The sequence below is a fragment of the Magnetococcales bacterium genome (genome assembly GCA_015228815.1).
GTDB lineage: Bacteria > Pseudomonadota > Magnetococcia > Magnetococcales > UBA8363 > UBA8363.
This window is the reverse complement of sequence record JADGCV010000019.1, coordinates 17,235-74,905: the sequence shown is the minus strand read 5'-3', so window position 1 is coordinate 74,905 and position 57,671 is coordinate 17,235. Positions and strand designations below refer to the sequence as shown.

Genomic DNA, 57,671 nt, shown 5'->3' with positions numbered 1-57,671 from the left:
CCAATTGACGCTGATGATGCCCGAACTGTTGGTTGCCATCATGGCCATGGCGCTCTTGTTGTTGAGTGCATGGACCCACAGGGGGGGAGGGGGGGTGATTCATTGGTTGACCTTGTTGACGGCGCTGGCTGTTTTTCTGGTGTTGCAGGTGGGCCAGGGGAGCGCGACAACGTTCGGCGGTCAGTTCGTGAGCGATGATTTTTCCAGGTCCATGAAGCTATTGATGGGGGCGGGGATGATTCTCCCGATCCTCATGTCGCGCGATTATTTCCGGGGTCATGCGATGGATGGAGGGGAATATCATGTGGTGGCGTTGTTTGCGCTGTTGGGAGGGATGATCATGGTCTCCAGTGGGGGATTTCTCGTCCTCTATCTGGGGTTGGAGTTGATGTCGCTGTCGTTCTACATTCTGGCGGCATGGCGGCGGGACGACACGCGGTCGGGTGAGGCGGGACTGAAGTATTTTGTTCTGGGATCGGTTGCGTCGGGTCTGCTGTTGTATGGCATTTCGATGATCTACGGGGTGACGGGTTCGGTTGGCTTCAGGGAGGTCGGAGCATTTCTGGGATCGCCCGCGGGACATTCGAGTCAGCTTGTCGCTCTGGGTGTGGTGATGGTGTTGGCGGGTCTCGGGTTCAAGGTGGCGGCGGCGCCATTTCACATGTGGGCGCCGGATGTCTATCAGGGAGCGCCGACGCCGGTGACGGCCTTCATGTCGGTCATGCCGAAGGTCGCGGCGATGGCCGTGTTGATACGTATTTTGCTGGACGTGTTCGCCGCTCATTCCTTGCAGTGGATTCCGATCGTTCAATTGTTCGCGGTGGTGTCGATGGCAGTCGGCGCCTTCGCCGGGTTGGTGCAGACGAACATCAAGCGACTGTTGGCCTATTCGTCGATCGGGCATGTAGGGTACATGTTGATCGGAATGGTGGCAGGCAGTCCGGATGGGATTGTGGGGGTTGTGGTTTATCTGACCATCTATCTGGTGATGACCGTGGGAACGTTTGCGGTGATCATCGCCTTCGATCGCCAGGGGTTGGGCGAAGAGATCGGTGATTATCAAGGGTTGGCCCACAAGCAGCCACTGATGGCCTTTGTCCTGGCCATGTTCATGTTTTCGATGGCCGGTATTCCGCCGTTGGCGGGATTCATTGGCAAGTTGAACATTTTCATGGCGGCGGTCAAGGGGGGGATGATCCCCCTGGCGGTGGCGGGTGTCCTGTTTTCCGCGATTGGCGCCTTTTATTATCTCAGGGTGGTCAAGGTGATGTACTTTGATCAGCCCGAGGGGACGTACAAGATTCAGGTATCGGGCGGCGGGTTGCTGGTGGTGACAGTCAGCCTTTTCCTCACTTTTTTGTGGGGTGTGTTGCCGGGTGGACTCTTGGCCTGGGCGGGAGCGGCGGTGTTGCACTGAAAAAGTCGGGGAGCCAGTGCCGCCATTCTTGAATGAGATTTCTTTGGACTTGGAATGGTCATTGCAGGTTATGTATTCTGCAAGGTACCCTGTAGACGGTGCCTGTCTTGTCATCGACCCGTGATTGAACTTGTTTTGAAAATGAGCCGCATGGAATCCTGCGGAATTCCAACGTCACTTTTTTAATTCTACATTGCCGCACCGATAATGGCATAGGTCTGCTCATCTCTCTTTGAAAAATCTGCGTCCATCCGCGAAATCCGCGGATTCACGACATACCCTCCGTATTCCACATACGCTTCATGAACTTTTCTTCTGTGCGATCCGCGGATTTCGCAGATTCGCGCAGATTCAAGACGAAGGATTCTATGCGGTGTCACACAGTTTACAACATGAGCGTGTTTCCCTTGTCACGCAACCAGTCAAGAACTTATTGACGTCGTGGCGCAATTCCAGGATAAGATTAATCAAACTCCTTTCGAACGTGCAGATCGGCTGTGGGTAAAAGACTCCCTTGATCCCGATGTGGAAAAACTGCGTATACTGTGGTGGTTGTGGTTTAAAGAAAGATGACTGGTGAATTGTTCCCGGAATTGTGCGTCCCTTCCCGAAGGGACCATGTTCTTTCAGCGACACGGAGTTGGTGAACCGAGGTGAATCAGCAGCTTGAAATCTCTCCATCCGTCGAAGACATGCTGGTCGATGAGCGGTTGTTTGCCGAAGACCGTTTGCCGGCGGAGGCGGAGTTGTCCTCACTGGCCTGGCGGATACTGATCATCGACGACGAACCCGATGTGCATCAGTTGACGCGCATGGTGTTGCGCGGACTGCGGTTCGATGGTCAGGGAATCGAGGTGTTGAGCGGATTCAATGGCCGGGACGCCCGTGGCATCATGGCGCAAAATCCAGACATTGCCGTGCTGCTGCTGGATGTGGTGATGGAAACCGACCAGGCAGGATTGGAGGTGGTCCGGTACATCCGGGAAGAATTGGGAAATGTGTTCGTTCGGATCATTCTTCGGACCGGTCAGGCAGGCCAGGCGCCGGAACCAGAGGTGATTTCCCAGTATGACATCAATGATTATCGGGAGAAAACGGATCTTACCAGCCAGAAATTGATCACTGCGGTGACCTCGGCGCTTCGGGCGTATCGGGACCTTCGTCTTATCGAAAATCTGGCCCTGAATCTGAAGAAGGAACGGGAAAGTCTGAAACGGGCCCAGGCCATCGCCCACCTGGGCAATTGGGAATGGGAACCGGAACGGGGGGAGGTGACTTTTTCCGATGAAATGTTGTCCATCATGGGGCTGGAGCAGGCGGGAGTTCCCGAGGGACTTGCCGGATTTCTGGATCGAATTCATCGCGACGACCGGGTTCGGGTCGAACAGGGCTTGTCCGGGATGAAGGAGGGGGGGCGTCTGGATCTGGAATGCCGGATCGTGCGTCCCGATGGCGGCATTCGCGTCGTGCATCTGGTCTGCGAGGGGCATCGGCACGAAAAATCCCAGCTGTCCGACCTGTTGTGTACCGTCCATGACATCACGCCGACCCGGGAGGTTGAGGATCGTTTGCGAATTGCCACCTCGGTTTTCGGTGGCGCCCTGGAGGAGGTTCATGAACACATGCGCATCACCACCAAGGTATTGGAAAATGCCATCGAAGGGGTGGTGGTCGCCGATGCCAGGGGGGTCATCCGCAGCGTCAATCCCGCCTTCACCCGCATCACCGGATTCGATCCGTTGGAAGTGATCGGCAATCCCCTGAAAAGCCTTCACCATCTCCAACAGGAGATGGAATTGAATGAACAATTGTGGAAATCGTTGCTGGAGGATGGGGTATGGCGGGGAGAGGTATGGAACCGGAAAAAAAGTGGCGAGGCCTATCCGCAGTGGGAAACGATCATCGTCATCCGGGATCGCAACGGAACCGTGACCAACTTCATTTCCATTTTTCATGACCTGACCGAAATTCGCGCCAGTCAAAAGGAACTTCATTTCAAGACCTATCACGATACCCTGACGGGATTGCCCAATCGTGATCTGTTTGTCGATCGTCTCAATCAGGCGGTGGTCAATGCACAGCGCAACAACGGCAAGGTCCTGGTGATTTTTCTGGGGCTGGACCATTTCAAGAAGATCAATAATTCTTTGGGACATCAGCTGGGCGATCAGTTGTTGAAGGATGTCGCGGCCCGTCTCAGGACCTTCATACGCGAAGGGGATACCCTGAGTCGTCTGGCGGGCGATTCCTTCGGGTTCATCATGCGCGAAATACGCAATACCAAGGACGCTGTATTCGTGGCGCGCAAGATCAGCCTGGCCCTGTCCGAACCGTTCATCATCGAGGAACACAAACTGTTCCTGACCGCCAGCACCGGGATCACCTTGTTCCCGGAAGACGGGGAGGATGGCGCGACCCTGATCAAGAATGCCGACATGGCCCTCAACCGCGCCAAGATCACCGGACGGGATACCTGCACATTCTACAAAGCGACCATGGGCGAACAGGCCAACCGTCGTCTGAGAATGGAAAAAAACATGCGTCTTGGATTGGAACGCGACGAATTTGTCTTGTTCTATCAGCCAAAGGTATCGCTCAAGACCGGGAAGGTGGTCGGGATGGAGGCGTTGGTACGCTGGAATCAGTCCGATGCGGGAATGGTGTCGCCGGGTGAATTCATTCCTGTCGCCGAGGAGACGGGGCTGATTCTCCCGTTGGGGGAATGGATTCTCAGGACTGCCTGCCGGCAGAACAGGCTATGGAAGGATTCCGGTTTCGATCGGTTGCGCATGGCGGTCAACCTGTCGGCGCGGCAGTTTCGGCAGCATGATCTGTTCGATCGGATTCAGGGAATCCTGCGGGAGACCGGCCTGTCACCGGGACTTTTGGAGTTGGAAATTACCGAGAGCATGGTCATGGACAATGTCGAATCGGTGATCACCACCCTGAATCAATTGCGCTCCCTGGGGTTGTTCATCGCGGTGGATGATTTTGGTACGGGTTATTCGTCATTGAGTTATCTGAAAAGATTTCCCATTCATACCCTGAAGATCGATCAATCCTTCGTTCGTGATCTGACCTTCGATTCCGACGATGCCGCGATCATCAATGCCATCATCGCGATGGCCAAGAGTCTGAAGATGAATGTGGTGGCGGAAGGGGTGGAAACGGAAGAACAGTTGAATTTTCTCCGTTCGGAAAATTGTGACGAAATGCAGGGATATTTTTTCAGCAAACCCCTCGCGGCGCATGAATTCACGGAGTTGCTGAAAAGTGGCAAGCGTTTGCGCGACCCGTGGGCGATCGGGCGGATGGAATGAACACAGAATGAATTCAAGGGAAGGGGAACAAGGTGGTTGTGTGGTCGCGTGCCACAATGGTTGCGGTTTCATTCCAAGATCGATGGACTGAAGGGATTTCATGATCGACAATGACCCTTCCTGGATCGCACGGGAAATCCTGGCACAAGGAGGAACGGTCTCGGGCGAGCGGTTCATGGAACTGGCTTTGTACCATCCAGGTCAGGGCTACTATCAAAAAGAACAAATTTCAATCGGTCGGGAAGGAGATTATGTCACGGCGCCAGTCATGACCTCGCTTTTTGGCGAATTGCTGACGCTTCAGTGCATCGAAGTATGGGAACTCATGAAACGACCCGCCCCGTTCGTCCTGATCGAGGCCGGACCTGGAACGGGACATCTGGCAACCGACATCTTGCGCACCAGTCGCAAGTTTCCCGAATTTGCCCAATCCCTCGATTATCGCCTGGTCGAAATCGCAGCGCCATTGAGGAATCTTCAACGGCAAAGACTGGCCGACGCAGGTTTTCAGAACCGATGCTCCTGGTTCGATACCCTTGCCGCGGCGGCTGGGACGGGCATTCAGGGCATCATCCTCGGCAATGAATTTCTCGACGCCCTTCCGGTGTGCTGGGTTGAAATGACACCATCGGGCCTGGTCGAACGGGGCGTCCAAGCGACCGCGGAGGGGATTCTGTCGATTGTTTCCATCCCTCTGGGGCGCGGCATCGAACCCGATCATTTTTCCCGAATCGGACTTGATCTTCCTGTTGGGATGCGTACCGAAGTGGGATATCCGGCGCAGAAATGGATGCGGCAGTCGGGCCGGCTGGTCCTTCGCGGGATGCTGCTGATGATTGATTATGGGTACACCGCCAGGGATTATTATCATTCGGAACGGATGCAGGGAACCCTGGTGGGACACCACCGGCATCACCGGATCGATGACCCACTGAAATTTCCAGGAGAAATGGATCTGACCACCCACGTCGATTTTTCCGCCATGGCCCGTGCCGGAGCGCAGGGCGGATGGGAACCTTGCGGGTTTACCACTCAGGGATGGTTTTTCCTGGGGCTTGGGCTGCTGGAACGGTTGCAGGGCCTCATGAAAAAGGAGGGGATGCGACTGTCCGCCGAAGTTTCCCAAACCGCGATGCGCCTGATTCTGCCCGAGGAGATGGGCGAGCGTTTCAAGGTGTTGGCGATGACGAAAGGGCTGAATCGACTGGAATTGTCTGGCTACCGCTTGAACAATCGATGGGGTGAATTATAATCTGTCCCTGCACAATGATCGTCGCCACTTTTCAACGGTCGATCGGTCGCGTACATTGCTTTCCGGGGCTTGGCCCCTGGACCCGCGACAATTTTTATTGGCAATAACGGACGAGGGTTATCGATTATGCGGTGGATGGATGGCAAGAAAGGATTGATCTTCGGAGTCGCCAACGAACGGAGCCTTGCCTGGGGAATCGCCCGTTCCTGCCACCGTGAAGGGGCGGAGCTGGGATTCACCTACCTTGGCGAGGCACTGCGAAAACGGGTCCTCCCCCTCGCGGCGCAAGTGAATTCCGATTTCGTCATCCAGTGCGATCTGAACAATGACCAGGAGATCGACGGTGTTTTCAGAGCAGTCGCGGAACGCTGGGGAAAACTTGATTTTGTGGTCCATTCGGTCGCCTTCGCCAAGAAAAATGAATTGACCGGAAAATACTACAATACCTCCCGCGACGGCTTCAGAGTGGCCATGGAAACCTCGGTCTACTCCCTGACGGCCTTGTGCCAGAGGGCAGCCCCTTTTCTTCATGACGGCGGCAGCGTCGTCACTCTTTCCTATCTTGGGGCGGAACGGGTCGTCCCGCACTATAACGTCATGGGCGTCGCCAAGGCCGCCCTGGAAGCGAGCGTCCGTTACTTGGCCGTCGATTTTGGTCCACGCGGTATTCGGGTCAACGCCATTTCGGCGGGACCGGCAAAAACCCTTGCCGCCTCCGGAATCGGTGATTTCAAGGAAATCCTCAACTGGAATCGTGACAACGCCCCCATGCGCCGCAACATCACCCAGGAGGAGGTCGGCGATACCGCCATGTTTCTCCTGTCCGGGCTGGCCGGGGGCATCACCGGCGAAGTGCTTCATGTCGATGCCGGCTATCATGTCGTCGGCATGCGCGCCGTGACCGAAGAGGAAGAACAGGCCCTCGGAGCGGCCAATACGGAGTGAAGTTTTGTTTCATGAAATGCCGCCCTGGCTTTTATCGATAAACTACATATTCATAATGTTAAAAATAGGGAGTTTGGTCATGGGTTGGGCGCAAGGGTAAGAGGGGAACACAGGAATGTCGGCCAATGTATTTGGAACATTGTTTCGCCTGATGACCTTTGGCGAGAGCCATGGACCCGAAATTGGGGCGGTGGTCGATGGTTGTCCGGCGGGAATGGCACTCGATGTGGTGGAGATTCAGCATGATCTGGATCGGCGGCGCCCAGGGCAAAGCCGATACACGACGCAACGCAAGGAAGAGGACAAGGTACGGATCGTCTCTGGAGTGTTTGAGGGGAGGACGACAGGGACGCCGATTGGCTTGATGATCGAAAATCAGGATCAGCGATCGCGTGATTATGGGGCGATTCAACATGTGTTCCGTCCGGGACACGCCGATTGGACCTACTGGAAAAAGTATGGATTGCGTGATTATCGCGGCGGCGGGCGGGCCTCGGCGCGGGAAACGGCGATGCGTGTGGCGGGTGGGGCGGTGGCGCGGAAGGTATTGCGTTCGGCGGGGGTTGAGATTCGCGGTTGTCTGATCGGGATGGGACCCGAAAAGATTGATCCGGCGCGGAAAGACTGGTCGGAGGTTGAAAAAAATCCGTTTTTTTCTCCCGATGTCGCGGCGGTGGAACGGTTTGCGGCGTTGCTGGAGCGGTGCCGGAGCGAAGGCGATTCGGTGGGGGCGATGTTGGAGGTCGAGGCCTCCGGAGTCCCCGTGGGCTGGGGCGAACCGGTCTATGGCCGGCTGGATGCCGATCTTGCGGCGGCGCTGATGGGGATCAATGCGGTCAAGGCGGTGGAGATCGGGACTGGCTTCGGGGTGGCGGAAGGGTTTGGTTCGCATCTGGCGGATGAAATGGTTCCCGAACCCGATTCACCCCTGGGTATCCGGTTTTTGAGCAACCATTCCGGGGGAATTCTTGGAGGAATATCAAGTGGAGCACCGATCGTTGTCCGCATCGCCGTAAAACCGACGCCGTCGATTCATTCGCAACTGCGCTCGGTCGATACTTCGGGTCGTGAACAGATGATCCGCACCTTGGGCCGGCACGACCCGTGCGTGGGCATTCGCGCGGTGCCCGTGGCGGAGGCGATGGTGGCCCTTGTTCTGGCGGATCATTATCTTCGGCATCGGGCACGGTGGGAAATGTTCCCGGTCGCGGAATCATGATCATGTGTCCTGGAGAATATTTTTGAAACGTTGTGCCATGTGGCAACGTCTTGTGGAAGCTGTATTATGGGGGCAATCGATAGATATTCCGAATCATTGGCGTTTATTTAAGTGTTCCCTCGTCCAGGGAATGATGAATAATTACTTTGTTCTGAATTAAAATACTTGACAGATTCAAACTGATTGAGCAATGCTGTTTCTACATTGCAAGTTGGCCCGAAAGACGGAAAAGATAATGTCCAGTGAGATGACGCGACAAACAGTCGATATAGTGACGGCCTATTTGAAAAAGAATGAAGTGGCCGCACGGGATGTGCCGGGATTGATTCGCAACGTTTTTGTCATGTTGCAGGATTTGTCGGAGGGGTCGGGAAAAACGACGGGGGTGGAGCGACGCAATCACTTGGATGTCCTGGAGGAGTCGTCCTCCGGAGAAAGGACGGACGTGTGGGAGCCGGCAGTTCCCCTGGAAGAAGCGGTGACCCGGGACGAAGTCGTGTGCCTGATTTGCGGCAAACGTTGCAAGGCGATCAAGGGGCATTTGACCCGGTCACACAAAATCAGGTTGGAAGAGTATCGCAAGGCGTTCAATCTTCCCAAGGATTTTCGCATGGTTGCTCCGTCCTATTCCGAAAGGCGGCGGATATTGGCCATCGAGGCGGGATTGGGAGACAAACTGCATGGAACGATGCCACGGAAGGAAAACGGAAGCGGGGAAGAGACATCGGGAGCAGCGTGACGGAGAAAGGGACGGGTGACCAAACATGTTATGGTTGCATTCCAGCCTCAAGCGGTTTAGCCTTCAGGAAACGTTGCTTTCATTCCTACCACGACAGGGGAGCGCATGTGGAGTTTTTCAATCTGATACCCCTCGGATTCCTGGGGTGGGTTGTTTTTACCGCCTTCAAACGTGGCCATGTCCACGGATACATGGAGAACTATTTCAAGATCAACAAAAGAAAAACGGGACGGAAGTTCCGCAATTTCTTTGGTGTTCCGAACGCCAACCTCTAGCCAACCATCAGGCTGTATCGACAAGGGCGATTGGATGATCCTTCGAACGACGGGGGGAACGGAATGGTTACGGGAAAAAAACGAATCGGGGTCGTTCTGTCAGGTTGCGGCGTTTATGATGGCGCCGAAATCCACGAAGCCACGCTGACCCTTTATTTTCTCGACAAGGCCGGGGTTGAAATCATCGCCATGGCCCCGAACATTCCCCAATTCCACGTCATCGACCATCGGAGCGGAGCGGTTACCGGCGAAACGCGCAACGTTCTCGTCGAATCGGCGCGGATCACCCGCGGCAAGATTCAAGACATCGCCGAGGTCAAGGGACAGGATCTGGATGCCATCATCCTTCCGGGAGGGTTCGGCGCTGCCAAGAACCTGTCCACCGTCGCTTTTGACGGCGCCAATGCCACGGTCAATCCCGAGGTTTCCCGCCTCCTTCATGAAATGGCCCAGGCCAAAAAACCCATCGGCGCCCTGTGCATCGCCCCTGCCCTGCTGTCGAAGGTATTTGCCGGACAGGGGATCACCCTGACCATTGGTGATGACGATGGTGTCGCCGGAGCCATTGAACAAATGGGCAACACCCATCAGAACAGCCATTGCGACGGAATCGTCATCGACGCCGCCAACCGCATCGTCACCACCGCCGCCTACATGTGCGCCTCTTCCATCGGCGAAGCGGGACAGGGAATCGAAAAACTGATCACGCAAATCCTCAAAATGGTCGGACCTTGAAAGCGCGTCTTATCCATGCCGCTTCCGAGGGATCGGCCAATCTTTTCCACGCCACCCGTTTTTTCGCCCCCGATCCGTTTCTTTTCCTTCAGGAGCCGGAGAACGGTCCGACCCATCTGTGTACTTCGGCCCTCGAAGTCGATCGGGCGCGGCGAACGGCCCGTGTCGATCATGTCCATGACTGGGCCGACATTCGTACCCAGGCCAAGGCCATTCTGCCGCAAAGGGTTCTGGATGACATCGACCTGATGGCGTTTTTTCTCAAACAATCGGGCATCCACGAAGCGGAAGTCCCTTCGACCTTCCCTTTTGGTCTCGCCAACGAACTCAAGAAATTGGGAATCGACCTGATCCCCCTTCCCGACCCTTTCTGGCCGCAGCGCGCCATCAAGACCGCGGAAGAGATCGGTCATATCCAGGGCGCCCTGGAAATAACCGCCCGCGGCATGAACGTCGGTATCGACATGATCCGCCGCGCCACCGTCGCCCCCGATGCCTCCCTCCATCTTGAGGGTGCCCCGCTGACCAGCGAGCGGGTCCGTGGTGAAATCAATGCCCACCTTGTACGCGAAGGGGCCATGCCCAACCATACCATCGTCGCCGGTGGTCCTCAGGGGGCCGACCCCCATGAAGAAGGTCATGGTCCCCTTTTCGCACATACCCCCATCATTCTTGACGTGTTCCCCCGGATTGGCGCCACCGGGTTCTGGGGCGACATGACCCGCACTGTCTGCCGTGGTTCCCCTCCGGAACGGGTCCAGCGCGCCTGGGATGCGGTTCTTCAGGGACAGGAGGTGGCGTTTTCCCTGATCCGGGACGGCGTTTCCGGAAAGGCGGTCCACGCCGCGGTCACCCAACACCTCACCGCCGCCGGCTTCCCCACCGGTCCTCTCCCCGATGGACGCCAGGGAGGATTTTTCCACGGCACCGGTCATGGCCTCGGGCTTGAAATCCATGAACCTCCCTCCATCAGTGGCAAGGATCATGTCCTGACCACGGGAAACGTCATCACCGTCGAACCGGGTCTCTACTATCCCGATATGGGCGGAGTCCGAATCGAGGATGTTGTCGTCGTCGAAAAGGAAGGGTGCCGCAATTTGACCACCCAGGCCAAGTTTCTTGTTTTGTAATATAAATAAATAAAACTAATGTTTGTTGTTGTGGATTCTTTAATGTGTCTGGACCGGCACGTCTTTGTTTTGTGGTTTTTTGGTGGGCGATTCAGGGTTTTCCGTCCTCGCGGGGAAAAATCCGGTACAGAGCGAAACGATTGTTTCGTTCCTGGTATTCCACGACCAATTCATGACGGTACCGTTGCAGCAGGCGGGTGCAAAAACCGCTTTGTAACGGGTCATCGACGTTGCACCAGAAATTATAGTGAAAATAGACGTGATTGGCGGCGCGGAGGAATGGCTGGGGGATGGTTCCTTCCGTATCTTCCAGGGCGAGGGAGACCTGGGCTGCGTTTTTTCCCCACAGGTGGAACATGGCGGGATTGTGGGTCAGGACGAGGGCGTCGTCGGGGATTTGCCGGGCCATTTCCCGGGCAAAACGATGATCGGCGCGGGCGGCCCAGGCTTCGCTGGTGACGGCGCGCACCTGGGGCAGAAAGGGGATGAAGGAAAGGATCAGAACAAGGGTGACGAGGGCATATCCCAATCGTGGCGGGTGTCCGAGGCGGCGTGCCAGGGCATGTCCCAACCGTTCGGCGCCGATTCCCGCCAGAAGGGCCAGGGGCAGGTGCGATGGGAGCGAAAAGCGGATGTCCGCCCCGTAATCGTAGCGACCGGCATAGAAAAAAAGAAAAATACCGAAAAAAAGAAAAAACCAGAGCCAAAGCAGCGCCAGCTCGCCCAGGCGCCTTCGGTGGTGCCATCCGGTCATGGCCAGAAGGGTGAACAGCAGGGGAAACTGGCGATTGTCCCAATAATAGGACAGATTGACCTTGAGGTTGTCCATGAAATGATGGAGGGCGAAGGGGGCGGCGTCGCTGCCCCAGGGATTGTTTCGTACCAGCAGGGCATGCATGAAAACCGGCAGTGCCAACAGTGCCACGAGCCACACGAACAGATAAAAACGTGGTTCACGGAACGCCTGGGGCCATTGGCCAAGAAAAATAGCCGCCAACACGATCAGGATCAGGCCGTTTTCCGGACGGATGTTCAGGCAAAAGGAGGTCAGTCCCGCGAGGAGAATGAGGGCGGGCTCGTCTTTGTTCCGGGTGGCGTGCAGTCCGGCAAGGACGACAAGGGCTGCGCTGACGGTGGAAGAGGGTTCGGCGGCGGCGGTGTTGAACCAGTGAAGGTTTTGTGGCGTCAGGGCAGTGATCAGGGCGGCGAAGAGACCGGCCCAGGGATTGCCGAACAGATGGAGGGCGATCAGGAAAACAACGGCCATTGCCACTCCCAACAAGACATTGTTGAGAAAAAAAGTGGCGTTTTCGTTGATTCCCGTCAGTCGAAACACCGTGGCGATCAGAAAGGGGTAACCGTTGGGTTGTTTGTTGTATTCTCCCCGATGGCAATGGAACAGGCCGTATTCGTGGACGCCATCGTTGCACATTTGCGCCCGGTGTTCGAAGGCCATGTTCATGGCGATTCCCTGATAAATATCTTCATCATAGAAAATACGATGGGTCTGGGGGGCGAGTGTCGCCGTCAGGAGGATTCCCCCGGTCAGGAAGACGGTCAGGTGCCAGCGCAATGGTGCCGGGCAGCGCCAACCGGAAGGAAATGCCAAACCATGATGCCTTTGTGTCTGGAACAAAAGGGCGCAGAGGATCAGGACCAGGTGGGCGTGAAGGAGGTCCACGGTATGTTCCTGAAGAAATTCCTGGATGCGGGGGGGGGGCAGTCGTGCCACCGTCAGGTAGGCCATGACCAGGAGAACCAGGCCTGTCAGGATGCCGCCCCAGGTTTGGTAGCGTTTCATGGCGCCATTCGCCTTCGGTCAGGAGGTGGGGAAATCGGAGCGTTGCACAAGAAGGTTCTCCAGTATCAGGGCATCGAGCGGGATGTGGCGCATCAGCGTCAGGGCTTCGCCAGGGGTATGGACCAGGGGTTGGCCATGGAGGTTGAAACTGGTGTTCAACACCACCCCATGTCCGGTTCTTTTGCGGACCTCCCGAAGCAGTTGAAAAAAGAAACCATCCTCGGGCCGCACCATTTGGGGCCGACAGGAACCATCGATGGCGGCGACCTGGGCAAATTTTTTCAGGAAGTGCGGACGAAACCGGTATCCCATGGTCATGAACGGATTGACCACGCCATCGAAATCGGCCAACAGCCGTTGCGCTTCTTCTTCCAGCATCGACGGGCAGAAGGGTTGATACCAGGCGCGTCGTTTGAGGATCAGGTTGAGACGGTCCTTGATGCCATCGTGGTCCGCCGCGGCCAGGATGGAACGGTGTCCCAGGGCGCGCGGTCCGTATTCCATCCGTCCCTGAAACCAGCCGATGATCTTTCCCTGGGCGATCAAGTCTGCCGCCGTCGCTGCCCGGTCGGCAACCGGGGTTCCGGAAACGCCCGCCGTGGCGAGTGCCGTTTGGAGTTCATCCGTGCCGAATTTTCGTCCCAGATCGAGATGTGACAATGGGTGGATCGGGAGGGCGGGGGCCACCTGTCGTTGCACCAGCGCCGCGGCCCCTGCCGCCAGACCGCCATCGCCCATTTGGGGAAAGATGAAACAGGGGTGTCCCAGACGGCGCAACCGTTCGTTGAGACGGATGTTGGAAAACACCCCGCCGGAAAGGGCAAGGTTTTTCTGTCCGGTCGTAGCGATGATCCGGGTGGCCCATTGTTCGGTCGCGATTTCGAGGGTGCGTTGCGCCATGGCGGCGAAACGTTCCCAGGAGGTGGACCACAGAATGGAACGCAGATACTGGATCAACCGTTCGCCATGGAGACGACCGCGGAGGGTCAACCCTTCGACGCGGAACAGGGAGCGCAATGGGTTGTCCGGGTCGGCGATCGGAGGGGCATGATCGCTCAGGGCCATGACTTTGCCTTCGTCCTCCAGTTCGCGCATGTTGAGCAGGTGGGTGACGTGTTCGAAGAACAATCCCAGGGAATCCTGTCCGGCGATCGTGGCCAGGGGATGTAATGTTCCGTTGTCGAGGCGCCAGGCGCTTCCAGAGAGGCCATCGCCCACCCCGTCCAGGGTCAGGACCGTGGCTGCATCCATTCCCGAAAACCAGGCGGCGGTTGCTGCGTGGCAGGGATGGTGCAGGCACAGATGAAGGGGAATGTCGTTGATGCCAACCGTGGCGAGCGATCGTCGCAGCAGGAACAGGTTCAGCCGATCACTTCCTGGAACGCGGGGCCATTGGGTGATGTGGTATTTTATCCGATGGCCGATCCGGTCGAGGCGGGTTGGAAACTGCAAACGGCGGCGGAGCTGGTAATGACGTTCGCGGGTGGCCGGGATGAGGCGGGCCAGGGTTTTGGCGACATCGCAGGTCGCGACTGCGACATGGTCGATTTTTTCGGGAGAAATCGAGGCCAGGGAGAGGCATTCACCGATGGCTCGATGGGGAAAACAGGGTTCCAGTTTGCGGCGGCTCAATCGTTCCTCGTTGACTGCAACGACAAGTTGCCCATCGATCAGGAGTGCCGCTCCCGCGTCGTGTCCATCCCAAAGGCCAAGAATGATCATGGATCTCCGTCATTATGAAAGAAGGGGACTGCCTGGAGGGGCTTCCTTTCAGGTACACAATTCGACGATCAGGGAAAAAAGATAGCGCCACCAGACCCGTGACAGGCGAATGCAGGAACGACCGTGAAGACGGGGATGTTCATGGCTGGGGACCTCGGCGATGCGTCCACCCGCCTTCAAGGTTTTCATGACCATTTCCTGCTCGATGGTCGTCGTGTTTTCCCTGAGATCGAGTACCCGAAGCAGTTCGACGCGAAAGGCGCGAAAGCCGTTCTGACTTTCGCTCAACCGCACCTTGAAACGCCAGTTGATCAGGGCAGTGATCAGGGCGCTGCCGGCCAGGCGGAAAAATTCATCGAAACCGCCATGAAGTTCGCTGGAACCGCCGATGAGGCGGGAGGCCTGAACGTGGTCGGCACGACCTTCGCGGAGGGGCGCGAGCAGGAGCGGAATGTCCTCCACCACATGAGACCCGTCGGCGTCGATGAATACCACCAATGGGGTGTTCAGAAGGCCGATGGCGGCGCGGATGGCCCGCCCCTTGCCGGGTCGCGTCACCTTTTCGACCCGGGCCCCGGCACGCCGGGCCAGTTCTTCCGTGCCATCTTCCGAGGCGGTATCCATGACCAGGACATGGGGGGTCAGGCGCAGACAGCGGGAGACGATGTCGGCGATGGTCGGGGCCTCGTTGCGTGTTGGAATGACGATCGTGAACGGCAAAGGGGCAGAGTCCGCACCGGGAAGATCGCATGGGGGTGTGTTGTTCAAGGGTCGGTGACCGAAGCGGCTGGGGACGATGGGATGGGGTGGCGTGGTCCACCGGCTGCGGGAGATGGTCTTGATCGTGGCGAACGCCAGAATCCGGCGAGAATGGATGGATAGGCCTCGCACGGGGTCCAGCATCCGGGACAGCGCTCGTCGCGTACTTCCTTGCGGACACCACTGGAGGCAGCCAGAATCGGTTCGAGATGAAACCCGTCGCGGCGCAGATTGCCCAGGGGACGGTCCCAGATACTGCACGGATAGACCGTTCCATCGGCGGAGAGGAATAACGATTCCGCCAGCGCCTGGCAGGGGAGGGGGGAACGTCCGGTCGCCAGAAAATGGTTGACCAGGCCCAGATACCGCCGCTCCAGATGCGCAATGGGATCGAAGGAGCCGCCAATTCCCCGGCGAAACAGGTGGACCTGGTCCAGAACCGCCGCCTCATGGCCCTGGAAGGGGGGGGATTCGCCCCGGGTGCGGTAGTAGTGGGACGAGCGGTGGTACAGGTTGAGATGAAAGTGATGCAGGGTGACCTCCGGGAACCGTTGCCGTACCGCAGCGACGGTGGCGGGAAAGTCTCCCAGATTCCAGGGGCTTGCCGTGAAACCGAAAAAAATGCGGAACGAGGCGCTCGTCAGCCCTTTCAGGGCCTGATAGACCTCCATGGCCGCCTGCCAGTTGCCGGCGACGCCGCGGATGCGGTCATGGACTTCGGGCGGTCCATCGAGGCTGATGGTCACGGTGAAAAGGTCGGCGGCCAGGGCGTTTATTTTTGTCACTCCGGAGGCTGTCCGATGGGGATCGACGGCGTTGGTGGGAATGTGCAGGTGAAAACAGCGGCGGCTGTGATGCAATGCGATCCGGGCGATGTCCACGGCATCGTCGCGCAGAAAAAACTCGCCGCCGGTCAGATCGAGCCATTGAAAATGAGGATTGACCGAAAAAAAATGTTCAATCTCCTCCAGGGAGAGTTCATCGACCGCGTCGTGGCGCCAGGTGGCGCAGCTGCGACAACGGCTGTTGCACCGCGCGGTGACGGCGAACGTCAATTTGTACGGGCGAATCGATTCGAAAAGGGCGCTTTTCAAAATTCGTCCGGCCAGAAAAAGGCGGTTGCGCATGACGAGGCGAACCTTCACGGTTCTCTTGGATCCATGAACAATGGACAAACGGAATGGAGCGGCGGAAAAAACCGTTTCCGGAAGAGATTATCCATGTCGTGTCCGACCGTCCAGGGGAATCCGATTTTATGGCGGGGGCGTTTGCGAAACGCTCCCTGCCGCTTCTATCGATCGCCGGATCGACCGGGTCCTTGGTGGCGGGCTGTGCAACCGGTTCAAGGCATTTTTTCGGAGGATTTGTGAATCATCTCCGTGTGTGGTGGCGCGGCTTTTTTGGATCGCGTTTGCGGATCAACATGGTCTCCACCGTGGTGACCAATATCATCAATATCCTTGTGTTGGCCCTCGCCTATCCGGTCTACCTCCACTTTCTTGGCTATGAACTCTATGGCGTCTGGCTTTCCCTGGGGGTGGTGCTGGTCTTTGCCCAATTGGGTGACCTGGGGATTCGTACCGCCATCGTCAAACTGGTGGCCGAAGCCCAGGGGCAGGAGGATATGGCGGCGATGGGGCAATATGTCCTCATGGCGCTGATGCTGTTGACCGTTTCGGGCAGCCTTGTCTTTCTGTCGATCCTTGGGCTGCGAACATCGATCATCCAATGGTTTCGTTTTCCTGGAGAACTGACGGCCATCGCCCAATGGTTGCTGCCCTGGATTGGACTTCTTTCGGTCTATGTGCTGATCGTTCAGGCGCTCAAGGCGGTCGTGGCGGGACTGGGACGGATGGACCTGGCCAACGCCATCGAGACGGGGGGGCGGGTCGTCACCATCGTCCTTTCCATTCTCTTGTTTTTTTTGGGTTGGAAACTTGAAAGTTTGCTGTTGGCCTCATGGTTGTCGCATTGTGGCCAACATCTGGCAGCCATCCTTGTGATCCGTCGCCTTTCCAGCCTGCGCATCCTTCGTCGCGCCAACCTTGACCGGGCCAGGTTTCGCGCCATGATCGACTTCAGCGCCCTGGTCTTTGGCGGCGCCCTGGTTTCCATGCTGTTGGACCCCTTCAATCGGATGATGATCGCACGCTGTGTCGGGGTATCCGCCATTCCGGTCTATGACATCGTCTACCGGGTGGCCAATCAATTGCGGTCCGTGGTCGCCGAGGGGATGCGTCCCTTGTTGCCCGAGTTGAGCCGGATGGCCAACGACGGCGGGCGCCGGGAGCGGATCGGACACGTCCAGCGACGTTTGCAGGGATTGGTTCTGCTGCTGATTCCGTTGTTTCTCGGGTTGTGGTGGTTTTCGGATGCGGGATTTGAATTCTGGTTGCGGCAGGGTTATTCTTCCGAACTTGCCCAGGCGTTCGGCATTCTGCTCCCGGGGATCTGGGCCAATCTGGCCGGCGTCCCCGCCTATTATACACTCATGGCCATGAACCGGGCCGGCCTGTGTTTCATCGCCCACGCCATTCAGGCGCTGGTCAACGCCGCTCTGGTCCTTCTGGCATGGAACGGGTTCGGGATGCTCGATGTATCCATCGTTTGCGCCGCGGTTTCCGTGGGGTATGTTCTGTCCACTCTTTTTCTCCTGAAACATGGCCGGATACCTCCGCATGAGCGCCACCCTGGCATGGTCGCCTGAAAAAGTTGGACGTTCCAGGGCGTTTTGACAAGGATCGATTCGATGACATTCATTTCCGCTTCCGGGAAGGGCGTTCACCGCCACACCTTCGATTCGGGAAACCCCCTGGCGGAACGAAACACCCGCTACGCCGCTTTTCTGACGCTGGCGATGATGGTGCTGGAGATCATTGGCGGCTGGCTCACCAACTCGATGGCATTGCTTGCCGACGGCTGGCACATGAGTTCCCACGCCCTCGCCCTGGGACTTTCGGTCCTGGCCTATCGGGCGGCACGGCGGTTTGCCGAGGATCGCCGGTTCAGTTTCGGCTCGTGGAAGATTGAAATCCTCGGTGCCTATACCAGCGCCATCGCCCTGGCGGGCATCGCCGCCATGATGCTTTATCATTCCCTGGAACGACTCCTGGAACCGGCCCCGATTCATTACGATCAGGCCATGATCCTTGCCTTCGCGGGTTTGTTGGTCAATCTTGCCTGTGCCTGGCTTCTCAAGGACGAGGACCCTTCCGAGAGACAACACGCGCACGTTGCGCACAGCCATCATTCCCTGGACCAATATCGTCAGGTTGCCGATTCGGCAGGGCATCGCCACGCCCACACCCATGCCGGAGAACATCACCATTCGCACGCGCATGATTCTGCAAACGGCCATGCCCACGACCTGAACCAGCATTCCGCCCTCATGCATGTCCTTGCGGACGCGGTGACCTCGGTCCTGGCGCTATTGGCGTTGATGGGGGGAAAAATGTGGGGCGCCAACTGGCTCGATCCGATGATGGGGATTGTCGGTTCGGTGTTGGTGGCGGTGTGGGCGGGACAACTCCTGCGGGCGACGGGGCGGATCCTCCTGGATGCCGAAATGGACCATCCCCTGGTCGAGGACATCGAAAAAACCCTTGCCGGAAGTGGCATCGACCACACCCTGTCCGACCTTCACCTGTGGCGTGTCGGGCGGGAAATGTATGCCTGCATCCTCGTCCTGGAGACCATGGCGCCGATCGAACCCTCGGCAATCCGCGATCTGCTGCGTGATCATCGGCAACTGGTGCATGTCACGGTCGAAATCAATCCGCGGCGCTTGCAGGATTGCCCGGACGATTCTTGTTTTCAAGGGAGGAGCAGCGCTCCCGAAGGTCCCAGGGTAAACATGGGGGCCCAGGTGATTTCCCAGGGGTGGCCGTCGGGGTCGGCGAAATAGGCAGTCCGGCCACCCCATGGGGTGTCGATGGCGGCGTGCAGAAGTGTTCCCCCAAAGGCCAGGACGGTGGCAAGGTTCTGGTCCACATCCTGGCGTTCGGGTACGTTGATCCCCAGGGTGATGCCACCGGCGACGGGAACACATCCGCCCTTGCCTGAATCTTCCAATAGAGATGCCATGGGATAGAGGGCGAGGGCCATGGAGCCGGTCTGGAAAAAACAAACCTGGTCGCAACTGGCCATCGAGGCCCGCCAGCCCAGGCTTTCGTAGAAGGCCCGCGACCGCGACAAATCGTGAACGCCCAGGGTGACAAGAGAAAGACGTTGGTCCATGAATGGTTTCTCCCGAAGAAAGATGGAACGTGTTCCGTGATGGCAGGTCGGGGCTTCGCCCCGGACCCCAACCAGGGGCTTTGCCCCTGGACCCCACCAGGGGGATGATCCCCCTGGACCCGCAATAGTGGCCGTGATTTAGTGTTCATCCTGAAGCGAATGACGCTTCCAGGTCGAATCGGTCTCCCGATCCAGGGCCGCGGCACTCCCCACAACCGCGTAAGAGGCTTCTTCGGGTCTCAGGTAATCCCCGCCGACCCGGCGCAAATCTTCCAGAGTGACGTTCAGGACCGCCGCGCGATACCGGCCCCTGCGCTCGGGGGTGCGACCATGAAGGGTGTCGTGGAAGGCGCGTCGCGCCTCGCCCGCCGGCGATGCGGGACGGTCGATGGCGCCGATGACCCCAAGAATGGCCTCCTCCAAGGCCCGGGGCGGATGCTGGCCCTCGTGGAGCCATTCCAGGGAACGTTGAAAATCGGCGATCGTCTCGGACAGCCGCGGATCGCGGTAGGAATAAAAACGGAAGGAACCGGTGTCGGAATCGTAACCCGCTCCCCCCCCATAGGCGCCGCCACGCTCGCGAATGGCACGGTGCAGGAATCCGTTCTTCAGATATTGGCCAAGCACCGACAGAACCGGGGCATCGGGATGGGAAAATGGGACCGAACGATTGACCCGGGCACAAAAATTGACCGTGGTGACGATTTCCCATCCCTGATGCGTCATCACCCGCACCGGCCTGGGACGCAACGGATCCATTCCGTCGCCAGGCCCCCCATCCGCCCACATCCGTCGCAAGGTGTCCTCCATTCCCGGAAAATCTTCCTGTTCGCCAACCACCAGCAGTTGCCGCGGCCCCTTCAGGAGAATCTCCTGGATCGCCTTGAAACGGCTGCACAATCCATCGAGTTGCACGGGGTCGTCCAGTGATTCGTCCAACTGCTTGAGCCGGCGAATCGCCGACATGCCGCTCCAACGTTCGTGAAGCGTTCCCGTCGGACTGCTTGCGGCGCTGGCGGCGCTCATGGCCAGAACGTGGCCGTTGTCATTGACCCGCATTTCCGCCCCGGCGCGAAACTGGGCGATCAGTTCGCGAATCCGGGTCCGTTCGTCGAACCGGGCCGCAAGCAGGGTGTCGTGAATCAATTCCGCCAGGTGCGCCTGGTTGCGGGTCAATGCCTTGCCATACACCGAGAAGACACAACGAAAATTGCCTGTTTCCAGGACATCGCCACGCACCGAGGTCCGGGCGCCGATGCCGCCGCTGATGGCCGACTGCCACGCCTGGGTTTCCAGATAATCCCTGGCGCCCACTCCGACTTCCGCCAGGCTTGAAGAAAAAAGTGGCAGCAGGTCGAGCAGTTCATCCGTCATCTCCGGGACATCCAGAATGACCTGATGATAGACGAGGCGGTTGGTCGGACGGTCGAAATGGGTCAGGGGCAAGGGAAAACCGGTCCGCGCCGAACCCACCGGAATGGCCGGAGTGGGGGGGATGTCGGCCAGGGTGACCCGCGGCAGCACCTCCGAATCGTCTTCCTGTTCCTGGCGCTTCCGCAGATCCAGGGCAAAACGCTGGAGATGTCGGATTTCCTCTACGGTCATTTTTTCCTTGAGCTGGGCAAGGCGGTCCGCCTCCTTTTGCGCCAGACGGGCGTTCAGGGTGGTGTCGGGCGTCAGGACCACCCGGACCCGGTGGGGATTGTCCAGGATCCATTTCCGCGCCAGGTCCTTGATAAACTCGGGATGGGTGATCTCCTCGCGCAGCCGTTCGAGAATCGGATCCAGCGCCAGCCCCGACACCGGATCCCCGCCATGCAAGGCCGCCGGCAGGGCCGTCAGCATGAGTTTCAAACCATACGGCAAACCATCGCCGCCGATCTCCCGTCGCGACAGCTCCAGTTGATGCAATACCGCCGCGACCCGTTCCTGTTCCACCCCTTCCCGGGCCACCCTTTCGATGACCTCCAGGATTCCCTGTTCGACCGCATCGGCATGTTCCGGTTCCGAGCCCTCCACGCCACAGGCAAAGACCATCTCCCGACCCGAATCGTCCAGTCCGCAGATGGGAGAGGGGGCGGTTCCGAGGTCGGTGGTTTCGAGAAACTTCAAGAGCGGCGATGAACTGTTGTCCAACAATACCCCGTTGAGCAGATGCGTTTTGAGCAACAGTTCCTGATCGACGCTCTCTCCCAACAGCCAGCCGACGACCACATGGGTCCGCTCCGAGGTTTCCTCTTCGCCGTCGAGGGCATAGGTTCCCGTCACCCGCAGAGGTTCGTCGCGGCGCTGTTCGCGCCCGACTCCGAGATCCATCGCCTGACCCGTGAAACGGGACAACACCCGCTCGGCGAACACCTTCTGATGCTCCGCGGCGGGAATGTCGCCAAAGGTCATGAAGATGGCGTTCGATGGATGATAATGCCGGGCATGGAACTTTTTCAGCGCCTCCCAGGTCAGCTCGGGTATGTGTTCCGGATCGCCGCCGCTGTTGAAATGATAGGCGTTCGTCGGAAAGATGTGCCGCGACAGGTGTTCCCACAGGACCCGCTCGGGGGAACTCATCGCCCCCTTCATTTCGTTGAAGACCACCCCCTTGTAGACCAGCCGCGACGCCGGATCTTCCGGGTTTTCCAGTTCGATGCGGCATCCCTCCTGGGCAAAGTCCAGTTCGAGCAACTGTGGAAAAAACGTGGCGTCCAGATAGACATCGAGCAGATTGCCGAAATCCTTGCGCGATTGCGACGCGAACGGATAGGCGGTCCAATCGCTGGCGGTGAAGGCGTTCATGAAGGTCGAAAGCGAGCGTCTGAGCATCATGAAGAATGGATCACGCACCGGATACCGCTGGCTGCCGCACAGCGTGGTGTGTTCGAGGATGTGCGCCACCCCCGTCGAATCGGTGGGAATCGTCAGAAAAGCCACCAGAAAGGCGTTATGCCCATCATCGGTCGCCAGGTGAAGATGTCGGGCGCGGGTCTCCTCGTGGAGATGGGATTCCACGGTGACTTTCAAGGCTTCCACATGTTCCCGATGCAGGAGTTTGAAACCGGCGTTGTTCATGTCGTTCCTTTGGGGCTTCTTGATTGTTGAACCGGTTTGGCGCACCGGTCATTTTCGATGATTGGCGCCGGTCCTGGCACTGCCCGAAAAGGGCGATCGACGTGGGGACCATGCCAGACTGAAAACAATATTGTTTTTATCCAAGCAAAAGATGATCGAATCGCGAAACTCCGTTGAACATTCTCCGAGGGATTCATAGAATCAGAATTCGTTCGGCCATGCAGCATAAAAAATCATGCTGACCTATTGAAGGAACTCTTAAGCCTGGAATGAAGGAACCACGTCACTCCGGGTCATACCCACTCTTTTTTGCAACGCTTTCGGAGGTGAATCATGGTGGATGGGCAAGCCGCGGGCCAAACCATTTTGGTCGTCGGCGGCGGAATCAGTGGTCTCACCACTGCCGTTGAGGCTGCCGAAGTCGGATACAATGTTCTCCTGGTTGAAAAATCTCCCCATTTCGGAGGCCGGGTCGCGCAGCACAATAAATATTTTCCCAAGCTCTGTTCTCCCACCTGCGGCTTGGAGATCAACTACCAGCGCATCAAGAACAATCCGCGCATCCGTCTGATGACGCTCGCGGAAGTGGAAGAGATCACCGGATCGACCGGCGCCTTTACCGCGAGGATCCGGCAACATCCGCGCTTCGTCAACCACAAGTGTACCGCGTGTGGCGAATGCGCCAAGGCCTGCACCACCGAAGTGGACAATCCCTACAACTTCGGCATGAACAAGGTCAAGGCCATCCGCAACGATCATTTCATGGCCTTCCCCAGCCATTTCTACATGGATCCCGATTTTGCCGCCACCGACGAGGCGCGAAAACTGGTCGAGGTCTGTCCCGTTGGCGCCATCGAACCGGGCATGCAGCCGGTGGTCATCGAGGAAAAGGTGGCCAGTGTTGTCTGGACCACGGGCTGGAAACCCTACGATGCGGAAAAAATCCAACCCTACGGCTTTGGCCGTTTCGCCAACGTTACCACCAACATGCGCTTCGAACGGATGGCCGACCGGTTTGGCCCCACCGGAGGCAGGATCATTCGTCCCTCCGACGGCAAGGAGGCGCGGAATGTCGCCTTCATCCAGTGCGCCGGCTCCCGGGACCACAACTATTTGCCTTTCTGTTCGCGGATCTGCTGTCTGGCCTCGATGAAGCAGGCCACCTATGTTCGTGGTCTGTATCCCGATTCGAAGGTGACCATCTTCTATATCGATCTCAGGGCCATGGACCGCTACGAAGCCTTCCAGAAAATGGTGGAGGCCGATTCCCAGGTCCGGTGGATCAAGTCCAAGCCGGCCCGTATCGATGAAGATCCCAAAACCGGCAATCCCGTGGTCGTGGGTGAGAATACCCTTACCGGCGTCCGCTACGAGGAACCGTTCGATCTTGTGGTTTTGGCCACGGGAATGGAACCCAATTCCGCGACCACCTCCAGGGTTCCCCTGAAGGAAGCCCGTTACGACGATTATGGCTTTGTCGTTTCGGGAGGCGGACTTTTTTCCTCGGGTTGCGCCAGTCAACCTTCCGATGTGTCCGGTTCGGTCCAATCGAGCACCGCATCCGCGCTCCGGGCCATTCAAACAGCTGTGCATGCAAAGGGATAAGGGAACGATGGAAAAAAAGATCGGTTGCTATATCTGTACCGGCTGCGGCATCGGGGAGGCCCTGGATGTCAAGGCGCTCGGCAACGTCGCCGCCAAGGAACAGAAAATCCCCGTCGTGAAAAATCATGAATTCCTTTGCGGCAGCGAAGGAATCCAAATGATCCAGAAGGACATGTCGGCGGAAGGGGTCAACGCCCTGATCATCGTCGGCTGTTCCCACCGGGTCAAGACCGAGGAATTCCGTCTGGGGGTTGCCCAGATGGATCGGGTGGACATCCGCGACAAGTGCCTGTGGGTCCTCGATGTCCCCGAAGGAAACGAGACGGCGGAGGAAGACCGTCAGATGATGGCCGAGGACTACGTCCGCTGCGGATGTGTCAAGGTCAAGAAGATGAACCAACCCAATCCTTTCGCGGCGTCGACGCCGTTTTCGAAGGATGTCCTGGTGGTTGGCGGCGGGATTTCGGGGTTGACGGCGGCACTGGAGGTCGCCCGGACCGGTTACAATGCGCTTCTGGTGGAAAAGGAGGAGACCCTGGGCGGCAAGGTTGCCCTGATGCACAAGGTATCTCCTGCCCGCGCCCCCTACAACAAACTTGAGGAAAATCCCCTGCCCAAGCTGTTGGCCGAGGTCAAGGGCAACAAACACATCCGCATCATGAACAACACCGTGGTCCAGAAGACCGTCGGCGCCCCAGGGTTGTTCGATGTCACCCTCAAGAACGGTTCCGCGACCTCGGTGGAACGGGTTGGCGGCATCGTCATCGCCACGGGTTACCGCTCTTACGACCCGGGCAAACTGGACAAGCGCCTGGGATACGGTTCTTCTCCCGATGTCCTGACGAGCATGGAATTCGAGGAGATGGCCAGGTCGGGCAAAATTGTTCGCAAGTCCGATGGCAAACCCGCCAGGCGGGTCGCTTTCGCTCTGTGCGCCGGTCAGCGCGATTCGAGCCATCTGGAATATTGTTCCGGTGCCTGCTGCACCTATTCGCTCAAACAGGCGTTGTATGTCATCGAAAATCATCCCGAGGCTTCCGCCTATCTGATCTACCAGGAAATCAGGACTCCGGGGCAGATGGAGGATTTCTACCGCAAGGTTCAGAACGAGGGGGGGATTTTCATCAAGGGGGACATCGGGCAGGTTTCCCAGGCCCCCTCGGGATTGACCCTGGAGGTGGATGACAAACTGTTGCGCCAGAAGGCCAAAATGGAGGTCGATCTTCTGGTCCTGGCGACCGGGATGGAGACCACCGTCGATACCCAGGATCCCAATTCCGCTTCTCCGGTCGGCAAGCAGGTCGATGATCTTCCGGGATCGGTGCTCAATCTGCAATACCGTCAGGGACCGGGTTTGCCTTCGTTGAAGAACAATTTTCCCGACTCCCATTTCATCTGTTTTCCCTATGAAACCCGGCGCACGGGAATCTACGTTGCCGGCCCGGCCCGGCGTCCGATGGGCATTTCCGCTTCGACGACCGATGCTGCCGGCGCGGCCTTGAAGGCGATCCAGGTGGTGGAATCGGTTGCCCGTGGGGCTGCGGTCCATCCGCGCGCGGGCGATCTTTCCTTCCCTTCGTTCCGGGAAGAGGGGTGTACCCAGTGCAAACGTTGTACCGAGGAATGTCCGTTCGGGGCGATCAACGAGGATGAAAAGGGCAATCCTCTGTTCAATCCAACCCGGTGTCGCCGTTGCGGCACCTGCATGGGGGCCTGTCCGCAGAAGATCATCTCTTTCGCCAACTATTCGGTGGACATGATCGGCTCCATGCTCAAGGAGATGGAAATCCCCGAGGCGGACGATGAAAAACCGCGGATTCTCGTCTTTGCCTGCGAAAACGACGCCATTCCTGCCATCGACATGGTGGGACGCAATCGCACGCCGCTTTCGCCCTACATTCGCATCATCCCTTTGCGCTGCATGGGATCGATGAGTCTGGTGTGGATCGCCGATGCCATGTCCAAGGGGTATGACGGTGTTCTTCTGATGGGATGCCGGCATGGTACCGATTACCAGTGCCACAACGTCCGTGGTTCGGCCCTGGCGGAAATCCGCCTGAGCAAGGTCTCCGAAACTCTGGATCGCCTGCAATTGGAATCGGATCGGGTGAAGATGGTGGAGGTCAACATCATGGACGCCGAGACCCTCCCCAAGGTCATCAATGACTTTGTGGCGGCAATCAGTGAACTGGATCCCAATCCTTACAAGGAATTCTAATCCCGATCAACGGTTGCGCCCCGCTCGATCCTCCGCTTTTTTCGGGTTTTTCGAGCGGTGGCGCGATTCCGACTGGAGAACAATCGATGACATACGACCTGACGTTCGCCAAAGAGGTCTATCAGAATTCGGAAGAGGGGCACTGGATCAAGATGTGCATGCAGTGCGGCGTTTGTGCCGGATCCTGCCCCATGGGCTTTCTTGGGGCCTGGACCTATTCCCCGAGGCAGCTTTTTCAGATGGTCCGCGCCGGAATGCGCGACGAGGTATTGACCAGTTCCGACATGTGGATGTGTACCTCCTGTTACAACTGCATTGTCCGTTGCCCGCGCAATCTTCCCATCACCCATATCGTCCATGGTCTGGCCCGTTATGCTTCGGTTCAGGGCAAGGCCAATCCCAAACAACCGACCCATCAGTTCGCCAAGGACATTTTCTGGGAAAACATCGTCGCTACCGGTCGGGTCGGCGAGGCGGCCCTGACGATGAAACTGTATTTCAAGGATGGCATCGGCGAAGGGATCAAACAGGGATTGGAAATGAAGGATTCGGCGTTGGGCATGTTGAAGGCCAAACGTCTCAAACCCCTCCCTTTCCGTGGAAAAATAAAGGGTTATCCCGGATTCAAAGCCATGTTGAAGAAGGCGTTTGAACTTGAAAATCAGAAGGAGGGCAAGGCATGAAGGAGTATTCGTTCTTTCCAGGTTGCAGTTCGGAACACAACGCCTCCGCGGCCAATCTGGAGACCTCCGTGCAGTCGATGTGCCGGATGCTCGACATCAAGCTCAATGAAATCGATGATTGGAACTGTTGCAGCGCCTCGATCGGTTATGCGGGGGGCGGTGTGATTCCCCGTTTGTCGTTGTCGGCGCGCAATTTTGCCCTTTCCAGGCAGCAGCAGGGGGAGCGCGATCTGGTTGCCACCTGTGCTGCCTGTTGGCTTTCGATGCGCGAGACCAACGAGCGGCTTGATCATGATGACGAGTTGCGGGGAAAGGTCAATCTTGCCCTCAAGGAGGGGGGACTTTCCTATGAGGGGGGGATCAAGACCCGGCACATGGTTGAGGTCCTTATCGAAGACATCGGTTGGGACGCCATGAAGGGCAAGGTGAAAAAGCCGTTGACCGGACTGAAGGTGGCTGGTTATGTCGGCTGTCAGACCAACCGTCCTTTTGGCATTGCCGGGGATTCCTTTGAAAATCCGCAATATCTGGATCGAATGATCGAGCTGACCGGGGCCACGGCCATTCCCTTTGCCAAAAAGGTTGCCTGTTGCGGTGGGGCTTTGATGTTCTCGGAGCAGGAAAAGTCGTGTCAACTGACCAGGGAGATCCTTCAATGTGCGGTGGATGGGGGGGCCGAATGTGTTGTCACCCCGTGTCCTGTCTGCCAATTGAATCTTGAGGTCTATCAAGGCAAGATCAATCAACTCTTCGGGACCCGTTTCAAGATTCCAATCCTGTATTATTCGCAGTTGATGGTGTTGTCCTGGGGGGGGAGTTGGAACGATGCGGGCTTGCATCAACAGGTGGTGCAACCCGATGTCCTCAAACCCTTTGCCTGATTGCGGATGGGTCTGGGAAGGGGCTGGCCCCTTCCCTTGGATGTGCCTGCGGGAAGAAGGCGTCATCAATCCGGGAAAACGGGGAACCCCACCATGTCGCTCATGTTCGATTCGCTGGCCTACGCCAAAAGATTGAAAGCCGCAGGCGTTCCCGAGGCCCAGGCGGAAATACAGGCCGAGACCATCGTCGAATGGATGGAAGACCGGCTGGCTACCAGGCTGGAACTGGAGCAGGTCCATGTGGATTTGAAGCGGGACCTCAAAGAACTGGATACGAAGGCCGAAGTCCGGCTCAAAGAACTGGATACGAAGGCCGAAGTCCGGCTCAAAGAACTGGATACGAAGGCCGAAGTCCGGCTCAAAGAACTGGATACGAAGGTCGAAGTCCGGCTCAAAGAACTGGATGCGAAGGTTGAGGTTCGGCCCACCAGGCTGGAACTGGAGCAGGTCCGGGTGGATTTGAAGCGGGACCTCAAGGAACTGGATACGAAGGCCGAAGTTCGGCTCAAGGAACTGGATACGAAGGTTGAGATTCGGTTCAAGGAAATTGATGTCCGGTTCAAGGAAATTGATGTCCGGTTCAAGGAACTTGATGCCAAGATCGAGTCGGTCCGGTCGGAGTTGAAACGAGATATCAAGGAACTTGATGCCAAGATCGAGTCGGTCCGGTCGGAGTTGAAACGAGATATCAAGGAACTGGAGCAACGCATGGTGATCAAGCTCGGAAGCCTGATGGTCGTGGCTGTCGGGGCCATGGCCGCTCTGGTGAAACTGCTTTGATTTGAACACGGGAATAGAGCAATAAGCGTACCGGATATCCTCTTAATTGAAATCATAATGAGGATCGTTGCCGGTCCCCGTGACTTCGCTGCGCAGCGCCATGCGAACATTGTGAATTCGATTGAGTGAAGCCCGTTCCACCGCCACCCACAAATCATCGATGACAAACTGTTCATTGGCCGCCGGGATGCGCTGCACCGACCGGAGAATCCACTCGTTGATGGAATCGGTGGGTTTGCAGTTGAGATGGATGTCGCCGAAATATTCATGGACGCGGCGCATTGTCACTTTTCCCTCGGCCAACAATTCGCCGTCGGGGGTCGGGTGGAAAAATTCTTTTGGCGTCTCCTTGTCGTCATAGATTTCCCCCACCAACTCTTCCACCAGATCTTCCAGGGTACAAAGCCCGCGCATGTTGCCAAACGGACCGACGACGATGACGGTCCGTTCCTTTTTCTTGCGAATGCTTTCGAACAATTCGTCCACCCTCTGGTTGACCGGGACGAACATGGGGGTATGGGCGATGTCCATCAGGGAGACATCCCAGCGATCGGCATGAATGGCCGAGAGAATGTCGCGCAGATGCACCACCATCGTGATGTCGTTGGTATCGCCGGTGTGCAGGGGGATGCGGCTGTGGCGATGGGAAAGGATTTCACCCAGGGCATTGCGAATGGTGCGGTTGCCATCCATGGTGACCACCTCGGCACGGGGAATCATGACATCGCCGGCCCTGAGGGTATCGAAAGCGAAAATCCGTTTGATCATCTCCCGTTCATCGTGTTCGATCGTCCCCTCGTTGGCCCCGTGGTTGACCATGCTGACCACCTCCGACTCGGTGACCATCGGTTCGGCCTGAAGATTGAAATGGGATTGCAGCCAGGAGGTGAAGTGTTCGAGCAGCCAGATGATGGGACTGACGATCCGCCCGAAAAACAGAATCACGGGGGCGACGGTCAGGGAGATGGACGTGGAATGGTTGACGGCGATCGTTTTTGGCGTGATTTCGCCGAAGATGAGAATCAACAGGGTGAGAAACCCCACGGCCAATCCTGGTCCGAGTGTACCGAAATAATGTGTGGCCAGTACGGTTCCAATGGCGGAGGCGGCAATATTGACCACATTGTTGCCGATCAGAATGATGGCCAGCATGCGGTTGGGATTTTTCTTGAGCAGGTAGAGCGCTTTGGCGCCCCTGCGTTTTTCCCGCAAGAGCGCTTCGACCCGGATTTTCGAAAGGGAGACCAATGCGATTTCGGCACCGGAGAAAAAAGCGGACAGCGACAACAGAACCAGCAATACGACAAGATTGGACACGCGATTGAGCCGATCAGATGAGTTATGAAAGTAAAGATCTATTTTTTGACAAGCCTAGCATGGGTCGATGAAATTGTCAAGATTGGTTGCCGCTGCCGAACACTTGGATACCCAAGGAAAAAATTATTGGAACCTTGGGGCGGCGTGCCGTCATTCCAAAGGAAACACCTTGTGAATGATTTTGCCGAAGGCTTCCGGATCGAGGGGACGGGAAAACAGATAGCCCTGGGCGATGGGACAGCCACGCTGAATCAGGAAGCGGGCCTGGCGGATATTTTCGACCCCTTCGCCAATCACCATTCTTTTCAGGCTGTTGGCCAGGGACATGATGGCCTCGACCAGGACGACGGTTTCGGGATCGGAATGGTCGTCGGCGACGAAGGCGCGATCGATCTTGATGCCGTTGACGGGAAGTCGTTTCAGGACACTCAGTGAGGAGGATCCCGAGCCGAAATCATCGAGCCAGAGATCGACGCCAAGATTGACGAGTCGTTTGAGCATGGCCATGGCCCGGGGTTCATCCTCGGACAGGATGTTTTCGGTGATTTCAAGGACCAGGGCAGTCGGAGGCAGGCCGGTTTCGGCAAGGATTTCCGGAATTTTATCGTCGGTGGACAGCTCACGGCACCGGGTGCAGGACAGGTTGACGGAGATGAAAAAGTTTTCCAGCCTGAACTGTGTACGCCAGGAATGGGCCTGGGTGCAGGCGGTGCGAATGGCCCACTCGGTAAAATGGGCGATCATGCCGATTTCCTCGGCCAATGGGATGAAAATGGCGGGAGAGATATTGCCACGGCGAGGATGGATCCAGCGCAGGAAACTTTCCGCGCCGATGATCGTGCCTGATTTAAGATCGACGATGGGTTGATAATGGATCTGGAGTTCGTTGCGTTCGAGGGCGCGGTGCAGGTCCTTCTCCAGTTCCATGCGTTCGAGCGCTTCGGCATGCATGTCGGGGGTGAAGAACCGGTAGGCGTTGCGCCCTTCGGTCTTGGCCCGGTACATCGCGGTATCGGCGTTTTTGAGCAACGTTTCCAGTTCGGTGGCATCGTCGGGAAAAACGCTGATTCCCAGCGATCCGGAGATGAAGGCTTCCTGTCCTTCGAGGATGAAGGGCATGGTCAGTTGTCGCAGGATTTCGGCGGCGACCCGTTCGGCATGGGGTCCGCGGGCCATGTCGGGAAGGATGGCGGTGAATTCGTCGCCCCCCATCCGTGCCACGGTATCGGATTGACGCAACGATTTCTTGAGCCGCGCGGAGACCTCGCGCAGCAGTTCATCGCCCGCGGCGTGTCCCAGGGTATCGTTGACCCACTTGAAGCGATCCAGATCGATGAACATCAGCGCCACCCGGCTTTTGGCCCGTTTTGCCCGGATCAACTCGCGATTGAGGCGATCCATGAACAAGGTGCGATTGGGCAGTTTGGTCAGGTTGTCGTAGTTGGCCTGATGACGGATCCGATCTTCGTTTTCCTTTCTGCGGGAGATGTCACGAAACAGGGTACATAGCAGGTCAACGGACTCCAGGGTGATCATGGTGGTCAGGGACTCGATGGTCACCTTGCGATCGTCGAAACGGACAAGTTCCATTTCCGCGGGCCAACCCTGCCCTCTGGGTCCCGGATCGCTCGCGATCGATTCTTGAATCCGTTTCCAGGAGTCGGGGGGGAAAAAGGATGTCAAAGGTTTGTCGATCAGCTCGTACCGATCCTGGGCGCCGATGATTTTGGCGGCGATGTCGTTGGCATAGAGGATCATCCCTTCAGCATGGACGAAAACTCCTTCGGGCAAGGCATCGAGAAGGGTTTGGCAGAATTCCCGATGACGGGTTGGATCGACCATGGGCCTGGACGGATCGTGACAGGACATCCTTGATTCAACCTCCTGAAGATCGATTGATGAATTGGATTGATAATTGCATTTTGCAAATCATGTATCGATGATTGAATATGATGATCACTCAAGCCTTGTTCTTCATATTATTTTCACTATGGAAACACAAGGATCGCCAAGCATGGTACGTTCTCCCGCGGGCCTGGCCCCGTCGGGGGCAACCGATCAGGGCAAGGATTGCGAGCGATGACCGCGTTGGCCATTCTGATTGCGCTGATTTCCCTGGCGCTTGTCTTTATTCCGTTGTTGGGGGGGTATCTGACCCTGATCCCGGGCCTTCTTACGTTGCTCCTGCCTGGCCGGCTCCATTGGGCCGCACTGGCGATTGGCGGCATGAACGTCATCAATATACTGTTTTTGTCGCCCATTCTTCGGACCAATGCCGTCGTGGGCGTGGAACATCGTGATTACAAATGGGCGATCATCTATCTGGGGCTGGCGTTGTTTCAGGGGATCGTGGCATTGGTGGTCCATTTTCGCCATGCGCATGAAAAGGCCGAGAAGGAGCGACGTTTCCATGCCATGACCGCGGAGGAAACGCACGGGACGAGGGGGCAATCTCCTGGGAACAAGGAATCGGATTCTCCGCGCTCCATCGTGATCCTCACCCCTCCCGTTCCGGTCGAATCGCCACCGGTTTCCCGTCAACCTTATTCCGCGCCCCGGGAGGCCGTCAAACAGGAAATCGGCGCCGCCAGGTCGGAGGATGTCTCGAAGTCGTCCCCGCCCTCCCGTGTCGTCGTGCCTGAAAAAAACGCGCCCCCCGATGTCGGCGGCCACGGAATGGAACGGCGGGACCCGTCTGTCTCAACCCGATCCGATGCCAAAAAAGATATGGCCACTTCCGTCAACACGGGTAGCCCCTTCCCTGTTCGGCGACAAGACAAGCCTTCCGCCGCCAATCGACCCGCCACCACGGCAGGAAATCCCTCTTCCGCGACGCCGCGCTCCCAGGCCCGGTCCACCGCCACCGCGCCAGGAAATGAGCCTTCTTCCGCGACGCCGCGCTCCCAGGCCCGGTCCACCGCCACCGCGCCAGGAAATGAGCCTTCTTCCGCGACGCCGCGCCCCCAGGCCCGGTCCACCGCCACCGCGCCAGGATCCGCTCGTGATCGACAACAGCCCTCCAAGGACGACAAACCCATCCGTCGGCAAGGCCCGTCATCAAGGACATGAGCGTCACCGGCGAGACGGTGTCATCGATGCCTTGGGACAATTCCTTGCATCGCGTTGATTTTTTTGAAGGGTTTTCTTTTTTGTCCGTGTCCGGATCGATCCTCACTCCCCGATTTCATGCCCCTCCTTGGAGATTTTGGCCATTTTTCGCAGCAGGGCGGTATTTCTTTCGGACAGTTGTTCCAACTGTTCGACCACCTTGCGATTGAGGGCGGAATTTCGTTCCGACAGCTGAATCAGTTTTTCATGATTCATCCGGTTGCTGGCCTCGTCGCGATCGGACAACTGTTCAAATCCCGTGGAGGTCATGCGCAACAGCGCATCATTACGGTGCGACAGTTGTTCCATCTGGACATCCATCCGTCGCAGAAGGGCCGCGGTCCGTTCCGAAAGCTGTTCCACATTGTCCTGGGTCATGCGCAACAGGGCGGCATGCCGTTCCGACAATTGCAGCAGACGTTCCTCGACGGAGGTCTCGAAGGCAGTCTGTCGTTTTTCCAGGCGTTCCAGCCTTTGTTCGAGTTCCTGTTGTTCCGGAGCGGATTCCTCCGTTTTTCCCTTGTGTTTTCCTTTTCCCGCCATGAGTTTCATCCTTAAATGAAGTGTATCGGAAGATGAAAAAGAAAAATAAACAATAGCACACTGTGTAACTTGAGGATTTCGTCCGTTTTCCAAAATGTGACCACGTTCAATGAAGATTGCCAGAAAAAGGGAGGTGACGGAAGTGTTTTTTCGGGGAAAGGGGTCTGGCCGGGGGTATTGCCTTTTTGTTTCATTGGGAGTCGGATTGAAGTATGTTTTCGACCAGCTTGTAAACCGTGGTGCTTCCAAGTGTACGTGGCCAGTCGGTGCAGGGAGGATTGTCGCGCAGTCTGGAGCGGCGGATGGCTTGATCGATCCGGTCGTGGGTGATTTTGCGTGTGTCGATCTTCTTGTCGTAACCGGGAAGGTGCCGCTTCAGCCGGTCGTTGCAATTCCGTGACGACGTGATGCCGGTACCGTCTTCGAAATGGAGCAGCAACCAGTATTCAAACCTGGGGTTGCTGAGGGCGAATCCGTAATTGTCGCGTGCCTGAGCCCAGGCATGAAGCTGGGCCAACTGTTCGTCGGTCCACTGATCCTTGTCCACCACGAGCCAGGCCTCGTCGGTGGATCGCAAATTTTCCTGCCGGAGGTGATCTTCCATCCGCTTCAGAACTTGCGGTGGGGCGCTATCGTGACTGCCTTTGAGGCAGTTCACCCGGATCACTGAGTGTTGGTCATTGAAGATGGCGAAATACCGTGGCTCGGTCTTTACGCCTTCCACCGCGATCACGAACAGTCTGCGGTAACGACGCTCGCCAAGTGGTCTTTGGAATGTGCGTCTCTTTGGTGGCATCAGTCATTCCCCTCACTGATCCTCGGTGAGGCAGGGATTGACCAAAGCGTTTCCCAGGAGAATTCTGGGAGTTCCACCCAGGCGCCCTTGCAGGTAGCTCTTGCGGATATCCTTGTCGTACCGGACATCCTTGTATTCGCTGAAGGATCGCAAGTTCGAGGTCCCGGTGGCATCTCTTTCGGTGACCCACATTTCGTCGCGGCGCAGGAGTTGCTGATCCATGAGCAGAACGTCATGGGTGGTCAGCAGCAATTGTGTTCTGGTTTCCGTGGAACAGTTGCTCAGGTACGCCTCAAGCAATTTGCGTGTCAACAGCGTGTGCAGGCTGCGGTCGATCTCGTCGATGACGTAGACCTTCTTCGAGGCATGGACCGACAGATCAAGAAACGCGGGCAACAAATCGATCACCCGCTGGGAACCGTCCGACTCCTGACGGACCTCGAACTTCGCCTCCGTGCCGTCCGCTTGCGAATGATAGGTCACCAGTTTCTTGGCGAGCAGTTCGCCATCTTTGCGGGTTACCACGAATCGTTCGTTGATTGGCAAGGTCAGCAGACGAACGGCTATGCCTTCCTTCATATCTTCTTGCAACCTGGTCTTCAGGGGCTCGGGCAATGGAATGTTCTCGAATGGGATCGTTTCGCTCCCCAGGTGCGCGATGCCGGTGTCGAGCTGCGGCAGCATCTCGTTCATGGTCGCGTAGAGCGGATGGCTATCGTCAAAGAACCTCTCGAACGGTTTGAAGCGAGAGTCGGGCGCAACCAATTCGAGCGTATCCTTGAACCAGTCGTAGACCGGTCGGAACTCGTCAACCTTTTGCGAGACCGAGTTGGTCAGGAACAGTTGGTTGTCCCGGGTTCCCTTGAAGGCAAACTGGAGAAACTGGTTCTTGGCCAGGGAATTGTCAAAGTTGGGTTTTCCGTCCTTGTGATGGTAGAGCACCTTTTCACTGGCGCTCGTAATGGCTACCAGCTTCTCTTCCAGAACTGCTTTGCGGGTCACCACGAAGCTGAACTCGTAAATGATTTCGTCGATCAGCAGCTCGAAGCCAAATCGTGACGGCTGTTCGGTTGCTTTGGCGTCCAGTCTGAATGGCTCGACAAGGATCCGACTGTCGGGCTGGGTGCCCTTGACGACCAGATCCTTGGCAAAACTCAGGGCTTTGAAAAAATTGGTCTTGCCCGATGCGTTGCCGCCGTAAATTGCCGCAACGGGAAGAATTCTTGTCTGATACTTTCCGAGTCTGGAAACCCTGTTTCCATGCTGGCGCTCCCGGCTGGCGACCATCGAAAAGGTGACTTGGTTGCGGAAAGACATCCAGTTTTCGAGTGAACATCTGACGATCATCTTGCCGCATCCTGTAAGCTGGATTGTTAAATAGATCACGCCTTTAATGTAGCCAGTGTCGGCACGGAAGTCAATCTTAAAGAGAAAAAATCTCGTTAAACATGAATATGGCTGGCTTTGTACTCAATGTTTTTGATGGGGGCGACATCCCTGGGACAGTGAAATTCCAGGGCACGGTTGCTTTTGGATATGCACTAAAAACAGGCATTCGACCATGCACTGCACAATGGTTGCCCATTTTTTGTGCGTTCAAGGGGTTGTTTTGAGGGACAATCGGGTTGATCGCTGGATTAAATTCAATTATTTCATGATGTTTGATCGATGGCACGGCAGTTGCGGATAAAAATCTCAAGGAAAATCGGCAACTGCCCCGAACCTGAGGATGCGACGGCGGGGCTTCTGGTCAGGAGAAGGATATGAAATGGGTGATCGCAATCATTAAACCGTTCAAACAGGATGACGTTCGAGAGGCCCTCATGGCGGTTGGCGTTACTGGAATGACCGTTTCGGAAGTGCGGGGGTTCGGACGGCAGAAGGGCCACACCGAACTCTATCGCGGCGCCGAGTACCAGGTCGATTTCCTTCCCAAGATCAAGGTCGAGGTGGCGGTCAACGACGAACTCCTGGACCAGGTGATCCAGGCCATTCGTGCCTCCGGGGCCACCGGAAAAATCGGCGATGGCAAACTTTTTGTGCTTGATATCGAACATGCCGTCCGCCTGCGGACGGGGGAAACCGGACCGGGTGTCCTTTGAAACGCAAGGAGAAACATCATGATGTATCTGAAAAATAACCGGCTGCTTTCCTCCGCGACCGTGCTGCCGGTCCTGCTTTTTCCCGGCTTGGCCCATGCGGAAAGTGTGCTTAATTCGGGTGATACCTCCTGGATGCTGACCTCCACCGCTCTGGTGCTGTTCATGACCATCCCCGGGTTGTCGCTGTTTTATGCCGGCATGGTGCGGACAAAGAATGTCCTGTCGGTGCTGATGCAGTGTTTTGCCATCACCGCCCTGATGACGATTTTGTGGACCATCTATGGGTACACCCTGTCGTTTACCGATGGTGGCGGACTCAACGACTGGATCGGTGGCTTGGACAACCTGTTTCTGCTGGGCATTGGCATCGACTCGCTCAAGGGAACCATTCCGACGACCGTGTTCGTCATTTTCCAGATGACCTTCGCCATCATCACCCCGGCGCTGATTGTCGGCGCCTTTGCCGAGCGGATGAAATTTTCCTCGATGCTGGTCTTCCTGACCCTCTGGATCACCCTTGTCTACGCACCGGTTTGCCATTGGGCGTGGGGTGGCGGTTGGATGGGAACCAAGGGGGTTCTCGACTTTGCCGGCGGCACGGTCGTTCACATCAACGCCGGCATCGCCGGTCTGGTTTCCGCCCTGGTTCTTGGCCGCCGCAAAGGGTATCCGACCATGCACATGGCGCCGCATAATCTTCCCCTGACCGTCACCGGAGCCGGCATGTTGTGGGTGGGGTGGTTTGGATTCAACGCCGGTTCGGAACTGGCCGCCGACGGTACCGCCGGCATGGCGATGGCCGTCACCCAGATCGCCACTGCCACCGCCGCCTTCGTCTGGATGGCCATGGAATGGATGAAACATGGCAAACCCAGCGCCCTGGGTATCGTCACCGGCGCCGTGGGGGGACTGGTCGCCATCACCCCCGCATCGGGTTACGTTGGGCCCATCGGCGCCCTGGCCATCGGCGCGGCCGCCGGCATCTTCTGCTTCCTCGGCGCAACCTCCCTGAAGCGGCACATGGGTTATGACGATTCCCTGGACGCCTTCGGAGTTCACGGTATCGGCGGAATCATCGGCGCCCTCCTGACCGGCGTCTTCGCCGCAAAGGAAATGGGCGGGAAAGGTTTTGCCAGCGGCATTGAAAGCATGGGACAACAATTGACGGTACAGGTCATCGGCATTCTCGCCACGACCATCTACTGTGCCGTGGTCACCTTCATCATCCTCAAGATCGTCGGGGCCATCATGGGGCTCCGGGTGGACGACGAGCAGGAAACCATGGGGTTGGACATCTCGCTTCACGATGAACGAGGCTACAACCTGTAACAAGGCCGCTCCCGCAACACCACGCTTCACTCCTTGGGTCACATTCGCCGGGATCTTCCACTGGATCCCGGCTTTTTTCTTTTAAAAAAGTGAACCGTTCTTCCGGGGGACGGTTTTATTTTGCCATCCAGTTGGATTATGATCCGGATTTCGGTTGCATGCCTGGGCGCGAGGATCGGATTCCTGCCCGATCGCGTTTCCCGGTTTCCCTATACGTTTCTTCAAGGATCGGCAGTGCCTATGAACATGTGTCGCGCGAAGGTGGGAAACGTGGCTTTTGCCGCTGTTTTCTTCATGGTTCTCCTGGTCCTGCCGCGTCCGGCCCCCGCCGAGTCCCCCGCCGAGTCCCCTCCGGTTCCCAGGCATCGGTTCACGCTGGTGACCGATCCGCATGATGCCTCGGTGCGGATTCATGAACGGGCCGAACCCTATACCGCTCCCATCGTCCTTCCGGAGGGGCGGTATCATGTTTCGGTGACAGCCCCAGGCTATGTCTCGGAACATGGGACGGTCGAGATCAAGGGAACGGACTGGTCCGGTCTGGTACGTCTGGTCCCCGCGAAAACCGGGGATCCTTCCACCAGGGACAAAAACACCCTTGATGCGGAATGGGACAAACTGCGGCGCGAACAGGAGCGATTGACGGCAGAAAAAGAGGTGCTGGAGGGGCGGGGGCGTCAATTGGCCAAGGATGAGGCCCGCCTTGCCGATGCCTTGAAAAAATCGGAAAAGGAAAATCGCGAACGCCCGGCCCAGGGAACCGTTGCTTCCCCTGTTCCGGATGGGTCCGCGTCAGCGTCGGGGACGCCGGACATCAAGGAGGAAATCCGGCTGGCCATGAACCATCTTCAGGAAGCGCAGTCGCGGCGGAAAGGCAATGAATCCGCCATGAAGGAACGGATCGATCGACTGCTGGCCGTCGCTCCCAACGATCCTGAGGTGCAGAGGGTCAAACAATTGTACGGCGAACGCTACATGATCTATGTCGGCACCTTCGCCTCGGAACAAAAAGCCGGTGAACTCGAAACCCGATTGCGTGCTTTGACGCTTCCCTCTTTCCGGCAGGAATTTCAGATCCAGGGGCGGAAAATGATGCGCGTCTGTGTCGGCCTGTTTTCCGGACGTCAGGAGGCCATGAATGCTTTGTCCCTCCTGCAACGTGATTTCAACGTCCCGGACGCCATCGTCCGAAAATTCCGGAATTGAAACATCCGTTCGCTTTCCTGGCCCAGGGAAAATATCTCTTGCCTTCGGTCGAGGGAAAACCGTATGGTGTTCCCGAGGAGAGGAAAGGATGCGGGCCGGGTCGGGAATGGTTTTCCATCCTTTCCAGGCATTCGCGTCGTTTTTTTTCCGAGTGTTCATTTTCTGGAGCGTTCGATGTCGGCGACGGTTCGTGGTTCGGTCAAATGGTTCAACAGTGCCAAGGGATATGGCTTCATCTCTCCGGATGATGGCAGCGAGGATGTTTTCGTCCATTTTTCCGCGGTGCAGGCCGAAGGATTCAAATCGCTTGAGGAAGGACAGAAGGTTTCCTTTGAAGTCGTTCGTGGCCTCAAGGGGTTGCAGGCGGCCAACGTCCATCCCCTCTGAATCCCTTTCCGTCCGGTGCGTTGTGATTCCGGGGGCTTCTTTGTCTGGGGCGCCCTTTCGTGGGCTTCTTGCCGCCTGATTTCCGTGCATGAATTTCTTCTATTCGGAAAAGGAATTTTTCCTTGATGTCTTCCGCGGCAGGACCCTGTGCTTTGCATTGGTGGATCATGAGGCCACCGATGCCTTTCCTTCCTTTACCGCCTGTCTTGAGGAACTGAGCGCTGCCGAGGTTCGGTCGGTGGTTTTCGTCATCGCCGCCAGCCGCGGGCAGGAACTCCTGGAACGGTTTCTCGCCCAGGGACAGGACCTCCGCTGGCAACGCATCGAAGCGGGACAGCTTCCGGACATTCCTCCCGATCTGTGGAAGAGAAAATCGGGAATTTTTCCGGTGGCGATCCACGCCTCGGATCTGGCCGATTTTCTCGATCGAATCGTCCAACTGGCACGAAGATGGCGCATCTCCCGGATGATGTTGCTCGAAAGGCACGGCGGGCTCAAGGACGGACAGGGGCGTCTGGTCAATTTTATCAATTTTGGTAAACTGTCGGAATTGACCGCGCATTCCCGGATGGCCTTTCATCCGTTGCTTGAACTTCTTCTGCCTGTCATTCAGGGTTTGCTGTCCCACGGGGTGGCGGCGGTGGGATTGTGTCGCATGGAGGAGGTCCAGCGTGAACTCTTCACCTATGAAGGGAGCGGTACCTTTTTTTCCTGTCGGCACTATTGCGAGGTTCGCCTTCTGGTCTGGGATGATTTTTCCCAGGTCGCCACCCTGATCCACCAGGGGGTCAAGGAGGGGTTCCTGTTGCCCCGTTCGGAAGAGCGGATTTCCAACATTCTCCTCAACGGTTTCGGCGCCTTCATTTCGGGACGCCATCTGGCGGGGGTCGCGGCTCTGGTCACCGAAGGATACGAGGCGGAAAACGCCGGAGAAGTGGTCGCCTTGTACGCCCTGACGCGCTACCAGGGGGAGGGGATCGGGGTGCGCCTGGTCAAAAGGCTCAAGGAGGAGGGACGACGGCGCGGGTTGCATTTTTTGTTTTCCTGTACCCGTCAATCCCGGGTGATGGAGTTTTTTCAGAGACAGGGGTTCATCACCGCCGAACACCAGCAAATTCCACGGGCCAAATGGCAGGGGTACGATCTGGAACGAAAAGAATCCGTCCGTTGTTTCATCTTTCCACTGAAAGGAGTGTGACCCGGTGGAACACATTGTCGTCGTCGGGGCGGGCGTCATGGGAACGGCCGTGGCCCATCGTCTTTTGCAACGGGGTTTCGCGGTAACCTTGCTGGAAAAATCGTTGCCGGGGGCCGAATCATCGGCGGCGGCGGCGGGAATACTGGGGGCGCAATCGGAGGTGGCGACGGCGGGACCTTTTCTGGAACTCTGCCTCGCCAGCCGGGAGATGTTCCGGGAATATGTCCGGGAACTGGAGGATGTTTCCGGATTTGGCGTCGATTTCGAGGATTCGGGCGTCCTGGAGATCGCCTTGACCCCGGCCGAGGGACGTTTGGCGGCGGGGCGCGCCCAATGGATGCTGGATCGGGGGTTGGAGGTCGAAATCCTCGATCGGGACGCGGTGCTGCGCCTGGAACCGGGATTGACGGATCGTCTGGTCGGGGCGAACTTCTATCCGCGGGACTGCCAGTTGGATCCCAGACGACTGGCCAGTGCCCTGACGGCGGTGGTTCGCCGTTTGGGGGGGCGCTTTCGCACCGGATTGCAGGTGCGGGGTATCGAAATTTTCCAGGGACGGGCCGTTGGCGTTCGCGCTGCCGGCGAAACGATTGCCGCCGACGCGGTGGTCATCGCCGGGGGGGCGTGGAGCATGGAATTGGCCAATCTTCCAGAACTCCGAACACCCATCAGGCCGATGTCGGGTCAGATTGTCCAGGTGGAACTGCGTCCCGCCATTTTGCGTCATGTCCTCTACGGATACCAGGGTTACATCGTTCCCAGGCGGGATGGACGGGTCCTCATGGGATCGACCCTGGAGGACCGCGGTTTCGACAAGGCAGTGACCCTCGATGGCATTCATCGCATCACTGGCATGGCCAAGGCGATGGCGCCCATCCTCGGCGAGGGACGGTTGACCGATACCTGGGCCGGTCTGCGTCCGGCGACCGGCGACGGCAAACCGCTCCTCGGGGAATCGCGTCACGTCGGTGGATTGTTTTTCGCCGCGGGGCACTACCGCAACGGCATCCTGTTGGCTCCGATCACCGGTGTCGCGATCGCCGATCTGATCCAACGAAAATCACCGCCCGTTTTGCTCGATCCGTTCCTGCCATGATGCCAACGACCTTCCGGGAAGAGTATGCCCTGGATCCCACAGTCTCCCAGCGCGTCGCGGTGGCGATGTCGGGGGGGGTCGATTCGTCGGTGGTGGCGGCCTGGCTTGTCGATCGGGGGTTCGAGGTGGTGGGGTTGACCATGCGCCTTTGGGCGGGAGCGGAAACGTCGGCGACGGTGGCGACTTCAGGCCGAAGTTGTTGCGGTGGCGATGAGGTCGATGATGCCCGTCGCGTTGCCCAAACATTGGGGATTCCCTTCTATACGGTCGATCTCCAGAAACAATTTTCCCACGGTGTGGTGGCTCCTTTTCTCGATGCCTATGCCAACGGTCAGACGCCCAATCCATGCATCGCCTGCAACGAAATCCTGAAATTCAGGCATCTCCTCGACCAGGCCGGGTCGATTGGCGCCGCCTTTCTGGCGACGGGACATTATGCCGTGTTGAAATTTCCCTTGGATCAACCACCGCAACTGTTTCGCGGTCATGATCCGCGCAAGGATCAATCCTATTTCCTGGCCACGACCCCGCTTACGGTCCTGTCTCGGATCCGTTTTCCCCTGGGAACGCTTTCCAAAGAGGAAACCCGTCGGTTGGCCCGGAAGTGGGGATTGCATCTGGCGGAAAAGCGGGAAAGCCAGGATGTCTGTTTCGTTCCCGACGGTGATTATGGTTCCTTTTTTCGTCGCCAGGGGCTGCCCGATCGTCCGGGACCGATCCGTGGCCTGGATGGGGCTTTGCTGGGGCGGCATCAGGGCGTCCATGGGTATACCATCGGTCAACGGCGCGGTCTTGGAATTTCGGCGCGGCATCCCCTTTTCGTGGTCGCCATCGATGCCGAAAACAACGAACTGATCGTCGGCCCGGAGGCGGCGTTGTATGCCGCGACGGCCTCGGTGCGACGGATCAACTGGCTTGTCGATCCAATCCATGCGTCGAGGTCGGTCCAGGTGAAAATTCGTTATTCCGCTACCCCCGTGCCAGCCCGTCTGGAACCGGGTTCGCAATCCGATTCGGTGCTGGTCCATTTTCAACAACCGCAGCGGGCCATCACTCCGGGGCAGGCCTGTGTCTTCCATGATGGATCACGGGTGCTTGGTGGCGGCTGGATCGACGCATCCGTACACCGTTGAAGCCCGATCGAGGTGGCGCATCATCCGATTCCTGTTGCCCTTGGAAAGAAAAAATGGTAGGTGTTTTTGTCATTTGACGGGGGATTGTCCCCGGAGATTCAAGGGGGATCGCAATGGCTACGGTCGGCGGGCGTCCAAACCAGACGCTGCAAACATTGATCTTCACCGTGATTGCCATCGTCGGGGCGGTGGCCTTCGGCATGGTGACCCTGATGCGTGGAGAGAGCGTCAACGCCGCCTGGCTGGTCATCGCGGCGTTGTGCGTCTATGCCCTGAGTTATCGCTACTACAGCCTGTTCATCGCCCGGACGGTCGTCTCCCTTGATCCCAACCGTCCCACCCCGGCGGTTCGTTTCAATGACAACAAGGATTTCGTCCCCACCAATCGCGTCGTCCTCTTCGGGCATCATTTTGCCGCGATTGCCGGCGCGGGCCCCTTGATCGGACCGGTGCTCGCGGCCCAGATGGGATACTTTCCCGGCATGCTGTGGATTCTCATCGGGGTGGTCCTTGCGGGGGCGGTGCAGGATTTCATGATCCTTGCCATTTCCATGCGTCGCGGTGGCCGTTCGATGGGGGAGATCATCCGCGCCGAAATGGGGCCGATCCCGGGAGGGGTGGCCATGATCGGCATTTTCGGCATCATGACCATCCTGCTGGCGGTCCTCAGTCTGATCGTGGTCAAGGCGATGGCCGAAAGTCCCTGGTCCGTCTTCACTGTCGTCGCCACCATCCCCATTGCCGTCTTCATGGGGATCTACATGAAGAAAGTTCGTCCAGGACGAATCACCGAGGTTTCGGTCATCGGGGCCATTCTTCTGATCCTGGCGATCATTGGCGGGGGGCATGTCGCGCAGCATCCCGTATTCGGGCCGATGTTCACCCTGACCGGGGTTCAGGTCACGGCTGGCTTGATCGGGTATGGGGCGCTTGCCTCGATCCTGCCGGTCTGGTTGATGCTTTGTCCCCGCGACTATCTGTCCACCTTTCTCAAGATCGGGACCATCCTTCTTCTTGCGGTCTGTGTCTTTCTGGCGGCGCCTCTTCTCAAGATGCCTGCCACCACCCAATTCATCGACGGTACCGGTCCGGTATGGAGCGGTGAACTGTTTCCTTTTTTGTTTATCACCATTGCCTGTGGTGCCTGTTCGGGGTTTCATTCCCTGATCGCCTCTGGCACGACGCCAAAAATGATCCCCAATGAAAACGATGCCCGGTTCATCGGTTACGGCGGCATGTTGATGGAATCCTTTGTCGCCATCATGGCCCTGTGCGCCGCTTCCATTCTCGAACCCGGCATCTATTTTGCCATGAACTCTCCTGCCGCGGTCCTGGGCGGCTCCATCGATTCCGCGGTGAAGGTCATCAATCAATGGGGGTTTTTGCTTACTCCCGACATGTTGACCCAACTGACCCAGGATGTCGGTGAACACACCCTGCTGTCACGTACCGGTGGTGCTCCGACCCTTGCCGTCGGCATGGCCCATCTGCTTGCCATTTTCGGCGGCAATGCCTGGATGGGATTCTGGTATCATTTTGCCATTCTGTTCGAGGCGCTTTTCATTTTGACTGCCGTGGATACGGGTACCCGCGCCTGTCGTTTCATGGTCCAGGACATGTTCGGGGCGGTATTCAAACCCTTGGCGCGCACTTCTTCGTTGGCTGCCAATGTCATTGCCACCCTCTTCGTGGTCAGTGCCTGGGGCTATATTCTGTATCAGGGGGTCATCGATCCTTTTGGCGGCATCAACAGCCTGTGGCCTTTGTTCGGCATTTCCAATCAAATGCTGGCCGCCTGTGCCTTGATCCTGGCGACGGTCGTTCTGTTCAAACTCAAGAGAGCGCGGCTTGCCTGGGTACCGCTCCTTCCTGCTTTGTGGCTGGTCGTTTCCACGATGACGGCGGGATATCTCAAGGTTTTCGATGACAATGCCAAAATCGGTTTTCTGGCCCATGCGGAAAAGTATCAGGCGGCCCTGGACAAGGGGGAGGTCCTGGCTCCGGCAAAAACCATGGAACAGGTGGCGCAGGTCGTCGCCAACGATCGCCTTGATGCCGTGCTGGCCCTTTTGTTCATGGGGGTCGTGACCATCATGCTGATCTTTGGCGTTCGTGCCTGTTGGCGCGCCTTGCAGACAAAGGAAATCACCGCCACTGAGGATATTCCACCTTCCGGGGCATGTACTCCTGCCATGCGTTGCTGTTGATCCCCCCCCTCCCCGTATTTAAAATTATTGAAAGAAAAAAGGGGGCTGGGGGATTGCCCCCAGATCCCTTTTTTTTTTTAATAATTTTGAATACGGGGGATCTGGGCGCTTACCAGGGCATGCCGAGAAGATGCAAAACCCGCGACATGCGGCCTTTTCGCTCTGGAGGCACAATGTGAATCTTGCAGGGCAACGGAGTCAGGGAAGAAAGGAAAGGGACCCAGCCGTTGTGCAACACGCGGGCGGTGTTCCGATCGGCCATGATGAGGTCGGCACCCCAGTCCCGGGCGATTCGATTCAGTTCTTCTCCCGGATTGCCGCTCAGAATGGCACAAGAGACATCATGAATGCCGCGGCTTGCGACATGTTGTTTCAGGCGTTCCAGAAGAAAGGCTTCGATGCGGACAAACCGCTCGGAAGAGGACGATGCGATATGGGACTCGTCGGGAACATGGCTCAAATGGTCGAACATGGCGAAGAAAATCATTTCTCCTCCGTGGCGTCGAACCGTTGCCCAGGCGACTTCGGCGACGACGCATTCAGGAGAAAACAGATCGACAACCGCAATGATCCGATGCATCGGTCTTTCTTCAAGTCAGGGGAGGGCAGGGGACCGAAGCGCCCCTGGTTCCGAAGGAGGGGGCCGGGCAAGGAAAACACATTCCGGCCCCCTCCATGAAGATGGAACCACTGGGAAGCGTCATCCCCCCTTGACCACGAAAACGGCGGTGGCGGTACCATTGAGGATTCGTTCGGTCGTGCTGCCTACCAGAATTCGTTCGAGTCCGGTCAGGCCATGGCTGCCGACGACGACCAGATCCGCACCCTTGCGCCGCACCAGTTCGATGATTTCGCCATCGGGACGGCCACTGCGCACCGCTCCTTCAGCATGGATACCCTGGGAACGCAGGTAATCCACAGCTCGTTGGACGATCGTCTCCGCCTTGTTTCGCTGTTCCCGTGATTCCTCGCCATCGATGACACTGACCACGGAGACGGGCGTTTTGCATTTTTGCGCCAGTTGCCCTGTCGCAAGGATGGCCCGGTCGGCATGACGCGAACCATCGGTGGCCAGGACAATATGACGTCCTTCGATGCGGGCAGCACGCGGAACGACAAGGACGTTGCAGGAAGCCTTGCCGATGACCCGGGCGGTGGCATGCCCCAGCATCATCCGTGCGAGGCCACGGCGTCCTCTTCTTCCCATCACGATCAGGTCGGTCCGGGAACGTTCCGCGGCGGTGACGATTTCCTGATCGACGATCTGGCCATGAATGACCTGGGTGTCACACACGACCCCCTGGGCGACGGCCTGTTGCCGGATGCCATCGAGATGGCTCTGAGCCATGGCCAGTTCTTCTTTCAGGACCGGGTTGCCGGCGCCGCCATATTCCAGACCGCTTGCGACCAGGGAGACGACCTGGAGCCGGGCATCGCATTTTCTGGCGAGACCAAGGGCTTCGCGAACGGCAGCGGCGCTGAACTCGGAAGTGTCACTCGCCACCAGGAATCGCTCGAACGCCATCATGGCCGTCAGAGGTCGGGCGGTAGCGGCATCGATCGCAGCCGTTTCTGGCTGAGCCGCCAACTCGCGCCGATGTTCACGGATTCCCTGGTAGAGGGCGTGCAGGATCATCACCGCGCCGAACACCAGGGCAAATCCCAATGCCCCCTCGCCAATGCCGTTGAGAAGGCGGATGGTTCCTTCGTCGATGGGGTCGATCCGGCCCAACTGCGACAGATAGCCGGGAATGTAAAAGAAGCGGCTCACCAGCACCAGCAGCATGATCGCGGCCATGACGAACTTGACCACATAATCCTTGACATAGGTCGTCCCGATGGCGCCAATCTGGATGCCGAAAAGCGATCCGGCCAGGATGATCATCGACAGGCGAATATCCACCGCCCCTTCCAGGGCGTAGAGGACCGATCCCCCCAATCCCATGACAAAGGCAATGACCAGTTCGGTGGCACTGGCCATCAGGGCGGGAAGGCCGACAAAATACATCATCGCCGGGACGCCGATGAAACCGCCGACGGCGATCGTCGCTGCAAGCATGCCGGTCGCCATCCCCAGCGGGGCCAATACCAGAAAAGAGATTTTGGCGTCGATCGACTTGAAATGGATCATCGTCCCGGGGATGACGATTTGACGAACTTTCAATGCCAGAGGTGGAACCTTGTGGCCGGGTGATTTCTTCGCGTCCAGGGATCCCTTTTTCTCTTTGAGTCCATCCTTCAGGACGATGCCGCCGACGATGGCCAGAACCACCACGAACACGAAGGAGACATACAAATTGGTCCCCGTGGCGCCGAAGATGGCACGGATATCGACCATGACGTTCTTGCCGATGAGAACGCCCAATTCGGCGAAGATGCCCATCACGATTCCCAGTTTGATGTCCACCTGACCATATTTGTTGCGTTTGTAGGCCCCGACCAGGGCCTTGGGAAATTTATGGGCCATGTTGCTGGCCACGGCGACGATCGCCGGAACACCCATGGTCATCATGGCGGGGGTCAGAACGAACGCGCCGCCCGAACCGATGAACCCACTGACCATCCCCCCGACGAACCCCACGAGAAACAGGATGAACGTCGATGAGGCCGTCATATCGATAAAACCAACCGCTTCCATGCGCCCCTCCTATTTCCTGGCCTTGAGTCCAAGAATATCCCAGAATCGCCCTGTAAAGGCCCCATGGACGAACGAAAACACCAGGGCGATGCCGATCGGGATCACGACGTATCCCTTTTGTCCCTGCCGGATCAGATTGGCCACCAGTTCCAACTGTTCCTCGTAAAGATACAACAACAGATAGAGTCCGCCACTCAGGACGCCCAGTGTCACGGTGCCGGCAAGGGCACCCCATGTCGATTCCGCTCCACGATGATTCGCACCCATCAGGTTAGACCTTCCATTTGATTGTTGATCATTATTCGGCCCCTTCGCGCTCCATGGCGCTTTCGGGGAGATGCCACGATTTCCATTTCCGGCTCGATTTTATTCCGGAGGACGGAACGCCATCCCTGCACATACTGGAAGGGGTTCTGTTAGAATTGCGTTTCATGACAGTTAAAAATTCGTGAGATCGATCATGGCACGGGCGGTCGTGATGCGCATTCTGGTAATCGAAGACAATCAGGATCTTGTAGACAATATCTTTGAATACATGGAAGCCCGCGGCCATGTGGTGGATACCGCCTGGGACGGCATCAGCGGACTCCATCTGGCCCTGACCCAGACCTATGATGTCATTCTGCTCGACCTGATGTTGCCGGGACTGGATGGCTTCAAACTGTGTCGGTCGCTGCGCGGCGAGGGGGGCAAAGACACCCCCATCCTCATGCTGACTGCCCTGGATGCCCTCGATGACAAGATTCGCGGCCTGGAACTGGGAGCGGACGATTATGTGGTGAAGCCAACCCCCCTGGCGGAAGTGGAAACCCGTCTTCGTGCTCTGGTGCGGCGCGCCCAGGGGAAAATGGTCAACCGGTCGCTTTCGGTCGGACCCTTGACCCTCGATCCGGGAACCCATACCCTGTTTCGCGAGGGAAAGGAATTGTTTCTGACGCCCATCCCTTTGAAGATTCTCGAAACCCTCATGCGCGCCTATCCCGCCATGATCCGACGCGACGACCTTGAATTTGCCATCTGGGGCGATCAGCTGTTGGGTTCGGATACCTTGAGGACCCATATCCACACCCTCCGCGAGGTGGTGGACAAACCCTTTGCCCACCCGATCATCAGGACCATCCGCGGCGTGGGATTTCAACTTGTGGCCTGAGCATGCCCCTTTTTTCCGAACTTCCGAGCCGGGTCGCGTTCGCCTTCGCCAGTTTCGGGGGAATGATCAGTCTGTTTTTGTGCGTGGGGATCTATTTTTTCGTTCTCGACATTGAAAAAAGGATCGTGGACCGCAACCTGAACGATGAAATTCAGGATTACATGGCCCGTCGGGCGCGCAATCCGCACTCCCTGCCGCAGAAAACGGTCACCATGGTGGGTTATGTCCATCCTCCCCGTGCCACCGATCCGCCCATTCCCCCGGTTCTCCTTGGCCTGTCTCCCGGATTTCACGACATCATGTTGGACAAGGTTTCCTATCGGGCACTGGTGACCAGGACTCCGGCGGAGCGGTTCATCATCCTCTACAACAATATTCCGGTTCGCCAGAAACGGGAGTTCAATCTGCTTGTGGTTCTGGTCCTGAGCGGTTTGACCATGACGATCCTTGCGACCCTGGGCGGCTACCGGGTCACCGACCGGGTGATTTCTCCCCTTTCGGAGTTGGCGCAACGGGTTCGATCGATGGGGGAAACCGCTCCGGGATCGGTTCTTGCGCCCCATTTTTCCCATGACGCGGTTGGAGATCTGGCCCGGGTTCTGGCCTTGCGTCAGGATCAACTCCTGGGTTTTCTCGAACGGGAGCGCGCCTTCGCCACCGATGTCAGCCACGAATTGCGCAATCCTCTGGCGATCATCCAGGGGGCCGTGGAAATTCTTCAGGAGAGCCATCCGGAAGAACGGGAAAGAAAACCCATGCAGCGGATTTCCCGTGCCGTCGGCGACATGATCGTTCTGACCTCCGCCTTGCTGCTGCTCTCTCGTGAACGCAGGATCGATCAGCCGTCCCGAGCCACCTGCCAACTGGCTCCGCTCATCAGGGAGCTTGTCAACCAGAACCGGTTCCTGTTGCGCCACAAGGAGGCCGAATTGGCGTTGACCATCGATGCCGAACCCGTTCTGGCCACGGAATGCGCCTTCATTCAGATTGTCGCCGGCAATTTGTTGCGCAATGCCTGCACCTACATCCAGAAGGGAACGGTTCGGGTGCATCTCCAGGAAAGATCGTTGACCGTTTCCGATACCGGTGGAGGAATCGATCCGGCCATCATGGAAAAACTGTTCCGCGAACGTCTCGACCCGTCGGAAAGTCGCGGTTCCGGGGTCGGATTGACCCTGGTCAAACGTATTTGCGACCGTCACCACTGGCAGGTCACCATCGAAAGCCAGACCAATCATGGAACGATTGCCCGATTCCAGTTTCTTCCCGATCACCCCTCCGCCTTGATCTCTTGATTCAAGTCTGCGTGAGGCAAGGAGTTTCGAGGTTTGCCGCTGCGTTCTTGGTCATCCCCGCAACCGCCAGAGCGTCAGCAGCACGGTCGTGAGCAGGAAGATCCAAAAGCCCGTCTGGTAGAAACGCAATGGATTGCGATGCAGGAGTGGTAACCGGGCTGGTGGCGTGGACCACAATTCGGGTTGCTCCATCCAGGAGAGGAATTCCCCCAGATCACCGGGACGGTTCCGGGCATCGAGGGCCAGACAGCGTTCGATGATCGATGTCAGTGAGGGCGGCAGGTCGGGTCGGAGGATGGCGAGGGGAATTTTTTTCTGGAAATCGGGCACCAGGTGGGACTCGGGCTGACCAAAGGGCAGGCTGCCGGCAAGCAGCAGATAGCCGGTCACCCCCAGGGCGAAAAGATCGCTGCCCGCATCTCCTGGTTCGCCCTGGTAGAGTTCGGGCGCCATGAAACCGGGCGTGCCGCCTGCCACCCGCTGTCCCGCCGGTTCTGGCATCAGGGGGGAGAGACCGGTGATGCGGGCGGCACCGAAATCCATCACCACCACCCGTTGATCCGTGGTCAGGAAAAGGTTGTCGGGTTTGACATCCCGGTGGATGATGCCCTGCCGATGAAGCGCGAGCAATCCCTTGGCGGTCTGGCACAGCCAGAGGGTTGCCTCGGTGGCGGATATGCCCCGTTTGCCCCTCTGTTGGCGCACCTGTTCCAAGGTCTGCCCGGTCAGTGATTGCCAGACATGGTAGGCGGCTTTGCGCCGGGTGTCGGCGGGGGGCTGGGCCGCCAATACCTGGGGATGTCGCACCCGCAGACCGATCCACTCTTCCCGGGCGAACTGTTCCATCCAGGCGGGATCGCTGGCGGCCAACAGGTCGGGAAACTTCATCACCACATCCTGTCCGCCTTCCTCGTCACGGGCCAGGACCACCACGCCTTGCATCCCCTTGGCCAGAATGCGGAGGATGTGGTAACCGTCCACCCGATCGCCCACCGCCGGGGGCGGCTGGATGGCGCGGTCACGCCATTCTCGCAGCAGTTCGGGCAGGTTGGCCTCAGGCAGGGAAACCACCGCCACCACTACGGCGGTGGCATCGTCCCGGCCATGACGGCGCGCCTCTTCCACCAATCCCTGGGCTGTTTCCTGGGGATCGAGGGCCGGTTCCAGCCAGCGACGCAAGACATGTTCCCGCACCGCCCGCCATACCCCGTCGCTGACCAACAAATAGCGGTCCTGTTCCCGCAACACCTCTTCCCGCAGGTCGGGGGTGAAACGGTCGTCCAATCCCACCGCCTTGGTCAAGACCGCCAGGTCCGGGCCGCCGAAAAGGTGATCACGGGTGAGCAGCGTCAATCGTCCCTCCCGCCAGCGATAGAGACGGCTGTCGCCGACGGACAGGATCGACAATCCCCGGTCGCGGAACAGGGCGGCTACCAGAGTGGTGCCCAACCCGCCTTTCCGCCAACGTCCTTCCCGGAACAGCCAGTCGTTGAGGCTGTTGGCCACCGTATAGAGGACCCGCACCCCTTTCCAGCCCAGGGGGGTGGCGACGCAATCTTCCAGCATGGCCCGTACCGTCACTTCCGATGCCAGCCGACCGTCGGCGGAACCACCGATGCCATCCGCCACGCAAACCACGATACCCCGTTCCCGACCTTCTCCCGTGGTCGCGCCGTGGAAATCCTCGTTGCGCTCATGGTCGGGACCGCGGGATGTGGCCTGGCCGATGATCAATTTCAGTTCATGGTTCGAAGAAGGAAGGTTCATGTTTGTTCCCACAAGCAATAGCCATGCACGCATTTCTGGTGCGGATGCCCTGCTTTCAGGCAGATTGGATGGAGAAACGATTAAAATAGAGGCACATCCTGGCGGCGCGAAGGCAGTCCCAAGGAATGTTTCTATCAAGATCAACTCGTTATCAATCGACCCTCTTCTGGCATGTCGGATGCAGCATCCAATATCGACCCATTTTATCGATTTTTCTTTGCCAAGGAAGTGCCCTTTGAGCAACACCGTTCCCTTGCCGGCTTTGTCCGACGGCACGAAACGTACCCTGTTGGGGGCCTGGCTCTATACCGAAATCAGTTTTTTCGCCTGGATCCTGCTGGGCCCGCTTTCTCTGTATTTATCCAGGGATCTTGGCCTGTCTCGAGGCGATCTCGGCCTGCTGGTCAGTCTGCCCATCCTGGCGGGTACCCTGCTGCACCTGCCGGTGGGCATGTTGACCGACCGGTTCGGGGCCTGGCGGGTGGGGTTGTCGGCGCATGGGGTGATGATCCTGGCCTTGGCCCTGCTGGCCTGGCCCGGCAGTCTGGGATGGTCGGGACTGGCGCTGTCTGCCTTTTTGTTGGGCAGTGCTGGCGTTTCCTTTGCCATCGCCCTGCCTTTGGTCAGCGCCCGTTTTCCCGTTGAACACCAGGGAAAAGCCTTGGGGTTGACCGCCTTTGGCGGGACTGGGGCCTTGCTGGCCGCCTTTCTTGCCCCCGCCCTGGCCGAGTCCCATGGTTGGCATGCGGTGATGGGGCTGGCCCTCGGCTTGACGTTGTTCTCCGCTCTGGTTTTCGGCTGGACGGCTCGTGATGTCCTGCCGCCCCGTGAGCATCCTTCCTGGTCCCACTATCTGTATATCTTGCGCTATGCCGACACTTGGTGGTTCTGCCTGTTTTATGCCATCACCTTCGGTGGCACGATCAGCCTCGCTTCGTCGCTGGTACTTTATTTCCACGAGCGCTTTCACCTGACGCCCACCCTGGCCGGGGGAGTGACCACGGTCTGCATTCTGGCCAGCGCCCTGGCGCGGCCCGTAGGCGGCTGGCTGGCGGATCACTGGGGCGGCATTCGCACGTTGCAGGCAGGTTTTGCGGTCATCGCCCTTTGCGTGCTTCTTCTTTCCCTGATGCCGGCGGCAGCACCGGCGCTTCCTTCCGTTTTGCTGGTGGCCGTGGTGATGGCCGCCTTCGGGACCGGCAACGGCGCCCTGTTTCAGTTGCTGCCCATCCGCTTCCGCCGGCACATGGGAGTGATCACCGGTCTGGTGGGGGCAGCGGGAGGGCTTGGGGGCTTCTTCTTCGTTTTTGCCGCATCCGGCCTGCACCAATGGACCGAGGCTTTTCAGCCGGTGTTTCTTTTTTATGGTGGCCTGGGTCTGCTCGCCCTGGTGGGACTGGCCTCGGTCAAACGACGCTGGCGTACCACCTGGGGCGCCCCCCAGGCGACCACCGCCCGGGTATGAACCTTTTTCGCAACCACTTTTTCCGCAATAACGCGACAGGACCATGGACATGAACTGGAAAAGAATCGTGACGTTTTGGCTGTGTCTACCGTTGGTCATGTTGTGGCTGGCCGGTGGCCCGGCTCGGGCCGAAACCCCGGCGTCTGCCGCGGCCAAGGATGACCAGGAGGCGGGCGACAAGGAACCGATCAAACCCTTGCGCGGCTTTGAACACCTGAGCAAGGAGAGCGCCACCTGCGTCTCATGCCACCGGGAAAAGAGCACGGGCCTTTACCAGCAGTGGGGCGCCTCCAAACATTTTCGCGCCAACGTGGGATGTTACGAATGCCATCAAGCCAAACCCGGCGAACCGGATGCCATCAAGCACAAGGATTTCGTCATTTCCACCATTGTTTCGCCCAAGGATTGCGCCCAATGCCACAAGCGGGAGGTGGCGGAGTTTGACCGCAGCCACCACGCCACCGCCGGTCAAATCCTGGGCTCCCTGGACAACGTGCTGGCCGAGGTGGTGGAAGGGGCGCCCCTGTTGCACGGCAAGTCGCCGGTGGTGGTCAGTGGCTGCGCCAGTTGTCATGGCTCGGAGGTCAAGGTCAACCCGGACGGCACGCTTTCCTCGGTGGGCTGGCCCAACACGGGCATCGGTCGTCTCAACCCCGATGGCAGCAAGGGCAGTTGCGCCGCCTGTCATATGCGCCACGGTTTCTCCGCTGCCCAGGCCCGTCATCCGAACACCTGCGGTCGTTGCCACCTGGGACCGGACCATCCCCAGAAGGAGGTCTACGAAGAGTCCCAGCATGGCATCCTGTTTGCCGCCAACCAGGAGGCGATGAACCTGTCCTCCGACAAGTGGCTGGCTGGCGAGGATTACAGCGCTGCCCCCACCTGTTCCACCTGCCACATTTCCGCCACCAAGGATCTTCCGGTCACCCACGATGTGGGCGATCGCATCTCCTGGGACTTGCGTTCTCCCATCTCCATCCACATCGATGACCGCGACCGCAAGAAGGGAATTCAGGATCCCAAATCCTGGCAGGAACGGCGCAAGGAGATGAAATTGATCTGCACCACCTGCCATGGCGCCGGCAACGGCGAGAAATTCTATGAACAGTTGGATGCCTTTATCGAACTGTACAACGAGAAATTCGCCAAACCCGGTGCCAAACTGATGAAAACCATGTTGGACGAAGGACTGATCACCAAGACGCCCTTCGACGACAAGGTGGAGTGGACCTGGTTCTACCTTTGGCATCATGAAGGCCGTCGCGCCCGCCATGGCGCCGCCATGAACGGCCCCGACTATGCCCACTGGCATGGCATGTTCGAAGTGGCCGACCGTTTTTACATGGAGATGGTGCCGGAGGTGAAGGAGATCATCGCCAAGGCGGAACACGAGGGCAGGAAGGAGGCCGCGGCCAAGGTGCAAAAGGCGCTGGACGAGATTCTCGATTCGGAACACCACAAATGGTTCCTGGGCCTGCGCGAGAAAAAAACCGCCGAAACGGGAAGCGCCGGAAAGTGACCATCCTGCTGCGTTCCTTGATGCCGGTCTTGATGCTGTTGCTCGGGCCTTTCTGGGCCCGGGCGGCTGACCGGGAAATCGATCGGCAGACCATCACCGATCGCCATTGCCTGGAGTGTCACGGCGTGGCGGGTTTTGCCGTGCCCACTGGCGAACACGGCGACACCCCGCGCAAGCCCTTGTTCGTTGATCCGGACTTGCTGAAGGAGAGCGTCCATGGCCGTCTGACCTGTCTTGCCTGCCACGGGGACATCGACAAGCTGCCCCATCGGCGAGGCCGGTTGGCCCGGGTGGATTGCATCACCTGCCATCAGGGTCTGCACCGGGAGCCGGAGGCGCTGATGCGGGAGATCAACCGGGGCCGGGCCATGGTGGGACTGATTCCGGCGGTGGATCCCACCCCTACGAAAACCAATCTGCTGGCCAGGGAGTATGTCGCTTCTCTCCATGGCCAACCGGCCAGGGAGGGGGATCATCGCAATGCCGAATGCCAGGACTGTCATGGCTCCCATGCCATCTTTCCCGCCACGGATGGTCGGGCCCGCAGCCATCGCCTGGCTTCGCCCGAGATGTGTGGCGCCTGCCATCCCAAGGCACTGGAACAGTACCGCCATTCGGTGCATGGCGCTGCCCTGAAAACCCCCTGGAAGGGCCAGAGCGCGGTGTGCGGCGACTGCCATCCCAGCCACCGCATCCAGGAAAACAAGCTACCCGTTGCCTGGCGGGAGATCACCGAAAACTGCGGCACCTGCCATCGATCCTCCCTGGAGAGCTATCTGTCCACTTATCACGGCCAACTGGCCTGGCTGGGGGGCAAGCGGGCGGCCAAATGCTCCCATTGTCATGCCAGCCATGCCACCCGCCGGGTGGATGATCCGAAGGACAAGGCCCATCCGGACAATCTGCGCACCACCTGCAAGGAGTGCCACAAACAGGCGACGGCTTCTTTCGTCGCCTTCCGGCCCCATGCCAATACCAACGATTTCACGCGCTATCCGGAGATGTGGCTGGCGGGCAAGGCGATGATCGTCCTGGTGCTGGCGGTGCTGCTCTTTTTTTATCTTCACTCCTGGCTGTGGTTCCGGCGTTCCCGGTGGGAGCGGCGGTTTGCTCATGACCATGACGATGCGCTTCCTCTGGGTGACACCCGCCATGTGCGTCGTTTTTCCTGGCCCTGGCGGCTCAATCACTGGCTGCTGGCCCTGTCGGTGATGGTTCTGGTGGCCACCGGCATGACCGCCAAGTACGCGGACAGCTTCTGGGCGCTGACCCTGTCTGGCTGGATCGGCGATCCCGCCCGGCTGGCCGCCATTCATCGGGGGGCGGCGGTGGTTTTCCTCATCGCCGTGATCGGTCATGTGGTGGCAGTGTTGTTCCGCCTGTTGTTCCGCCAGCGCAAAAGTTTCCAATGGTTCGGTCCCGATTCCCTGCTGCCGCGCAAACAGGACTGGTCGGACATGAAGGCCCAGTTCCTCTGGTTTCTGGGCCGGGGCGCCGCACCCCGTTTCGATCGCTGGACCTATTGGGAAAAATTTGACTATTGGGCAGTCTATTGGGGGGCCATGGTGGTGGGATTCTCCGGTATATTGCTTTGGTTTCCCGAATTCTTTGCCCGTTTTCTGCCCGGCTGGGTGTTCAACGTCGCCACCCTGCTGCACGGAGTGGAGGCCTTTCTGGCCGTCACCACCCTGTTCGTGGTCCATTTCTTCAACAACCATTTCCGGCCCGGCAAGTTTCCTTTGGATATTGTCATGTTCACCGGCAGTTGGCGCCTGCGGGAGTGGGCGGAGGAACGACCGGAAGAGTATCGTCGTTTGCAGGAAAGCGGACGACTGGCCGAACGGTTGCAACCACCGCCATCCCGACTGGCCCGGGTGGTTTCCCATATTCTTGGTTTCACCCTGCTGGGCATTGGGCTGTTGTTACTGGTACTGGTCGTTGCCGGTTTTCTACGGCAGGGGTTGGTTTGAGGGCTTGGGGCATGAATCGATCATTAAGAAAGACGCGATCAACAATGGTTCCCTATTCAGGACGAACCGGGTAACCTGTGATCGACAATGTCGCTGTAGCAGGAGGGATCGCCATGACGCAGGCTGTAACCTTTGATGATGTCTGGAAGATGTTTCAGGAAATGGTCCGGGAAAACCGTGAACGAAGTGCGGAGCTTGACCGTAAGATTCAGGAAACCAACGCCCAGATGAAAGAGACGGATCGACGGATGCTGGAGACGGACCGCCAGATTCAGGAAACCAACGTCCAAATGAAAGAGACGGATCGCCAGATGAAAGAGACGGCGCGCCAGATGCGGGAGACGGATCGCCAGATGCAGGAGACGGATCGCAAAATCAAGGCAGTCAGCACGCAGCTTGGCCAACTGGGGGGTCGTCTGGGCCAATTTATCGAAGAAATGATCAAACCATCCTGTCTCGCCATGTTTCAAGAGCGCGGTATCATGGTCGATGAAATCTATCCGCGGGCCGAAAAAAGGCTCGCCGGCAAAGAAATGGAAATCGATCTGCTGCTGGCCAATACGGTCGCGGCGGTTCTGATCGAGATCAAGAGTCATCTGACGGTCGAGGATGTCCAGGAACACCTGACGAGGCTGTCACGGTTCAAGAGTTTTTTCCCCAAATAT

Annotated in this window: 46 protein-coding genes (1 of these 46 only partly in view); 30 read left to right on the top strand and 16 right to left on the bottom strand. The window is 58.0% G+C overall.

Annotated elements, in window-relative coordinates; genetic code table 11:
• The 6 genes from nuoN to HQL76_09750 form a co-directional block, all read left to right on the top strand.
• Positions 1 to 1,417: the 3' portion of an NADH-quinone oxidoreductase subunit NuoN gene (gene nuoN, locus HQL76_09775; protein ID MBF0109454.1), read on the top strand. The gene continues 23 nt to the left of window position 1, outside the view; the window shows 1,417 of its 1,440 coding nt (coding positions 24-1,440); the start codon falls outside the window, past its left edge; the stop codon is at positions 1,415 to 1,417.
• 653 nt (positions 1,418 to 2,070) lie between these two features.
• Positions 2,071 to 4,737, top strand: a complete 2,667-nt coding sequence (locus tag HQL76_09770) for an EAL domain-containing protein (protein ID MBF0109453.1) — start codon at positions 2,071 to 2,073, stop codon at positions 4,735 to 4,737.
• 100 nt (positions 4,738 to 4,837) lie between these two features.
• A complete protein-coding gene (locus HQL76_09765; protein ID MBF0109452.1) occupies positions 4,838 to 5,989 on the top strand; it encodes an SAM-dependent methyltransferase in 1,152 nt (383 codons plus the stop codon).
• A 126-nt stretch (positions 5,990 to 6,115) separates the two neighbouring features.
• Positions 6,116 to 6,934: an enoyl-ACP reductase gene (locus tag HQL76_09760; protein ID MBF0109451.1), complete on the top strand. Its 819-nt coding sequence runs from the start codon at positions 6,116 to 6,118 to the stop codon at positions 6,932 to 6,934.
• Between the two features lie 115 nt (positions 6,935 to 7,049).
• Entirely contained in the window at positions 7,050 to 8,153 is a 1,104-nt protein-coding gene (gene aroC, locus HQL76_09755) for a chorismate synthase (GenBank protein ID MBF0109450.1), read from the top strand.
• 235 nt (positions 8,154 to 8,388) lie between these two features.
• Positions 8,389 to 8,892: a MucR family transcriptional regulator gene (locus HQL76_09750; protein MBF0109449.1), complete on the top strand. Its 504-nt coding sequence runs from the start codon at positions 8,389 to 8,391 to the stop codon at positions 8,890 to 8,892.
• Positions 8,893 to 8,948: 56 nt separating this feature from the next.
• Here the strand turns inward: HQL76_09750 and HQL76_09745 are convergent, their stop codons facing one another.
• Entirely contained in the window at positions 8,949 to 9,191 is a 243-nt protein-coding gene (locus tag HQL76_09745) for a hypothetical protein (protein MBF0109448.1), read from the bottom strand.
• A 39-nt stretch (positions 9,192 to 9,230) separates the two neighbouring features.
• Here HQL76_09745 and elbB point away from each other — a divergent pair, with 39 nt between their 5' ends.
• On the top strand, positions 9,231 to 9,902 hold the full coding sequence (gene elbB, locus HQL76_09740) for an isoprenoid biosynthesis glyoxalase ElbB (protein MBF0109447.1): 672 nt from the start codon (positions 9,231 to 9,233) through the stop codon (positions 9,900 to 9,902).
• A complete protein-coding gene (locus tag HQL76_09735) occupies positions 9,899 to 11,032 on the top strand; it encodes an aminopeptidase P family protein (GenBank protein ID MBF0109446.1) in 1,134 nt (377 codons plus the stop codon). The genes elbB and HQL76_09735 overlap by 4 nt, the downstream gene beginning before the upstream one ends.
• A 91-nt stretch (positions 11,033 to 11,123) precedes the next feature.
• Here HQL76_09735 and HQL76_09730 read toward each other — a convergent pair whose 3' ends face one another.
• The 4 genes from HQL76_09730 to HQL76_09715 are packed head-to-tail and all read right to left on the bottom strand — an operon-like array spanning position 11,124 to position 16,459.
• Positions 11,124 to 12,833 (bottom strand): glycosyltransferase family 39 protein, encoded by a 1,710-nt coding sequence (locus HQL76_09730; protein ID MBF0109445.1) that lies wholly within the window; start codon positions 12,831 to 12,833, stop codon positions 11,124 to 11,126.
• Between the two features lie 18 nt (positions 12,834 to 12,851).
• A complete protein-coding gene (locus HQL76_09725; GenBank protein ID MBF0109444.1) occupies positions 12,852 to 14,555 on the bottom strand; it encodes a hypothetical protein in 1,704 nt (567 codons plus the stop codon).
• A 48-nt stretch (positions 14,556 to 14,603) separates the two neighbouring features.
• A complete protein-coding gene (locus HQL76_09720; protein ID MBF0109443.1) occupies positions 14,604 to 15,275 on the bottom strand; it encodes a glycosyltransferase in 672 nt (223 codons plus the stop codon).
• A 44-nt stretch (positions 15,276 to 15,319) separates the two neighbouring features.
• Positions 15,320 to 16,459 (bottom strand): radical SAM protein, encoded by a 1,140-nt coding sequence (locus HQL76_09715; GenBank protein MBF0109442.1) that lies wholly within the window; start codon positions 16,457 to 16,459, stop codon positions 15,320 to 15,322.
• Positions 16,460 to 16,494: 35 nt separating this feature from the next.
• On the opposite strand from HQL76_09715, the gene HQL76_09710 reads away from it, so the two are divergent.
• Positions 16,495 to 18,021 (top strand): oligosaccharide flippase family protein, encoded by a 1,527-nt coding sequence (locus tag HQL76_09710; protein MBF0109441.1) that lies wholly within the window; start codon positions 16,495 to 16,497, stop codon positions 18,019 to 18,021.
• 42 nt (positions 18,022 to 18,063) lie between these two features.
• Positions 18,064 to 19,218, top strand: a complete 1,155-nt coding sequence (gene dmeF / locus HQL76_09705; protein ID MBF0109440.1) for a CDF family Co(II)/Ni(II) efflux transporter DmeF — start codon at positions 18,064 to 18,066, stop codon at positions 19,216 to 19,218.
• Here the strand turns inward: dmeF and HQL76_09700 are convergent.
• Together HQL76_09700 and HQL76_09695 are read right to left on the bottom strand one after the other, a co-directional pair.
• On the bottom strand, positions 19,128 to 19,550 hold the full coding sequence (locus tag HQL76_09700; protein ID MBF0109439.1) for a VOC family protein: 423 nt from the start codon (positions 19,548 to 19,550) through the stop codon (positions 19,128 to 19,130). The two genes, dmeF and HQL76_09700, sit on opposite strands and share 91 nt — an antisense overlap.
• Before the next feature lie 138 nt (positions 19,551 to 19,688).
• Entirely contained in the window at positions 19,689 to 22,613 is a 2,925-nt protein-coding gene (locus tag HQL76_09695) for an insulinase family protein (protein ID MBF0109438.1), read from the bottom strand.
• A gap of 333 nt (positions 22,614 to 22,946) precedes the next feature.
• On the opposite strand from HQL76_09695, the gene HQL76_09690 reads away from it, so the two are divergent.
• From HQL76_09690 to HQL76_09670, 5 genes are all read left to right on the top strand, one after another.
• On the top strand, positions 22,947 to 24,218 hold the full coding sequence (locus tag HQL76_09690; protein ID MBF0109437.1) for a CoB--CoM heterodisulfide reductase iron-sulfur subunit A family protein: 1,272 nt from the start codon (positions 22,947 to 22,949) through the stop codon (positions 24,216 to 24,218).
• 7 nt (positions 24,219 to 24,225) lie between these two features.
• Positions 24,226 to 26,436 carry an FAD-dependent oxidoreductase gene (locus tag HQL76_09685; GenBank protein MBF0109436.1) on the top strand — a complete coding sequence of 737 codons (2,211 nt, stop codon included), beginning with the start codon at positions 24,226 to 24,228 and terminating at the stop codon, positions 26,434 to 26,436.
• Positions 26,437 to 26,522: 86 nt separating this feature from the next.
• Positions 26,523 to 27,119: a 4Fe-4S dicluster domain-containing protein gene (locus tag HQL76_09680; GenBank protein ID MBF0109435.1), complete on the top strand. Its 597-nt coding sequence runs from the start codon at positions 26,523 to 26,525 to the stop codon at positions 27,117 to 27,119.
• Positions 27,116 to 28,000, top strand: a complete 885-nt coding sequence (locus HQL76_09675; GenBank protein ID MBF0109434.1) for a CoB--CoM heterodisulfide reductase iron-sulfur subunit B family protein — start codon at positions 27,116 to 27,118, stop codon at positions 27,998 to 28,000. Before HQL76_09680 ends, HQL76_09675 begins: the two co-directional genes overlap by 4 nt.
• 93 nt (positions 28,001 to 28,093) lie before the next feature.
• Complete coding sequence (locus tag HQL76_09670; protein ID MBF0109433.1) at positions 28,094 to 28,780, top strand: hypothetical protein; 687 nt, start codon at positions 28,094 to 28,096, stop codon at positions 28,778 to 28,780.
• Positions 28,781 to 28,822: 42 nt separating this feature from the next.
• Here the strand turns inward: HQL76_09670 and HQL76_09665 are convergent, their stop codons facing one another.
• Positions 28,823 to 30,097: an HlyC/CorC family transporter gene (locus HQL76_09665; GenBank protein ID MBF0109432.1), complete on the bottom strand. Its 1,275-nt coding sequence runs from the start codon at positions 30,095 to 30,097 to the stop codon at positions 28,823 to 28,825.
• Between the two features lie 150 nt (positions 30,098 to 30,247).
• Positions 30,248 to 31,966, bottom strand: coding sequence for an EAL domain-containing protein (locus HQL76_09660; protein MBF0109431.1), 1,719 nt, complete (start codon positions 31,964 to 31,966; stop codon positions 30,248 to 30,250).
• 210 nt (positions 31,967 to 32,176) lie between these two features.
• On the opposite strand from HQL76_09660, the gene HQL76_09655 reads away from it, so the two are divergent.
• Entirely contained in the window at positions 32,177 to 33,166 is a 990-nt protein-coding gene (locus tag HQL76_09655) for a hypothetical protein (GenBank protein ID MBF0109430.1), read from the top strand.
• Between the two features lie 102 nt (positions 33,167 to 33,268).
• Here the strand turns inward: HQL76_09655 and HQL76_09650 are convergent, their stop codons facing one another.
• The 3 genes from HQL76_09650 to HQL76_09640 form a co-directional block, all read right to left on the bottom strand.
• Complete coding sequence (locus HQL76_09650; protein ID MBF0109429.1) at positions 33,269 to 33,748, bottom strand: hypothetical protein; 480 nt, start codon at positions 33,746 to 33,748, stop codon at positions 33,269 to 33,271.
• 190 nt (positions 33,749 to 33,938) lie between these two features.
• A complete protein-coding gene (locus HQL76_09645) occupies positions 33,939 to 34,544 on the bottom strand; it encodes an RloB domain-containing protein (protein ID MBF0109428.1) in 606 nt (201 codons plus the stop codon).
• A 12-nt stretch (positions 34,545 to 34,556) separates the two neighbouring features.
• The gene (locus HQL76_09640) at positions 34,557 to 35,891 is read right to left on the bottom strand and encodes an ATP-binding protein (GenBank protein ID MBF0109427.1); all 1,335 of its coding nucleotides are present in this window, start codon (positions 35,889 to 35,891) and stop codon (positions 34,557 to 34,559) included.
• Positions 35,892 to 36,307: 416 nt separating this feature from the next.
• Here HQL76_09640 and HQL76_09635 point away from each other — a divergent pair, with 416 nt between their 5' ends.
• From HQL76_09635 to HQL76_09600, 8 genes are all read left to right on the top strand, one after another.
• Positions 36,308 to 36,646 carry a P-II family nitrogen regulator gene (locus HQL76_09635; GenBank protein MBF0109426.1) on the top strand — a complete coding sequence of 113 codons (339 nt, stop codon included), beginning with the start codon at positions 36,308 to 36,310 and terminating at the stop codon, positions 36,644 to 36,646.
• 18 nt (positions 36,647 to 36,664) lie between these two features.
• Positions 36,665 to 37,975, top strand: a complete 1,311-nt coding sequence (locus HQL76_09630; protein MBF0109425.1) for an ammonium transporter — start codon at positions 36,665 to 36,667, stop codon at positions 37,973 to 37,975.
• Positions 37,976 to 38,215: 240 nt separating this feature from the next.
• On the top strand, positions 38,216 to 39,181 hold the full coding sequence (locus HQL76_09625; protein ID MBF0109424.1) for an SPOR domain-containing protein: 966 nt from the start codon (positions 38,216 to 38,218) through the stop codon (positions 39,179 to 39,181).
• 174 nt (positions 39,182 to 39,355) lie between these two features.
• The gene (locus tag HQL76_09620) at positions 39,356 to 39,568 is read left to right on the top strand and encodes a cold-shock protein (protein ID MBF0109423.1); all 213 of its coding nucleotides are present in this window, start codon (positions 39,356 to 39,358) and stop codon (positions 39,566 to 39,568) included.
• An 88-nt stretch (positions 39,569 to 39,656) separates the two neighbouring features.
• Positions 39,657 to 40,766, top strand: a complete 1,110-nt coding sequence (locus HQL76_09615; GenBank protein MBF0109422.1) for a GNAT family N-acetyltransferase — start codon at positions 39,657 to 39,659, stop codon at positions 40,764 to 40,766.
• A gap of 4 nt (positions 40,767 to 40,770) precedes the next feature.
• Positions 40,771 to 41,862 carry a glycine oxidase ThiO gene (gene thiO / locus HQL76_09610; protein MBF0109421.1) on the top strand — a complete coding sequence of 364 codons (1,092 nt, stop codon included), beginning with the start codon at positions 40,771 to 40,773 and terminating at the stop codon, positions 41,860 to 41,862.
• Positions 41,862 to 42,995 (top strand): tRNA 2-thiouridine(34) synthase MnmA, encoded by a 1,134-nt coding sequence (mnmA, locus tag HQL76_09605; protein MBF0109420.1) that lies wholly within the window; start codon positions 41,862 to 41,864, stop codon positions 42,993 to 42,995. Before thiO ends, mnmA begins: the two co-directional genes overlap by 1 nt.
• A 113-nt stretch (positions 42,996 to 43,108) precedes the next feature.
• A complete protein-coding gene (locus HQL76_09600; GenBank protein ID MBF0109419.1) occupies positions 43,109 to 45,202 on the top strand; it encodes a carbon starvation protein A in 2,094 nt (697 codons plus the stop codon).
• 109 nt (positions 45,203 to 45,311) lie between these two features.
• On the opposite strand, the gene HQL76_09595 is transcribed toward HQL76_09600, so the two are convergent.
• The 3 genes from HQL76_09595 to HQL76_09585 form a co-directional block, all read right to left on the bottom strand.
• Positions 45,312 to 45,782, bottom strand: coding sequence for a universal stress protein (locus HQL76_09595; protein MBF0109418.1), 471 nt, complete (start codon positions 45,780 to 45,782; stop codon positions 45,312 to 45,314).
• A gap of 120 nt (positions 45,783 to 45,902) precedes the next feature.
• Positions 45,903 to 47,840 carry a universal stress protein gene (locus HQL76_09590; GenBank protein MBF0109417.1) on the bottom strand — a complete coding sequence of 646 codons (1,938 nt, stop codon included), beginning with the start codon at positions 47,838 to 47,840 and terminating at the stop codon, positions 45,903 to 45,905.
• Between the two features lie 9 nt (positions 47,841 to 47,849).
• Complete coding sequence (locus HQL76_09585; GenBank protein ID MBF0109416.1) at positions 47,850 to 48,107, bottom strand: hypothetical protein; 258 nt, start codon at positions 48,105 to 48,107, stop codon at positions 47,850 to 47,852.
• A gap of 211 nt (positions 48,108 to 48,318) precedes the next feature.
• Between HQL76_09585 and HQL76_09580 the strand changes: the two genes are divergently transcribed.
• Together HQL76_09580 and HQL76_09575 are read left to right on the top strand one after the other, a co-directional pair.
• Positions 48,319 to 48,990: a response regulator transcription factor gene (locus HQL76_09580; GenBank protein MBF0109415.1), complete on the top strand. Its 672-nt coding sequence runs from the start codon at positions 48,319 to 48,321 to the stop codon at positions 48,988 to 48,990.
• Positions 48,991 to 48,992: 2 nt separating this feature from the next.
• Positions 48,993 to 50,285, top strand: a complete 1,293-nt coding sequence (locus tag HQL76_09575; GenBank protein MBF0109414.1) for a HAMP domain-containing histidine kinase — start codon at positions 48,993 to 48,995, stop codon at positions 50,283 to 50,285.
• A gap of 51 nt (positions 50,286 to 50,336) precedes the next feature.
• Here HQL76_09575 and HQL76_09570 read toward each other — a convergent pair whose 3' ends face one another.
• On the bottom strand, positions 50,337 to 52,052 hold the full coding sequence (locus tag HQL76_09570) for a bifunctional protein-serine/threonine kinase/phosphatase (GenBank protein ID MBF0109413.1): 1,716 nt from the start codon (positions 52,050 to 52,052) through the stop codon (positions 50,337 to 50,339).
• Between the two features lie 235 nt (positions 52,053 to 52,287).
• Between HQL76_09570 and HQL76_09565 the strand changes: the two genes are divergently transcribed.
• The 4 genes from HQL76_09565 to HQL76_09550 all read left to right on the top strand — a co-directional run.
• Entirely contained in the window at positions 52,288 to 53,517 is a 1,230-nt protein-coding gene (locus HQL76_09565; GenBank protein MBF0109412.1) for a NarK/NasA family nitrate transporter, read from the top strand.
• Between the two features lie 97 nt (positions 53,518 to 53,614).
• Positions 53,615 to 55,036 carry a hydroxylamine oxidoreductase gene (locus HQL76_09560; GenBank protein ID MBF0109411.1) on the top strand — a complete coding sequence of 474 codons (1,422 nt, stop codon included), beginning with the start codon at positions 53,615 to 53,617 and terminating at the stop codon, positions 55,034 to 55,036.
• A complete protein-coding gene (locus HQL76_09555) occupies positions 55,033 to 57,006 on the top strand; it encodes a cytochrome b/b6 domain-containing protein (protein MBF0109410.1) in 1,974 nt (657 codons plus the stop codon). The genes HQL76_09560 and HQL76_09555 overlap by 4 nt, the downstream gene beginning before the upstream one ends.
• A gap of 113 nt (positions 57,007 to 57,119) precedes the next feature.
• On the top strand, positions 57,120 to 57,671 hold a 552-nt coding region (locus HQL76_09550; protein MBF0109409.1), incomplete at its 3' end, for a hypothetical protein.

Coding starts and splice junctions, on each gene's coding strand:
- HQL76_09765 (MBF0109452.1), top strand. CDS start 4,838: ATGATCGACAATGACCCTTCCTGGATCGCACGGGAAATCCTGGCACAA.
- HQL76_09760 (MBF0109451.1), top strand. CDS start 6,116: ATGCGGTGGATGGATGGCAAGAAAGGATTGATCTTCGGAGTCGCCAAC.
- aroC (MBF0109450.1), top strand. CDS start 7,050: ATGTCGGCCAATGTATTTGGAACATTGTTTCGCCTGATGACCTTTGGC.
- HQL76_09750 (MBF0109449.1), top strand. CDS start 8,389: ATGTCCAGTGAGATGACGCGACAAACAGTCGATATAGTGACGGCCTAT.
- elbB (MBF0109447.1), top strand. CDS start 9,231: ATGGTTACGGGAAAAAAACGAATCGGGGTCGTTCTGTCAGGTTGCGGC.
- HQL76_09730 (MBF0109445.1), bottom strand. CDS start 12,833: ATGAAACGCTACCAAACCTGGGGCGGCATCCTGACAGGCCTGGTTCTC.
- HQL76_09725 (MBF0109444.1), bottom strand. CDS start 14,555: ATGATCATTCTTGGCCTTTGGGATGGACACGACGCGGGAGCGGCACTC.
- HQL76_09710 (MBF0109441.1), top strand. CDS start 16,495: ATGGAGCGGCGGAAAAAACCGTTTCCGGAAGAGATTATCCATGTCGTG.
- dmeF (MBF0109440.1), top strand. CDS start 18,064: ATGACATTCATTTCCGCTTCCGGGAAGGGCGTTCACCGCCACACCTTC.
- HQL76_09700 (MBF0109439.1), bottom strand. CDS start 19,550: ATGGACCAACGTCTTTCTCTTGTCACCCTGGGCGTTCACGATTTGTCG.
- HQL76_09695 (MBF0109438.1), bottom strand. CDS start 22,613: ATGAACAACGCCGGTTTCAAACTCCTGCATCGGGAACATGTGGAAGCC.
- HQL76_09690 (MBF0109437.1), top strand. CDS start 22,947: ATGGTGGATGGGCAAGCCGCGGGCCAAACCATTTTGGTCGTCGGCGGC.
- HQL76_09685 (MBF0109436.1), top strand. CDS start 24,226: ATGGAAAAAAAGATCGGTTGCTATATCTGTACCGGCTGCGGCATCGGG.
- HQL76_09680 (MBF0109435.1), top strand. CDS start 26,523: ATGACATACGACCTGACGTTCGCCAAAGAGGTCTATCAGAATTCGGAA.
- HQL76_09675 (MBF0109434.1), top strand. CDS start 27,116: ATGAAGGAGTATTCGTTCTTTCCAGGTTGCAGTTCGGAACACAACGCC.
- HQL76_09670 (MBF0109433.1), top strand. CDS start 28,094: ATGTCGCTCATGTTCGATTCGCTGGCCTACGCCAAAAGATTGAAAGCC.
- HQL76_09660 (MBF0109431.1), bottom strand. CDS start 31,966: ATGTCCTGTCACGATCCGTCCAGGCCCATGGTCGATCCAACCCGTCAT.
- HQL76_09655 (MBF0109430.1), top strand. CDS start 32,177: ATGACCGCGTTGGCCATTCTGATTGCGCTGATTTCCCTGGCGCTTGTC.
- HQL76_09650 (MBF0109429.1), bottom strand. CDS start 33,748: ATGGCGGGAAAAGGAAAACACAAGGGAAAAACGGAGGAATCCGCTCCG.
- HQL76_09645 (MBF0109428.1), bottom strand. CDS start 34,544: ATGCCACCAAAGAGACGCACATTCCAAAGACCACTTGGCGAGCGTCGT.
- HQL76_09640 (MBF0109427.1), bottom strand. CDS start 35,891: ATGATCGTCAGATGTTCACTCGAAAACTGGATGTCTTTCCGCAACCAA.
- HQL76_09635 (MBF0109426.1), top strand. CDS start 36,308: ATGAAATGGGTGATCGCAATCATTAAACCGTTCAAACAGGATGACGTT.
- HQL76_09630 (MBF0109425.1), top strand. CDS start 36,665: ATGATGTATCTGAAAAATAACCGGCTGCTTTCCTCCGCGACCGTGCTG.
- HQL76_09625 (MBF0109424.1), top strand. CDS start 38,216: ATGAACATGTGTCGCGCGAAGGTGGGAAACGTGGCTTTTGCCGCTGTT.
- HQL76_09620 (MBF0109423.1), top strand. CDS start 39,356: ATGTCGGCGACGGTTCGTGGTTCGGTCAAATGGTTCAACAGTGCCAAG.
- HQL76_09615 (MBF0109422.1), top strand. CDS start 39,657: ATGAATTTCTTCTATTCGGAAAAGGAATTTTTCCTTGATGTCTTCCGC.
- mnmA (MBF0109420.1), top strand. CDS start 41,862: ATGCCAACGACCTTCCGGGAAGAGTATGCCCTGGATCCCACAGTCTCC.
- HQL76_09600 (MBF0109419.1), top strand. CDS start 43,109: ATGGCTACGGTCGGCGGGCGTCCAAACCAGACGCTGCAAACATTGATC.
- HQL76_09595 (MBF0109418.1), bottom strand. CDS start 45,782: ATGCATCGGATCATTGCGGTTGTCGATCTGTTTTCTCCTGAATGCGTC.
- HQL76_09590 (MBF0109417.1), bottom strand. CDS start 47,840: ATGGAAGCGGTTGGTTTTATCGATATGACGGCCTCATCGACGTTCATC.
- HQL76_09585 (MBF0109416.1), bottom strand. CDS start 48,107: ATGGGTGCGAATCATCGTGGAGCGGAATCGACATGGGGTGCCCTTGCC.
- HQL76_09580 (MBF0109415.1), top strand. CDS start 48,319: ATGCGCATTCTGGTAATCGAAGACAATCAGGATCTTGTAGACAATATC.
- HQL76_09575 (MBF0109414.1), top strand. CDS start 48,993: ATGCCCCTTTTTTCCGAACTTCCGAGCCGGGTCGCGTTCGCCTTCGCC.
- HQL76_09570 (MBF0109413.1), bottom strand. CDS start 52,052: ATGAACCTTCCTTCTTCGAACCATGAACTGAAATTGATCATCGGCCAG.
- HQL76_09560 (MBF0109411.1), top strand. CDS start 53,615: ATGTTGTGGCTGGCCGGTGGCCCGGCTCGGGCCGAAACCCCGGCGTCT.